Annotated in this window: 39 protein-coding genes, 1 tRNA gene and 1 pseudogene (1 of these 41 running past the window's edge); 19 read left to right on the plus strand and 22 right to left on the minus strand. The window is 41.5% G+C overall.

Annotated features, from left to right (window positions below):
* Nucleotides 1–170: 170 nt before the first annotated feature.
* The 18 genes and pseudogenes from HMPREF9009_RS02415 to HMPREF9009_RS02500 all read right to left on the minus strand — a co-directional run bounded on the left by HMPREF9009_RS02415 (nucleotide 171) and on the right by HMPREF9009_RS02500 (nucleotide 31,454).
* On the minus strand, nucleotides 171–362 hold the full coding sequence (locus HMPREF9009_RS02415; RefSeq protein ID WP_049701357.1) for a hypothetical protein: 192 nt from the start codon (nucleotides 360–362) through the stop codon (nucleotides 171–173).
* A 12-nt stretch (nucleotides 363–374) separates the two neighbouring features.
* On the minus strand, nucleotides 375–3,386 hold the full coding sequence (locus HMPREF9009_RS02420; RefSeq protein ID WP_049702214.1) for a SusC/RagA family TonB-linked outer membrane protein: 3,012 nt from the start codon (nucleotides 3,384–3,386) through the stop codon (nucleotides 375–377).
* A 34-nt stretch (nucleotides 3,387–3,420) separates the two neighbouring features.
* Nucleotides 3,421–5,136: a RagB/SusD family nutrient uptake outer membrane protein gene (locus HMPREF9009_RS02425; RefSeq protein WP_049702215.1), complete on the minus strand. Its 1,716-nt coding sequence runs from the start codon at nucleotides 5,134–5,136 to the stop codon at nucleotides 3,421–3,423.
* A gap of 11 nt (nucleotides 5,137–5,147) precedes the next feature.
* Nucleotides 5,148–8,276, minus strand: coding sequence for a SusC/RagA family TonB-linked outer membrane protein (locus HMPREF9009_RS02430; protein ID WP_049701358.1), 3,129 nt, complete (start codon nucleotides 8,274–8,276; stop codon nucleotides 5,148–5,150).
* Between the two features lie 13 nt (nucleotides 8,277–8,289).
* Nucleotides 8,290–8,790: a DUF1735 domain-containing protein gene (locus tag HMPREF9009_RS02435; RefSeq protein WP_049701359.1), complete on the minus strand. Its 501-nt coding sequence runs from the start codon at nucleotides 8,788–8,790 to the stop codon at nucleotides 8,290–8,292.
* A 206-nt stretch (nucleotides 8,791–8,996) separates the two neighbouring features.
* The gene (locus HMPREF9009_RS02440) at nucleotides 8,997–11,951 is read right to left on the minus strand and encodes a glycosyl hydrolase 115 family protein (RefSeq protein ID WP_049701360.1); all 2,955 of its coding nucleotides are present in this window, start codon (nucleotides 11,949–11,951) and stop codon (nucleotides 8,997–8,999) included.
* A gap of 7 nt (nucleotides 11,952–11,958) precedes the next feature.
* The gene (locus HMPREF9009_RS02445) at nucleotides 11,959–14,871 is read right to left on the minus strand and encodes a glycosyl hydrolase 115 family protein (RefSeq protein WP_049701361.1); all 2,913 of its coding nucleotides are present in this window, start codon (nucleotides 14,869–14,871) and stop codon (nucleotides 11,959–11,961) included.
* Nucleotides 14,872–15,046: 175 nt separating this feature from the next.
* A complete protein-coding gene (locus HMPREF9009_RS02450; protein ID WP_049701362.1) occupies nucleotides 15,047–16,399 on the minus strand; it encodes a glycoside hydrolase family 99-like domain-containing protein in 1,353 nt (450 codons plus the stop codon).
* 40 nt (nucleotides 16,400–16,439) lie between these two features.
* A complete protein-coding gene (locus HMPREF9009_RS02455; RefSeq protein WP_049701363.1) occupies nucleotides 16,440–17,861 on the minus strand; it encodes an L-fucose/L-arabinose isomerase family protein in 1,422 nt (473 codons plus the stop codon).
* Nucleotides 17,862–17,943: 82 nt separating this feature from the next.
* Nucleotides 17,944–18,822 (minus strand): AraC family transcriptional regulator, encoded by an 879-nt coding sequence (locus HMPREF9009_RS02460; RefSeq protein WP_049701364.1) that lies wholly within the window; start codon nucleotides 18,820–18,822, stop codon nucleotides 17,944–17,946.
* A 12-nt stretch (nucleotides 18,823–18,834) separates the two neighbouring features.
* Nucleotides 18,835–22,851, minus strand: a complete 4,017-nt coding sequence (locus HMPREF9009_RS02465; protein WP_049701365.1) for a hybrid sensor histidine kinase/response regulator transcription factor — start codon at nucleotides 22,849–22,851, stop codon at nucleotides 18,835–18,837.
* 99 nt (nucleotides 22,852–22,950) lie between these two features.
* Nucleotides 22,951–23,190, minus strand: a pseudogene (locus HMPREF9009_RS02470) (acetate--CoA ligase family protein); the annotation flags it as partial.
* A 77-nt stretch (nucleotides 23,191–23,267) separates the two neighbouring features.
* The gene (locus HMPREF9009_RS02475; RefSeq protein ID WP_049701367.1) at nucleotides 23,268–24,083 is read right to left on the minus strand and encodes an FAD:protein FMN transferase; all 816 of its coding nucleotides are present in this window, start codon (nucleotides 24,081–24,083) and stop codon (nucleotides 23,268–23,270) included.
* A 233-nt stretch (nucleotides 24,084–24,316) separates the two neighbouring features.
* Complete coding sequence (locus HMPREF9009_RS02480; RefSeq protein ID WP_049702216.1) at nucleotides 24,317–25,666, minus strand: 3-keto-disaccharide hydrolase; 1,350 nt, start codon at nucleotides 25,664–25,666, stop codon at nucleotides 24,317–24,319.
* Between the two features lie 65 nt (nucleotides 25,667–25,731).
* Nucleotides 25,732–27,150, minus strand: coding sequence for a Gfo/Idh/MocA family oxidoreductase (locus tag HMPREF9009_RS02485; RefSeq protein WP_004323915.1), 1,419 nt, complete (start codon nucleotides 27,148–27,150; stop codon nucleotides 25,732–25,734).
* Nucleotides 27,151–27,211: 61 nt separating this feature from the next.
* On the minus strand, nucleotides 27,212–27,457 hold the full coding sequence (locus tag HMPREF9009_RS26100) for a hypothetical protein (protein ID WP_049701368.1): 246 nt from the start codon (nucleotides 27,455–27,457) through the stop codon (nucleotides 27,212–27,214).
* Nucleotides 27,454–28,749 carry a Gfo/Idh/MocA family oxidoreductase gene (locus HMPREF9009_RS02495; protein WP_049701369.1) on the minus strand — a complete coding sequence of 432 codons (1,296 nt, stop codon included), beginning with the start codon at nucleotides 28,747–28,749 and terminating at the stop codon, nucleotides 27,454–27,456. Before HMPREF9009_RS02495 ends, HMPREF9009_RS26100 begins: the two co-directional genes overlap by 4 nt.
* A gap of 644 nt (nucleotides 28,750–29,393) precedes the next feature.
* On the minus strand, nucleotides 29,394–31,454 hold the full coding sequence (locus tag HMPREF9009_RS02500; RefSeq protein ID WP_049701370.1) for an acetate--CoA ligase family protein: 2,061 nt from the start codon (nucleotides 31,452–31,454) through the stop codon (nucleotides 29,394–29,396).
* Nucleotides 31,455–32,390: 936 nt separating this feature from the next.
* Here HMPREF9009_RS02500 and metG point away from each other — a divergent pair.
* The 8 genes from metG to HMPREF9009_RS02540 all read left to right on the plus strand — a co-directional run bounded on the left by metG (nucleotide 32,391) and on the right by HMPREF9009_RS02540 (nucleotide 42,194).
* Nucleotides 32,391–34,430: a methionine--tRNA ligase gene (gene metG / locus HMPREF9009_RS02505; protein WP_049701371.1), complete on the plus strand. Its 2,040-nt coding sequence runs from the start codon at nucleotides 32,391–32,393 to the stop codon at nucleotides 34,428–34,430.
* A 220-nt stretch (nucleotides 34,431–34,650) separates the two neighbouring features.
* Complete coding sequence (locus HMPREF9009_RS02510) at nucleotides 34,651–36,108, plus strand: lipopolysaccharide biosynthesis protein (protein WP_049701372.1); 1,458 nt, start codon at nucleotides 34,651–34,653, stop codon at nucleotides 36,106–36,108.
* Complete coding sequence (locus HMPREF9009_RS02515) at nucleotides 36,095–37,147, plus strand: hypothetical protein (RefSeq protein ID WP_049701373.1); 1,053 nt, start codon at nucleotides 36,095–36,097, stop codon at nucleotides 37,145–37,147. The genes HMPREF9009_RS02510 and HMPREF9009_RS02515 overlap by 14 nt, the downstream gene beginning before the upstream one ends.
* A 55-nt stretch (nucleotides 37,148–37,202) precedes the next feature.
* On the plus strand, nucleotides 37,203–38,066 hold the full coding sequence (locus HMPREF9009_RS02520; protein WP_049701374.1) for a LicD family protein: 864 nt from the start codon (nucleotides 37,203–37,205) through the stop codon (nucleotides 38,064–38,066).
* Nucleotides 38,063–39,085, plus strand: a complete 1,023-nt coding sequence (locus HMPREF9009_RS02525) for a hemolysin activation protein (RefSeq protein WP_198154741.1) — start codon at nucleotides 38,063–38,065, stop codon at nucleotides 39,083–39,085. The genes HMPREF9009_RS02520 and HMPREF9009_RS02525 overlap by 4 nt, the downstream gene beginning before the upstream one ends.
* A complete protein-coding gene (locus tag HMPREF9009_RS02530) occupies nucleotides 39,058–40,176 on the plus strand; it encodes a glycosyltransferase family 4 protein (protein WP_008642337.1) in 1,119 nt (372 codons plus the stop codon). The genes HMPREF9009_RS02525 and HMPREF9009_RS02530 overlap by 28 nt, the downstream gene beginning before the upstream one ends.
* 10 nt (nucleotides 40,177–40,186) lie before the next feature.
* Nucleotides 40,187–41,452 (plus strand): glycosyltransferase family 4 protein, encoded by a 1,266-nt coding sequence (locus tag HMPREF9009_RS02535; RefSeq protein ID WP_049702218.1) that lies wholly within the window; start codon nucleotides 40,187–40,189, stop codon nucleotides 41,450–41,452.
* Nucleotides 41,445–42,194 carry a glycosyltransferase family 2 protein gene (locus HMPREF9009_RS02540; protein ID WP_009038874.1) on the plus strand — a complete coding sequence of 250 codons (750 nt, stop codon included), beginning with the start codon at nucleotides 41,445–41,447 and terminating at the stop codon, nucleotides 42,192–42,194. The genes HMPREF9009_RS02535 and HMPREF9009_RS02540 overlap by 8 nt, the downstream gene beginning before the upstream one ends.
* A 12-nt stretch (nucleotides 42,195–42,206) precedes the next feature.
* Here HMPREF9009_RS02540 and HMPREF9009_RS02545 read toward each other — a convergent pair whose 3' ends face one another.
* Nucleotides 42,207–43,064, minus strand: a complete 858-nt coding sequence (locus tag HMPREF9009_RS02545; protein WP_049701375.1) for an SGNH/GDSL hydrolase family protein — start codon at nucleotides 43,062–43,064, stop codon at nucleotides 42,207–42,209.
* Nucleotides 43,065–43,506: 442 nt separating this feature from the next.
* Between HMPREF9009_RS02545 and HMPREF9009_RS02550 the strand changes: the two genes are divergently transcribed.
* The 3 genes from HMPREF9009_RS02550 (at nucleotide 43,507) to HMPREF9009_RS02560 (ending at nucleotide 44,943) form a co-directional block, all read left to right on the plus strand.
* Nucleotides 43,507–44,280: a class I SAM-dependent methyltransferase gene (locus HMPREF9009_RS02550; RefSeq protein ID WP_049701376.1), complete on the plus strand. Its 774-nt coding sequence runs from the start codon at nucleotides 43,507–43,509 to the stop codon at nucleotides 44,278–44,280.
* A gap of 74 nt (nucleotides 44,281–44,354) precedes the next feature.
* Nucleotides 44,355–44,705, plus strand: a complete 351-nt coding sequence (locus HMPREF9009_RS02555; RefSeq protein WP_004296599.1) for a helix-turn-helix domain-containing protein — start codon at nucleotides 44,355–44,357, stop codon at nucleotides 44,703–44,705.
* A 13-nt stretch (nucleotides 44,706–44,718) separates the two neighbouring features.
* Complete coding sequence (locus HMPREF9009_RS02560; RefSeq protein ID WP_049701377.1) at nucleotides 44,719–44,943, plus strand: hypothetical protein; 225 nt, start codon at nucleotides 44,719–44,721, stop codon at nucleotides 44,941–44,943.
* A gap of 18 nt (nucleotides 44,944–44,961) precedes the next feature.
* Here HMPREF9009_RS02560 and HMPREF9009_RS02565 read toward each other — a convergent pair whose 3' ends face one another.
* Complete coding sequence (locus HMPREF9009_RS02565; protein ID WP_049702219.1) at nucleotides 44,962–45,660, minus strand: SIR2 family NAD-dependent protein deacylase; 699 nt, start codon at nucleotides 45,658–45,660, stop codon at nucleotides 44,962–44,964.
* A gap of 473 nt (nucleotides 45,661–46,133) precedes the next feature.
* Between HMPREF9009_RS02565 and HMPREF9009_RS02570 the strand changes: the two genes are divergently transcribed.
* The 5 genes from HMPREF9009_RS02570 (at nucleotide 46,134) to HMPREF9009_RS02590 (ending at nucleotide 48,724) form a co-directional block, all read left to right on the plus strand.
* Complete coding sequence (locus HMPREF9009_RS02570) at nucleotides 46,134–46,718, plus strand: FKBP-type peptidyl-prolyl cis-trans isomerase (RefSeq protein WP_008023341.1); 585 nt, start codon at nucleotides 46,134–46,136, stop codon at nucleotides 46,716–46,718.
* Between the two features lie 20 nt (nucleotides 46,719–46,738).
* Nucleotides 46,739–47,617, plus strand: coding sequence for an FKBP-type peptidyl-prolyl cis-trans isomerase (locus HMPREF9009_RS02575; protein ID WP_015531823.1), 879 nt, complete (start codon nucleotides 46,739–46,741; stop codon nucleotides 47,615–47,617).
* Nucleotides 47,618–47,777: 160 nt separating this feature from the next.
* Nucleotides 47,778–48,242, plus strand: coding sequence for an Lrp/AsnC family transcriptional regulator (locus HMPREF9009_RS02580; RefSeq protein ID WP_004302580.1), 465 nt, complete (start codon nucleotides 47,778–47,780; stop codon nucleotides 48,240–48,242).
* Nucleotides 48,243–48,247: 5 nt separating this feature from the next.
* Nucleotides 48,248–48,559, plus strand: a complete 312-nt coding sequence (locus HMPREF9009_RS02585; RefSeq protein WP_049701378.1) for a DUF4491 family protein — start codon at nucleotides 48,248–48,250, stop codon at nucleotides 48,557–48,559.
* Nucleotides 48,560–48,650: 91 nt separating this feature from the next.
* Nucleotides 48,651–48,724, plus strand: a tRNA-Ile gene (locus HMPREF9009_RS02590).
* 112 nt (nucleotides 48,725–48,836) lie between these two features.
* Here the strand turns inward: HMPREF9009_RS02590 and HMPREF9009_RS02595 are convergent.
* Nucleotides 48,837–49,613, minus strand: coding sequence for a Cof-type HAD-IIB family hydrolase (locus HMPREF9009_RS02595; protein WP_008023345.1), 777 nt, complete (start codon nucleotides 49,611–49,613; stop codon nucleotides 48,837–48,839).
* Nucleotides 49,614–49,775: 162 nt separating this feature from the next.
* Complete coding sequence (locus HMPREF9009_RS02600; protein ID WP_004296608.1) at nucleotides 49,776–50,279, minus strand: RNA polymerase sigma factor; 504 nt, start codon at nucleotides 50,277–50,279, stop codon at nucleotides 49,776–49,778.
* Between the two features lie 593 nt (nucleotides 50,280–50,872).
* On the opposite strand from HMPREF9009_RS02600, the gene HMPREF9009_RS02605 reads away from it, so the two are divergent.
* The 3 genes in view from HMPREF9009_RS02605 to HMPREF9009_RS02615 are tightly spaced (at most 13 nt apart) and all read left to right on the plus strand, a layout consistent with a single transcriptional unit that may run on beyond the window.
* The gene (locus tag HMPREF9009_RS02605) at nucleotides 50,873–52,228 is read left to right on the plus strand and encodes an SWIM zinc finger family protein (RefSeq protein WP_004317095.1); all 1,356 of its coding nucleotides are present in this window, start codon (nucleotides 50,873–50,875) and stop codon (nucleotides 52,226–52,228) included.
* Entirely contained in the window at nucleotides 52,216–55,203 is a 2,988-nt protein-coding gene (locus tag HMPREF9009_RS02610) for a DUF6493 family protein (RefSeq protein ID WP_008023347.1), read from the plus strand. Before HMPREF9009_RS02605 ends, HMPREF9009_RS02610 begins: the two co-directional genes overlap by 13 nt.
* Nucleotides 55,204–55,216: 13 nt before the next feature.
* Nucleotides 55,217–57,671, plus strand: partial view of a DUF6493 family protein gene (locus HMPREF9009_RS02615; protein ID WP_008023348.1) — the 5' portion only. It continues 449 nt past the right edge of the window; 2,455 of the gene's 2,904 nt are visible here — the first part of the coding sequence; it begins with the start codon at nucleotides 55,217–55,219; its stop codon lies off the right edge, out of view.

Here is a 57,671-nt window from a genome sequence, read left to right on the forward strand (position 1 = left end):
TTGAAAATATTCCTCCAAAAGGAGTGAGCTTCTCGGATTTTATTTGCATTTTTGCCATGCCTGATGAGGTTTTGTTTGATTATTTTTTTGCAACACTAAGTTAAGTGAATCCTCTGACATGGCAAAATCCTGAGCAACTTTTTGTTGCTCAGGTACTTAAAAAAAATATTTTATAATAGTGTTGCGGAATTAAGGTAAATATCATTCACAAAATAACGAGCATATGTAGGATCTTTAAACACATCTTTTTCATATAAATCTCCCACATCTTCCTTGTCCATTAAAGAAGAAGCATCCAAGCATGAACTAAAAGCCATCATGACAAGAACTAAGCTTAATATTGTATAAATTTTCAATTTCATATCTGACAGGTTTTAAAATTTAAGATTTAATCCCACACTATAATTTCTCATCTGAGGATAAGAAGTATTTCCTCCATCATTGGATTCCGGATCATATTCTTTAAATCCAGCAAATGTCAACAAATTCGTTCCACTCACATATATACGAGCCGAAGTTATTTTAGCCTTTTTTGTCCAGCCAGAAGGCAATGTATAGCCAATCTGCATGTTCTTCAGACGTAGATAGTTCCCATTCTTTAACCAAAACGTAGATAATCGATGATTTTGTTTTGAAGTGGCCGGAGATAAACTTGGATAAGTAGCGTTTTCTTTATTCTCTGGAGTCCATCTCCCAAGATGATGTTTCATGACACTCCCCGTATTGGTAAATTCCCAATAACCGTATCCATTCACATACATATCTGTGATAGCTGCCCCCTGAAAAAATATTTGCCAATCAATCCCTTTCCATTCACCCCCCACCGTTAAACCATACATAATCTCAGGCAAACGAGTCTTACCAATAGCAGTTACATCATAGCTATCAATCACTCCATCTTCATTTACATCTCGATATTTCAAATCTCCTAACTTCAAATTACTGGAAAACCGAGAAGGCAAAGCATCTATCTCCTCCTGCGTATTATAAAAACCATCTGCAACCATTCCAAAACGTTGATTCACTTTACGTCCAATAGCCGACGTCCAAGAATAAGTTTGTGGCTCTTCTCCTTTTTTTAGTATTTTATTTCGTGCAAACGAAACATTACCCTTTACGTAATAGGATAACTTCCCTACTCTATCATTAAATGACGCATCTAGTTCAAAACCTGAATTACGTACCTCTCCTAAATTTTGTGGTGGAAATCCTTTATTTGAATCAGTTGCACCCAACATCCCGTAAATTGTAGAAATCGATCGGTCATAATCTAAAATATTTACTCGAGTCTCGGTAAAAGCATCTACAGTTAACGCCAATTTACTATCAAAAAGACGCATATCAATACCAACATTCAATTTACGAGCACGTTCCCATGTCACATCTGTGTTCCCTTCTTTACCTTCATAAATCCGATTTTCAGGATTATTAGTTAAACCAAATGAAGGGCGATTCGAAGTCAACAACGGGTATGTTTGTAAATAATAATACTTATCAGAACCTATTTTATCATTACCGACTTCGCCATAAGCACCACGTATTTTCATATAATTAAAGATCTTATTTCCTTTATTCCAAAACCCTTCTTCTGAAACGACCCAACCTAAAGAAAAAGCAGGAAAGAACCCATAACGTTTACCTTCTGCAAACTGTACAGAACCATTATAACCAGCGTTAAATTCAGCCAAATACCGGCTTTTATATCCATAAGTAATACGTCCCACATAGTTGATGTATCCTGTAGGAAGCTGTTCATCCCTATATTGAGCCAACTGATTGAACGCCAATAACCCGGTCACAGCGTGCGAACCAAATTTTCGGTCATAATTAATTGCAAATTCTGTTGTTATATTCCTTCTATGAGGTCCTGCTGACGTATCAATTCTAAGCGGTGTCTCCTCATTTACAATTGCATATTGTCCATCTTTTGTATATTCCCATAACTCAGGACGTTCTGTTACATCCCTTCGTGATGCCATATTGGATACAAAACCAAACATTGCTCTCGCAGAAAGCCCTTTCGTTATAAAATCTAATTTCTGATTTAACTTAACAACAGCTTCAAATACATTACGTTTTGAATGATTATATCCATATTTTGACAAAGCAGCATAAGGATTAACTGCATTAAGTTTACCACCATAAGTTCCATTCGGATTCACATAATTCAAAAAATTGGGCGGTAGGCGCACCATACTCTCATATAAGCCTTTTTCTGCGTCATTATCATGCCTTTCTTCCAACCTCCCTGACAGATCGACGCCAAATACCGTTGTTTTCGTTACGTTAAAATCCAAATTTGTACGCATACCATAGCGTTTAAAGTACACATTAGAATCATAATCATCATTATTAAATGTCTCATAAATTCCCTTTTCATGTACATAATTGGCTGACACATAATATCGGACAAAAGGTGTACCGCCACGTACTGTCAAATTATACTGTTGTTTTGTTGTGACATCTTTTAATAAATCACCGATATAATCATTATCCGGATGGGTATAAGGACTTTCACCCGTACGATACATTTCAAGATCATAGGGGCTGTACTCTGGCACTTCACCGACATTCATCAATGCTTCATTTTTCAAACGGGCAAAATCGTAAGCCCCTAATTTTTCTGGCAAATTAATAGGAGTATTCATTGTGAATGATGCTCTCAAATCAACTACCGGCTTACTTGTCTCACCACGTTTAGTCGTAATCAGAATCACGCCATTTGCTCCACGCACTCCAAAGACAGCCGTAGCAGAAGCATCTTTCAATACGGAAAAACTCTCAATATCTTCAGGATCGATTTGTGAATAATCACGTTCAACTCCATCTACTAATACTAATGGTGAGGACGTGCCCGAATTATAACTGGCAATTCCACGAATATACACTGACGCATCATCGTCACCCGGACGTCCTCCCGGCGAACGTGAGATAACTCCAGCAATTCTTCCACCGATAGCTTGTGTCAAGTTTGTGGTACCCGTACTTTGTAATTCTTTGGCATCAGCTGTAGAAATAGCTCCAACAACAGAAGCCTTTTTTTGTGAGCCATAACCTACTACTACCACTTCTTCCAGGCTTACACCAGATTCTAGCATTTTCACATCAAGTTTGCGTTGTTTACCAACTACTAATTCCTGATTCTCATAGCCAATGAAAGAAAATACCAGAATACTTTTAGCACTTGCAACAGTAATTTTAAAATTACCATTTACATCACTAATAGCACCATTAGTAGGCACCCCTTGCTCTACAATATTTACCCCCGGCATTGTTTCATCATTCATATCAACAACTGTACCGGTAACTGTAAATGATTGAGCACATAGCGAATTGAATATACCTCCCGCTATTACGACTATTAAGGTTAATAAAATTTTCTTCATAAATTCATTTTTCATTTGATCTTACAACACTGAGTTACCAACCGGGATTCTTAGTTAAAGCCGCATTCTTATTTAATTCACTTTGAGGTATCGGATAATAATAACACCTTTCAGGGAATATACGTTCCTCAACTTCTATCGGATCACTATAAACAAAGTCTCCAGTTTCCACATCCTTAGTAATTTGTACACCATGCACAGGACGATTCAAAACTCTTTCTGCTTCTCTCCATCGCCGCAAATCAAAATAACGCACACATTCAAAAGCAAGTTCAACAGTACGTTCCCGATGAATGATTTCACGCATCTCTCCTTTAGTTTTATCTTCTATCATAGGTAAGCCAGCCCGTTCACGTAGTCTATTGACACAAGAATAAACCATATCATCATCGACTAAATCATCATCAGACATTCCATTATATTCATTCGCCGCCTCCGCATAAGTCAATAATATCTCCGCAAAACGCAATAAAGGAAAATCATGATACGTCTTCTTCTGCACACCAGAGATGCGAACTTCCGGGTCTAAGTGCTTACGTAACGTATAACCAGTTACACAGCCTTTCGCTGTAGAGCTTAACGCTGTATAATCTTTTCCGCCTACAAAAGTTTCAACTTCTCTATCCCACCAAAAAGCTCCATTATAAAGAACAGAAGCATAGAATCGTTTACATCGATTTTCCCATGGTTTTTGCGGATCGTAATTTGTATCATCTTTAGGAAGTTTACCACTCGTCAATTCAAACATATCAATAAACTCTTGCGTCAGACTTGTATTTCCAGTCGCTCCAGGATAGCCAGCCGGTCCATTACGTACTTCAACATTATTTGTCATTCCTTGCATTCTCATAATCATAAATTCACGGTTCTCCTCACGAGTAAAGAAAAGACGTTCATAAGAAGGAAAAAGTTCGTAAACCGGACTACCGTCCGGCATCTTCAGATTTATTACATCAAGTGCTGCCTTTGCTGCACGATCCCAACGAGTATTATCAGCCGATGCATAGCGTTGTATCTCATTCGTTCCTGCTATCGGATTTTCGTTAAACAAGGGACTAGCCGCATAAAGTAAAACCTTCGCTTTTAAACCTAAAGCCGCTCCTTTTGTCAAACGTCCATAATCATTATCTGGGTAACGTAAAGGAAGTCCACCCGCTGCTTCTTCACACAAATGAACAATATACTCTACACATTCCTCGAATGTATTACGAGGCAACTCTATATTTCCTCCTTCAAAAAGATCATCCATAATAGTAATGCCTCCATATCGCTTCAACATCTCATAATGCAACAATGCTTTATGTAACTTCGCCTCACCAATATATTGCGCCATTTTAGATTCAGACAGATTATCACAATAATGAATATATTCCAATACAAGATTTGTTTTACGTATATACTGATAAACCTGCGCCCAGCGACTATCTGTATTTCCTCCTGACCCTGAATGGAATGTAGCACGTGTAAACGAATTAACAGCAGTATTCGTTCCCCTTGGCGAAAGTACCCCCAAATCCGTCACACAATCAAAGAAACTGTTTTGATTAGCAGAGCCACCACCAAAACTATTATATCCTCCTATTCCCGTATTCAAGCCAACATATAACTCATTCACAAACATCTCGACCTTCAAACTATCTTTAAAGGCTATCTCAGGCGGCATTCTTTCCAAAGGAACTTCATTCATTGCATCATAACAAGAAGAAAATAATGCCAACCCCATAAATAATACCATTATCTGTCTTTTCATATCCATATCCATTAAAATTGAAGACTTAAACCAAAGCTTGATACTTTTTGCACTGGATAGTTACATACTCCAGGTTGACTCTCAGGATCAACGATACGCATATTATGCCAAGTAAAAAGATTATATCCGGTATAAAAAACACGGGCTTTTGATATTTTAATTTTCCGAGTCCAGCGTTGAGGAAGCGTATAACCTATCTCCAAGGTTTTTAAACGCAAGAAATCTCCATTATCTTGCCAAAAATCCGAATCCAAACGATTGTGCGTACCACCTAACAACGATAGACGAGGATATCTAGCTGTATGCCAAGTGGAAGGATCTTGCGGATTATAACGATTGTCCCAATGATATTTTTGCACACTACCTCCACCCCATTCATTTCCATTGCCCGCTTCATTTTTAAAGGCCATAATATTAAGATCAGCATATGTATAATCCCTATCTGCAACTCCTGTAAAAAGAGCTTTCACATCTAAACCCTTATAAGCAGCCCCGACAAAGAAACCATAACTCCATTCTGCCAAGTTTGAGTCACCTATTTTACGTTGATCTTGTTCAGTAATAACACCATCTCCATTCAAATCACGGTATTTAATATCACCAGCATAAGCAGCTCCAGAGTCTGTTTTCGGGCTATTCAATCGATCTTGTTCATCAATATAGAGTCCGTCAGATACATATCCATATAAATCATTAATCGAGTTCCCTACTCTTTTTTGATAGTCATACGGGTACGGCTGTTCATCGTTAAATATAATAGTATTATCTATAAAACTAACATTACCACCTATTGTCCAATAAAAATCCCCCTGTTTATCAGCAAAAGCGATACGTGCCTCGTAACCTTTATTTTCAGACTTTCCAATATTTTCAAGCGGTCCTCCAAAACCATACCCGGAAAGAGTAGACACCGTATATCGTGTCGTTAATATCTGTGAAGTTTTCTCTTTAAAGTAATTAAATCCTAAGCTAATACGTTCCTTCCATAAACGAATATCAGTCCCTAGATTCAATTTTAACGATTCTTCCCAAGTTACGTTAGGATTAAAGACACTGCCTTCTCCCCAGCCACCAACATTCGATCCACTCATTCCAAAATGATAACGATCTGAACCCGTTTTTTTCAATGTTGGCAAATAATAGAAATAAGGAAGACCATCATCCGTTCCAGTTAGCCCATAGGAACCATAAAATTTCACGAAGCTCAACAAACTATTCCCAATAGTGTTCTTTATAAAAGGCTCATTTGATAGAACCCACCCCAGTGATACAGCCGGAAAAAATCCATAACGTTTTTCTGGTGGCAGCTGTTCCGTTCCCTGATATCCGAAAGAGAACTCAGCCAAATAGCGAGAATCAAAAGCATACGAAGCACGCCCAAAAAGACCTTGGTGATAATTAGCCATCTGCTGCGTATCCGTAGTCTGCTGATTACGATTAAAGGTTAACACAGCTGCAACGTCATGTTTCTCTCCAAATACACGAGTATAATCTACCCCTGCTTCCACATCGAAAATACGAACCTTACTATCACCAAAAGAATTTTTATTCACCTGTTTTCCTGGTTCACCCCATGTTGTGAACAGATCTTCTCCAGTTGTAGTATTTTTACCAGTGTATTCATATACCATATAAGATTTACTACGGTCAATTGTATTATCAAAACGGGCATCAAACGCTAATGAGGCATATATACTCAACCCTTTTGTGATAAAATCCAGTTTTTGGTTTGCTTTCATCGAAGCTTCCATCGTACTATGTATGTACTTAGAATATCCACTATGATTCAGAATACCATAAGGGTTCTTACGATATGCATTTGTCCCCGCAACCTTATCCGGTCCATAATTTAATGGAAAAATATTGGCAGGAAGCGAATATAACGTTTTGAATAATCCTTCCGCACTCATGGAACTCCCCGGATTATTTCTCAGTTGTTGTCGCCCAAATAAATCTACAGACAATAATAAATCCTTAGTTAACGATACGTCAACATTAGAACGAATGGAATACATTTGAAAGTTAGCATTTGTGTTATAGGAATTCAATCCGGCTGTTTTATATAATCCATCATTATTCTGATAAGAGAAATTAACAAAATATTTTGCTTTAGAACTTCCGCCCTGAATACTTAAGTTATATCGTTGCGCAATTGTCTGCTTTTTTAATATTTCATCTATCCAGTTTACATTTGGATGCGTATAAGGAGATTCACCACTTAAATATAAATCAAGATCTCCCTGTTTATATACAGGTTCTTCTCCGGGATTATCATTCAAGAAAGCCTCATTATACAACTTTGCATAATGATACGCATCCAAATACTCTGGTCTTTGTGTTGGCTTAGAGAGACTTAATTGAGCATTAAAGCGTATCACAGGCTTTCCTTCTTTACCTCGGCGAGTGGTTGCCATAAATGCTCCGTTGGCTCCTCTAAGTCCCAAAATAGAAAGAGAACCTGCATCCTTATATACCGAAATGGATTCTATCTCATGCGGATCGAGCAGAGAGAAAGAGCGCAAATGTCCGTCTACATATGCAACTGGAGAACTACTACGCCAAGAACGTTGTCCACGCACATACAAACTAGCATTATCCGCTCCCGGCAAACCTGTAGTCTGAATACTTTGAACACCCATCATTAAACCAGCGATAGCTGCATTTTGAAACATAACCGGAACATTTTCTATTTGTTCCCCACGCACCGTTTCTACAGCCGTTACTAATCGAGACTCTTTCTGTGTACCATACATTAAGTTTATGGTCCTATCTTCATACTTTTCTACCGCTTTAAAAAGTGTCAAACTCAAGTCTCTTTTTTTTCCGACTTGAACAGTAGCCTTTTCATACTCATCTAATGTAAATATGAGGCTTGATTCTTCATCAGGTACGGCAATCGTAAATCGTCCTTCTTTATCTGTGAGAACAAACCCTAAGGTTTCTTTCACATCTACTAGCACATCTTGTAACGCTTCTCCCTTAGGATCAACGACTTTACCTCTTACTACTATCTGCTTCTTTTTCTGTGCAAACACATCTGAGGCATAAAAGCTACAATTACAAAAAACAACAAAACAAAGTAATTTAAAAAAAACAGTTTGTTTTGATAATAAGTGAAACTTAATACAGTTTTTCATCATCTATAAGGCTAAATTATTGTTTCTTGATTCCCAAAAAAAGATAGCTATGCTGTGGAGCCAACTCATAATGAGAGGTCGATTTCAGACATAAAGGCAGTACATATTGCTTTGCCGGATCCAAATTAGTAGTATGAAAAACAACTTGCAAATCACCCCTGCTTGTATTCTTTTTAATCACCGCAACCATATCTGCCGGAGTAATTTCATAACTACCTTCTGGAAGTGCTTCATAATCAGCATAAGAAGGGTCTTTTGCTTGGAGTCTCCTTAATGAATCAGTTGCCAAGCCAATAGAGACTTTCACTTCTTGGGGAACAGGGATACTCCCTCCACAATACGCGCCAACAATGAAGGTCGTATCTTTCTCATAATTAAAATCAGCAACAAAAAAATCGTTTTTTTCTGTCCACGCGGCTAGTGGAAAATAGATCTTTGCATACTGCATCTGCTCATCATCATTACAACTTATGAACAGTAGTGCACATAGCACGAACAAGACTGTGTTGATCTTCATAATACAAGTTAACTATTTATAATTAATAATCGGGTTATTTCACTGATACAAAAGTACGCTATTTGATTATTGGAGAATGGAATAAACATCCCAATAAATAGAAAATGCGTCTCAAAAAGCATCTATAAGATATAAAGAAAGCTACGTACAACTACTATACGTAGCTTTCTTGTAAGTCATTATTAATTTTATATAATCTGAGCCTCTTATTTCGCTTTTGTCGGCTTTGGCCCTAAATATGAACGTTTCATTCCTCCAAAATCCAATACAACTTTCTGCAACACAGTACCGGCGTCACCACACAAAACTTTTACTGTATGTTTTCCCGGTTTATTGATATGCAATGTTGTTTTATTAATACGACAATTTTTCAAGGCACTCTCATACCAAATTTGCGCATACTCGAAAGAAGAAGTCGAGGGGTTCATTACCGGACCGTCATCAATACATACGCCATATCGTGTTTCAATATTAGTAGCTTCATGACCTGCATAATCCTTATCAGCACTCAATGTAAAGGTTGGCAACACATAAGTATAGACATCCACTGATCCTTGCCCGAAAGTATAGAAATCATATTCAACTCTCGGTACAATACTACTTCCTGTTCTTTGCATAGGCGCAATAGGATTACCTAATTGAACAGAAGCATTTTCAAAGCCTAGATTAGGAATTGTCATAATCTTAATAGCGTCATTCTCAACCTTTCTATGATAATCTGCCGCATTTATTGAAACATATCCATTATGTTCGACAAACAAAGTATCCATTTCTGTCAATGAAGGAGAAGCAGGATTAAAAACAGAAACGTATATATTTTCTTTTCCCACACCATCAGCAGTGACCTCAATCATACCCGAGATACGTTCTCCTGACGGCACCTTTGCCCAATCTACAGAGACCCATATCCGGTCTTCAGAAGCTGTGCTTCCTTTTTCTTTATTTACCTGTATCCAATTTTCTGAAGTTTTAATATTCCAGTTTAATGAGCCCTTACCTTTGTTAAAGACGTCAAAGAAATACGATTGACGTAAATAGGTATTAAACGCAGGCAGCATATGAAAACTACTTTGTCCTTTCAACACATCTTCCCCTTCTATCCACACTCCTAAAGAAGGGGTATCGGATAATGTTACCGTCTCCAACTTAGGCAATTCAAAATAGGAAGCAGCAAATCCTTGACGTGTTGTCATTATATGATTCCATTTTCCATTCAACAAAGAATTATACCCTTGAGTAATCGTTTGTAGACTATCATAATAAACCTTTACCTGATTTTTTAATTCATTTGCCGCTGCTCTTTGTTGTAAAGCATACCATCTATTCTTCTGCCCATTCAAGACCATTTTATTCATCAGTTCACAACCTTTCACCGGATAATAAAGTAATTGATAAAAACCAGCTTTCTGTTCTTCCGGCAATTCACTCAAAATACGCTCAACCTTTGCCCCAATACGGTCATAAGCAGCTAATCGTGAATCTGCTTCCTGATAATTGGCAAATGAGAAATCCGTATCAGTATTACGTTCTTTTCCATGCCTATTAGTTGACCATTGATATCCCCATCCCATAAACTCGGGCTTACGAGAAAATGCTTGGTGATAAAACGTATTTGTTATATCTACAAAATCATCATAATATTTATTACCAAACATATTGGATAACCAGCGAGCCTGATAAAGAGAAATATTATCATAATTAAATGAATCAATATCATAGGCCATTGCCAAAAACAGATTCATAGAAAATTCGCATGATTTTATATCCCCGACATTCAACAGCCAGATTCGGTCGGCTGTTGCATCATAAGCCTTGCGAAGTTCTTCATACATCAATGCAGGCGGAGTAGTACTCATCCATAGATAATCGTGAGGCTTACCCAAATAAGAAACGTGATAATAAACTCCTGCACGCCCTGAACGCTTTTGCTCGCGAGGACAACTTAAACGCTTCATATATCCATAATTATCATCCGGCCAGATGATAGTTACATCCTCCGGCAAATCCAAACCGGCACTATATACATCCAACACCTCTTTGTAAGGAGTGAAAGCTTGCGGAATTTCATTAGCAGGCTTTTTAATAACATCTGCCAAAAGCTGACGCTGATCTTTTAAAGCCTCACCCAACATCTTCACACGCTCCTTCATATCATTACTTCCCCCCATCGCTTTGTCATGAAGTCCACGTAAAGCAAGGGTATAGACATTCTCATAAGGAGAGTTTTCTGTGACACGCTGTTTTAACACCCTGTTAAGTGTTCCTTTGTTATTAACATAATCCCACTCTCCCATTGTTTTCTTATCCCATTCACTAGCATTATTAAACAATAATGGTTCACAGTGTACAGACCCCATAACAATAGCAAAACTGTCGGCAACCAATTTATTTTCTGGTATTTTATTAAATGCAGTAGAAGCCTCGTGCATTGCCGGGCACAAATAATTCGCCTTCAAACGCAAAAGAAGTTCACAAACCTTGGCATACGTTTTAGGACCAATATTTCCACGTTCTTTTTCAAATGTATTCTTTGCCCAACGCAGTAATCCCCAGTCTTCATCATTAATAAAAATACCACGATATTTCACTGTAGGTTCTTTAGAGATTATTTTATCTACTTTAAGATTTAGTTCAGTATGTTTGGCTACAGGAGCGTCCGCCCACCAATACCAAGGAGAAACACCTATTGTCTCAGATATAGAAAACAATCCATAAGCAGTACCTCGACGATCACTACCAACAATAACTAAAGCCTTATTAACTCCAGGGAAAGGATTACGAACGACTTCTATCAAATAACTCTCCCATCGATTTTCCAATGCCCTGACGTCTAATTTATTTTTAGCAACTAATTTGTCTATTAGCTTATTATGTCCAAGTGTTCCCACAATTATGCTATTCGAAGCTAACTTATTTTTTGTAGCTTCTACTTGCATTTTCTTCCCAGTCACTAATTGCACATCATCTGAAAACAAATTAGCTGCCTTTTTTACCACTTCAAAGTCTTGTTCATCAAAATAAAGATGAGCATTACTCTTCCGATTTATCATACCAAATTCGTTGGCTTTGCTGTTACCTTTAGTCAAGACTACTTGACCAAAGGTAACAGGCATACAAACTATTACAGCCAACCCCCATAATATCAATCTTAATTTTGTCATATTTCTTTTAGTTTATTCTGGTCGATTCAGGTCCCATATACGATTTCTTCAGCCCTCCGAAATCAACTACAATTTTTTGTAACATCATTCCGGGATGGCCACAATAAATCTTCACCGTATGTTTACCCGGTTTATCAATAAAATGAGTAGTCTTATTGATTCTACAGTTTCCCAGCACACTTTGAATCCATAGAGTACTATAATAAGGTGCACCTGCCTCCGGCAAGTATACAGGACTATTATCCACCATTACACCATAACGTGAACCATGTTCATTATCCAATGGGAAAATGGGTAACATATAAGTATATACATCTACAGGACCAGTCTGGAAAGAATAGAAGTCATATTCCAGTACCGGAAACTTGTTGCCACGCACTGGAGCAACATAATTGGACGTGAGCAGTAGCCCGTCATAATAAGGTGTTTTCGCAAAAGGGTCTCCTAAACGAACAACCTTATTGTCAAATCCAAGCCCATCTACTATATCGAACTTAATCTCACCAATTTCCTGCTTTCTATGAAATTTTGCAGCATCAATGGATACATAACCGTTACTCTCGACATATAATCCTTTCAATTCTTCAACTGAAGGGCCAGCAGGATTGAACACAGACACATATACAGTTTTCTTTTCATTATTATCTGTATAAATATCTATAAACCCGGAACCGTCTCCACCAATAGGAGCTTTACTCCAGTCTACAGAAACCGTAATTCGATCCTCATAAAGTGTTTTCCCGGCTTTTTTATCAATCAGAATCCAAGGCTCAGAAGGAGTCGCTTTCCATTTCAAACTTCCCACCCCTTTATTAAAGACATCAATATAATGAGTATCCGGAAGGTATTTATTGAAACAGGGTATTGTATGAAAGCTCATTACACCTTTCTTATTATCCTCCCCCTCACAAGATACGCCTAATGTAGGGACAGACTCTAATGTCACTGAATCAACTTTTGCACGCCCGAAAGAACGAGCTCCACCGTGAATCAAAGACATCATACCTTTCCATTTACCATTTAATAATGAATTGTATTGTTCTGTTACTAAAACCAAGCTATCCCCATACACTTTAACTTTATCTCTCATCAAATTAGCAGTCGCTCTTTGTTGAGCAGCATAGAGACGATTCTTCTGCCCGCCTAATGTCATCTGATTCACTAAGGCCGCTCCTTTAACATTATAATATACCAATTGAAAAAATGCCGGTACTGCCTCTTTATCCAGTTCTTTTAATATTCTCTCCGCTTTTGCAGCAATACGTTCATAAGCGGCTAATCTTCTGTCAACCTCCTTGTAATTCTGAATAGAGAACTCCGTATCCGTACTCCGCTCCATATATTCAGGTTTCCGAGCAAAAGCCAATTGAAAATAAGTTTGCTGGATATCAGTCAGATCTTCCCTATATTTTTCACCGAATATACGGCAAAGAAAATCGACACTATGTGCATTAATATTATCATAATTAAAGCTTTCAATATCATAAGCCATATCCATGAACAAATTTATATGATATTCTGCCGGCTTAATATCGCCCACGTTCACAACCCAAAGTCTGTCGGCAGTAGAACGATAAGCCTTTTCCAACTCCTCATACATCAGTGTGGGAGGCGTAGAAGCTATCCAAAGATAATGTTTTGGAGGCCCCCAATAAGAAACGTGATAATAAACCCCCGAACGCCCTGAGCGTTTCCGTTCTTTTGAATTACTAAGACGCTTCATATATCCAAAGTCATCTTCTGACCATACCAGAGTAACATCATCAGGCACATTCATTCCATGATCATACGTTTCCAATACTTCTTTATAGGGAGTAAATGCCTGCGGAATTTGGTCAGCCGGTTTATTCATTTCGCTAGACAAAATCTCGCGTTGATCATCAAAAGCTTTTTCCAGTACACGTGCCTGTTCTTCCAATGTCAAATTACCAGCCATCACAGCATCGTGAATTCCACGCATAGCTAGTGTGTACACATTCTCAAATTTACCATTCTCATTCACCCGCTTACGCAAAACCTTATTAATACCGTCCCGGTTAGTCACATAGTTCCATTCTCCCATTGCTTTCCGATCCCATTCCGAAGCATTATTAAACAATAATGGTTCACAATGTACTGACCCCATGACAATCGCAAAACTATCCGCCACTAATTTATTATCCGGATAATGATTGAATGCCTTCGTGCAAGAATGCATGGCCGGACACAAATAATTAGCTTTCAAGCGAAGCAACAACTCACAAATCTTCGCATAGGTTTTTGGTCCTATATCTCCGACCTCCGGTTCAAAATTTTTAGAAGCCCATGGTTTTAAGCCCCAATCCTCATCATTAATAAAAATTCCCCTATATCTGACAGAAGGAGCCTTAGACGAGAAGGTATTTACATTCAAGCATAAAGATTTCTTTTTGACTACCGGAGCATCCGCCCACCAATACCAGGGAGATACCCCTATGGTTTCAGAGATAGAGAACAATCCATAAGCTGTTCCACGGCGGTCGGAACCGGCTACTACCAATGCTTTTTTTATTCCCGGGAAAGGATTATCAATTAAATCAATCGCATATTGTTCCCAGCCATCACGAATTCTACTAACGTCAATCTTCTTATTCGCCACTAACCTATCTATTGCTTTATTCTTTCCCAAAGTTCCGGCCAGAATAATATACTCTTGTTTAGACGGCAAATCAGATACCAATTTCAATTTTTTATTAGTGACTCGATTTACATCTTCCACCAACAGCCCTGCCGTTCTTCTGACCACTTCCGCATCTGCTTTATCATAACAAACCACTGCTTTAGCAGCAGAAGTAACGATTGGAAAACTTTTTTTGTCCTGCTGTTTATCTGACAGAGTTACCTGTGAATAACCAGTAGTTACAAAACAGAACAACGATAAAAATAAGGTTGCTTTCTTCATTTTTTCAAATCTATCTGAGTTTATAAATGTTTTCATGTTATTAGTATTATTGGGAGTTTGTTCCATGTTACAAATGTAGGGAATTCGAGCATTCCAAGATAAAATAAATATCCCAATTAATAAAACAAACGTCCCATACACATTCCTCTAGAATATATATAGCTATTCACATAGGTCATATACCATGTGTTGAGTGACTATTCTTCTTACCCAAAGCTTCTGCCAGAGCATCAAGCATTCCGTATCCGAAACGATTGTCCGGTAACAAGTAATGTCCTTCAGTCCATTCGTTAAAACAGGCAATAGTCAAAATTGGTGGTACATCTTTATGTTTGTTTAAATAGGCAAAGGCCGATTGTACCAATGCTTTAAAAGATGCCGGATTCTCACCTTCCAGAATTACACAAGCAGGCCATTTATCCCGATTAGGTTTATCAGGCCGTGCTAATGGCGGGATATATCGAGGAGTGGAATCCCACCCCGGAGAAAGAGAAGGCAAGTAAGGAATCTCAAAATCATGATGATGTTTCGGCCACAACTTAAAAGCTACATCCGCAGCCGCTATTCCATAGTCCGGCAATTCTACGTCTTTAGGCTGATAATTATCAGCAACCCATGTAAAAGGATTATAAGAGCCTGCCGTACTATAACCCACGTCTTTAGAATTAGGAGAATAAAATCCTGAAGAATGAAAATGCAAGCCTTTATGTCCCAGTTTCCTGGCAAACTCTGTTAATTCCGCAAATAATTGTTTAGTCTGAGACACTCCTATATTCTTTTCCAAACGATTAGGATCCCAAATACAAATCACGGGTTTTCCATCTATTCTCCAATAATTTTCCAAATGACAATACCTGGATATAATATATGATAAGCTCTGCCAACACTCTTTCAGAGAACTATCCGCAGGTGCAAAACTGGGAGGATAAGCATTATGCCCATTCGTCATTGAGGTAGGGTATAGCACATACCAAGGATGATTGGTCCACATACATGCAAATTTCACGTCATTCCTGTTAGAAGCACGTAAAAATCCATTCTCTAATGCTTCATGCAGACAAGGTTCATTATCGTACCAATACCAGTCCCAGATAAGAACATCAATCCCACTCTGCTTACATAAATCATTATATTTTTCCCATGTCCCCGGTTTACTTTCATCGAGTTCACCCAACAATGGTCCCCTAGGCTGAGCATGCCCTGGATACCATGGGCGAGCACTCCTTACAAGATTATATTCTGTCCATCCCGGTCCATAAATTTTATCATGTATGGCAGAAGCATGATAATTAGGGAATGTATAGCAAGCTACTGTCAGATTTTGAGGTTTATCCAATAAAGTCACATCGCCTACCAACGTACTCAGGTCTTCTGGCAGCCGAGTCACTGTCGTTTTTTGTTTAGGTGTTGAAATAGTTCTTTCCTCTAAGACTTCTGTTGCATGCAACATTTCCGTACCCACAACAGAAGTAGCCATTACAGCCGCCCCCTTAGCTCCTGCAGATTTTAAAAACGTCCTTCTATCCATAATTATAAGATGATTTTACAGTTATTAAAAGGGAATTATTTTACTCAATTATAACAATAGGAATATTCAGGAGAAACGCAAGTTTTTTTAGTTCTGAGACTTTATGTCCTACCCCAATCGCACAATGATGTGATGGTCCCGCCTTGCTCCACATATCCATAAAACGACGAGCTCCGCATGGAAAACGATAACGGCTGTTAGTATTACCGATATGTAATGTTTCTCCTTGTACAGCTTCTCCTTCTGCCGCTAATAAGAAAACTCCGTCTTTTCCTTCACAAACGGACAACAACGTAACATTTCCCGGCTTTACAGTCATCTGAATAGACAATCCTTTTCCCGGCTTACCATGATACAACGGAAGTGGCACTAGTTTTACTTTTTCTTCGGCAATGGCAAAGTGTGCCGGTCCGTCATGTCCCAGCATTACTACATCATCATTAAAATCCATTGCATAAAATTCGGAGAAAGAGCCTCCTGCTTTCAATAATGACATTATTTTCATCGCTTGTGCGTTCTTTACTTCACATTCTCCTGCAACAGGTATTCCATACCCTGTCAGTAGAGTATTACCCGCAATAACCGAAGTGACAATATTCTCATAATCATTTCCATTGAAACCCTCATAATAATAAGCCATCGCTCCCAATCGATGAGCTTCCACCAGCTTATCCAAAGCTACAGAAGTACGTGCCGCCCTTACTAGTTCGTCCGACTCACACGACGTTTCTACATCAAATTTATCATAAAACTCATTCAACTTACGTTTCAAATCAACATCCGTCACTTCATCCCTATAAGCTTTTAATTCGCACATTTCCAACAATTCCACATGCGTTCCGAATATTGCGCTTTGTTGCATTACATCGGTATAAACGTCCAGCATTCCACAATAATAATGTCCTAAAATCCCCAGGCGATTCTTACGTATTCCATCTACCGCACGTGCAGCATCTACCCAGGAAGCAATCTCTTTCCATGCCAATTGATCAGACAAATACCCTGTTATGATATCATATCTAATGCCTGATCGGTTAAATACACTTGCAAACTCCGGAACAGAACAAGCCTGGCAATGAGCTAACCATTCTCCGGTCATCTTTCCCCGATCGCCCATTGAATTGACTTTCTGATAATCAATAGCAGGAACAGGCTGCATATTCAACATGATTACAGGCTTCCCAACTTGCTGTGCAACAGGCAAAACTGTAGACGAAAGAGCATAAGTAGAAATAAACAAGAATACAAATTCGACATCTGCCTGTTTGAGCAATAATGCACTTTCCCCTGCTTTTTGTGGGGAGTCCACCATTCCTACGTTAACGACTTCTACATCCATCTGCTCAATACCCGCACATATTTCCTCCTGATAAGCCAATAAGCGGGGAAGAAGTCCCTCAAACTGTCCCCAATATGTATCCAACCCAACTCCCAAAAGCCCTATTCTCACTTTATTCTGCATCGTAAATTCTGTTTTTTAGTTATGATACAAATTTAGGAACTATTCTACAAAAGAACTTTCAATTATTGCCAGAACAATATAACTATTTGCTACAAAATTCGTCCCGATATTCAACAGGAGATCTCCCCGTCTGTTTTCTAAAGCGGGCAGAGAAATAAGCAGGCGATTCAAAGTTCAGCAGATAAGCTATTTCCTTTATAGGAATAGTTGTAGTGGTTAATAATTCAATAGCTTTTTGTATTCTAAGATTCTGGAGATACTGCACCGGAGCACAATGCATTCGCTCTTTAAACAATTTACGGAAAAGAGAATATCCCATTCCCGCTTTTTCTGCTATCTCTTGCATAGAAATAGATTGGTCTATTAATTCCCGCATAAGTACACAAGCATAATCTATTTTAGAAGAAAAATCATCGGTTTCTACCCGACGATTCTTATCAATGCTACACATCAATGCTACCAAATAAGTTACCAGTCCACCAAGCACCTGTTGATATAAACTCAGCTCCTCATTGGCTATATTAATAGCTTTTCTAAACAAAAAAACAATCTCGTCATTGATGCCTACTCTAAAAACAGGACTTTTTCGCGAACAGTACTCATTCCTCATCCAATTATCAACTTCGGAACCGCAAAACCCAATCCAGTAATGGCTCCAACCCGTTTGATAATTTGGATAATACGTGTGCCATTCTCCTGGAAACAGCACAAATATCATCCCCCGTTTAATCGTAAATATCCCCCCACTCCCCGTTTCCAGTACTCCTTCCCCGTCTGTGACATATATTAACTGATATTCTTTCAAAACACGCCCTTTATCAGGATTAAAATAATAGCCGGCAGAATGATTATATGTAGGATAAGAAGTATTAGGTGGAATCTCTTCAAACCCCACAGAGGAAATATTCCTATCTAATCCCAAACTATTATTCACAAAATATTTAATAGAAGTTCGTTCCATAATATCCGATATTTATCCAACGAAATCTTTTGGTGATACTCCAAACTGCTTTTGAAAGCACTTAGAAAAATAGGACGGAGAATTAAATCCTACCGTATAGCAAATTTCATTAATCCGATTTTCTCCTTCTTTTAGCAATTGGGCAGCTTTTTTCAAGCGTTCCAAACGAAGATACTCATTCGGGCTTAAGTCCAAAACACCTTTTATCTTACGATAGAAGTTAGAACGGCTCATATTCATACCATCCGCCATATTTTCCATACAGAAATCCGGATTACTGAGATTCATCTGAATCACTTCATTCAATCTTTGTATAAACTCCTCATCAGCCTTAGTTAATGCCATTGTATCAGCTGCCACAAAAGGAGATTGCGTAAATGCCTGCCGCAGTTTTTCCCGGTTCTGAATTAAATTAGAAGCACAAGCGTGTAAATATTCTACAGAAAAAGGTTTTTCAATATAGGCATCCGCACCTAACTCCATACCTTCGATTTTTGACTGAATATTCGTTTTGGCTGTCAATAAAATCACTGGAATATGACTATAAGTCAAATCAGATTTTATCTTCTTACACAGTTCAAAACCATCCATAACTGGCATAACAACATCACTAATCACCAGACTTACATAATGCCCATCTAATATCTCTAATGCCTCAGAACCATTAGTAGCAGTCAAGACAGCATAGCTATCCGCCAATTGCCGAGCCACAAAAGCAAGCATATCAGGATTATCTTCTACAATCAACACTGTCGACCTATCTTCCCTATCTTCAGCTTGTTCTGTATGTACCTCTATTCCAGATTCGATTCCGGTAGTTACTTCAGAAGCTAATTTAATCGTCGTGTTTTGGGCTACCGGAAGTGTCAGATAAAAACAATTCACCTCTTCCCCTTCCAACATGGTCAAGCTTCCCTGGTGCAACTCTGCCAATGAGCGAGATAAAGCTAATCCAATACCAGTGCCAGTAGTAACTCTGCCGTCATCTTTTTCATTAAAGCGCACAAATGGCTTAAATATCTCTTCCTTCATTTCATCTGGAATAATCACCCCATCGTTTATTGTACGAAGATGGAATTCCTTCTTCTCTTCACTATCATCGATCTCCAAAAAGATATGCACGTAAGTTTCCGCATACTTTACTGCATTATTAAGCAGATTACTTACAATCTTAGTAAACGCTTCTCTATTAATATGTGCATAAAAATCCTGTGCAGGCACATTCAGTAGGAATTTCAAACCTTTCTGCTTAGCCAAGAAAGTAAAACGCCTGTGGGTTTCCTTTAGTACCTCTGTGATATTGCATTCAACAAAATTCAATCGAAACTCCTGACTTTCTGTCTTCCGGAAATCCAATAGCTGATTCGTCAGGTTTAACAAACGTTCCGTATTCTGTTTCATAATATCCAAATCTTCACGTGTCTCCTGATCAACTTCTTTCTTTAAAATAATATTTTCCAATGGTCCTTTTATCAAAGTCAAAGGAGTGCGTATTTCATGAGCTACATTCGTAAAAAAGTCAATTTTTGCATGGTATACTTCCCTTTCTTTCTCCTGTTCAAATTTCTCCATTTGCCGACGATGCTTTCTATTACTCCGCCGTTTAAAATAAAGGAATGTATAGACAGAGCAACCAACAATCAACAATGCATACACAACATACGCCCATATAGACAGATAGAAAGGAGGGAGAATATGCACTTCCAATGACAGTTCATCATCACTCCATACGCCATCACTATTGGAAACCTTCACTTGAAAGGTATAATCACCATATCGAAGATTGGAATAAGTAACAACAGGGCTTTCACTCACAGTCAACCAGTCTGTATCAAAACCTTCCAACTTATACATAATCCGACTTGTCTTAGGAGCCTGAAAATCCAGCGCTGCCACACGGAAAGAGAAAGAATTCTGATTGGACTGTAGAACAAGCTGGTCAGAGAAAGTTATACTCTTTTCCAGCGGGGAGCCCGGTTCACCCACATATACTTCCTTTCCAAACAGAAAGAAATCAGTAATTACAATAGAGGGGAGAAACTTGTTCTCCGAGAAGTTCTTGGGATTAAAAGCTATAAAGCCATCGATACTACCCAAATAAATCGTACCATCCTCGGCCTCAAAACTCGAACGATAATTAAACTGGTCACCCAACAAACCATTGGAGGTGGTATATACTTTCATGACTCCGGTTGCAGGTTGAAAGCAAACGAGACCATTATTGGTTGTCAGCCACAAAAAGCCATTTTTATCTTCCACAATCTGATAAACGACATCGTTCGGCAATCCGGCAGACAGATTGTAATTGCTAAATGTTTCCGTGTCCGGATGGAACCGGCAGAAGCCTCCCCCTTGAGTCGTCAGCCAGATTTGCCGGTGAGAGTCTTCAAAGATACTTAATACCTTATCGTATGGGAGACTTTTCGGATCATTTTCATCGTGCAAATAGTTCTTCCATTTCTGTTCGCTCACATTATAGCAATAAGCTCCATTGGCATAAGTAGCCAGCCACAGATTACCTCCGGAATCCTCTTTTATGTCATATACAAACCGGCCATTCAGTTCCGGTATCCGGTCGAAATCATCAGACTGCCTGTTATATCGCAGCAAGCCAAATAAAGTTCCCAGATAAATATCACCTGTCGTTGTCCGACAAATAGAGAAAACGCTATTATCTATCAATGAACGGGGAGAATCTGTTTTCTGATAGGTTTTCACGATAGCTCCCGTACGCGTATCTACTACTTTCACGCCTTTTGAGAAGGTTCCTACCCAAAGATGATCGTCCATTAAACACAGGCCATGCACATTTGTAAAAGCACTGCTGGGTGTAAAAAAGGAGAAAGTTTTGGTCTTGGGGTTGAAGCGGTTCAAACCACCGTCTTCCGTACCAATCCACAGAATACCCTGACTATCCTGGCAAAACTCACGTACTCGCTTCCCATGCAAACCATTATCGGTTCCTTTGGGGTAATATTTCTCGAAATACGTATAAAAACGAGGATAATAATTCACACCGCCAAAATAAGAACCAATCCAGATGCCACCCTCGCGATCCTTACACAATGAATAAATAGCATTGTCGGACAAAGAATAAGGGTCGTTGATCGAACTGCGCAAATGAACGTATTTGCCCATTCGAAGATTATAAATATAGAGTCCCGATTCTGCGCCAATCCATAATTCATTGTCAGAAGCGACCAGCAGTTCACGACAAAAAACAGACTCTCCATTTTCATCTTCAGAAAGTAAGTCATGCAGTTTGTTAGAGGTCAGGTTCAGTTCTTTCACTCCTCCCTTTAAAGAGCCTACATATAGACAATTATAGGCTCCTTTCGCAAGGCATATTACTACATTATTCGCATAAGTCTCCCGGTTGTCTACAGGCGAAACATAAGGATGAAGGGTTTGCAGACGGTCTTTCGAATAGAAAAGTCCATCGCCATAGCAGCCAATCCAGAGGGTTCCGCTATTATCGAAAACAAAAGACTGGACATTGGTGGAGATAAAAGAAAAGTTCTCCAATGTATGGTTTCGGAGCTTTCCTTCCTCCAAGTCATAACAAAATAGTCCCTGTGACTCTACCGCTACCCAGACACATCCTTTGTTGTCTCCGGAGATTGCAGTTACGGTATGTTCTATTTTCGTGTTTTCCGCACTCAATTCAGCAAAATGCCGGAAAGAATCTTTTTCCGGATTATAGATATAAAGTCCTACGTCCGTACCTACCCAGATATTTCCTTTCGCATCCTCATAAAGCGCTGTGATAAAGTTATTGCCAATGCTCCGCCGTGTACGGTCATCGTGTTTGAATTTGCGAAATGACAAACCGTCATATCTATTCAAACCATCTTTCGTGCCGAACCACATAAAGCCCTGCTTATCCTGCAAAATCGCATTGACCGTGTTTTGAGATAATCCGTTCTGTACACTAAGATTTTTGAAATAGTAATGTTCGTCCGCCATTTGTGCATGGCAGCCGATCTGATAGCCAATTAAACAGATTAAAAGTATTAGAACTTTCTTCATAAACATACGTGTTTTCTATCTTTCCGTTTGAGTTACCAAATGTAGGCAAAATCACAGCGGAAAGATAGTAAATATGTCTCAATGAATGAAAGAATAGTCCTATTTTTCTATTCTGATACGCGCGTCAACTGCTATAACGGCCTTTTGTGTTGCTAAAAGCGGATTTATATCCATTTCCTTGATCTCTGTAGCGAAGCGTAGCAAAATGGACAAACGGATAAATTCAGCAAATTTGTTTTCGTTGACTCCCTTTTGCCCACGTGTTCCCTGAATGATTTTATATGCACGCAGAGAATGAAGCATTGAATAAGCTTCTTCGTAAGAAAGCGGAGCCAAACCAGGTTAGATAAGTATCATTGGATATATACGAACAGTATGGTGGATATATATAACCAACACGATGTATATATATATATTCAGTACAGTGGATATATATATACACGACATTGTGCATATATACCCATCAAAGCCTTACGCTGTTCGCCGTCAGCAGCAAACAAAGCGGTAGACAATATTTCTCCTATTGACCCATTGGTTGTAACTACAGCTATCTGTTGAACGCCTTCCACCAATTTCCCATTTCGAGGAGAAACAATATGCCGTCGTTCGGGAGAATCATTACCGGAAGTTGTAAGACATTCATTATGAAGAAGTATATTATTAATTTTCCATCCCGATCCTACCGGATGATTACCCAAAGCAAGGATAGAACTGTTTCCCATGTTTATCAATGCATTTTCTATCATGGATTCATTTAATATGCCTTTGATTGTTTCTAAGGCATATCCTTTGAGAAAACCGGATAAGTTGATAGAAACTCCCGGTTGCGAGAAATGGATGCTATGCTCTTCCGCTGACAAATGGACTGAATGTATAGTTGTCTGAGTATAATTTTCTGAATGGACTGTAATGTCAAAATATCCTAAGGTCTTGCTGTTATATTCCAGACATAAATCAATCATTGAATAAAGTTCTTCGCTAAGAACGATCGGAGAAATAGAGGCCGTCCGGTTGACAAAAGACAATTCGCTGTCCGGATCATAAAAGTTCGCTATCTTTTCCAGCCGATACAATGCATCATAAATACGATTAACCACAAGTAGTAATTCTCTTTCCGGTTTCTGGCTATACAGTATAATATCCACCCGTGTATGCATGGAAAGAAACCAGGCATAAAGCAGTCCATTACCTTCATGAGGTGGTTTATACAAATGTTGAATAGCGGTCTGCATTGTATAGTAGGACAAATATTAATCAAGGAATAAATAAACAGGAAAAATGTGTCAAAAATAAAACGAAACATTCACAATCATACAATTCAAGCACGGACTACACGGATTTCACGGTTTTTAGAAATATCGTTGCATAAAGTAACAACGTAATCCGTGTAATTCCGTGTAATCCGTGCCTGAATAAAAATCATAAAGGAGTTTTGACACACCCCACGTAATAACTAGAATACACCTTATTTCAGTTCTTTAATCTTCACGTTCTTGAACCACACTTCATCTCCGTGATCCTGAAGGAGTATATTACCTTCCTCCGGATTTCCGAAATTAGGCCAGTTTTTATATTTACTGTATGCTACCAATGCATTCCACATATCATTGTTACGATCATATTCAATCAATTTAACTCCGTTCAACCAATGTTCTACATGGTTACCTTTTACGATAATGGTAGCAGTATTAAACTCTTTCTTGTTGAAAGGTTTATTCTTAGGAGCCGGAATCAAATCATACAACGAACCTAGCTTTCTGTTACCTTTCACACCCAGTTTTGCATCAGGATGTTTGTCATCATCAAGAATCTGGAATTCACAACCGATAGCAGAGCCTGCACCTTTATTCATATCCGGGTTTACGAAATATTTAATTCCGCTATTGGCACCTTCGGTAATCTTAAAATCTACTTTCAGAATAAAGTTCTTGTATTTACGGGTAGTCACAATATCACCGCCATTAGCAGATTCAGCGCCACCACTCTTCATTACTTTCAGAATTCCATCTTCTATCTTCCAGCCTTTTGCAGGGAAAGTAGAAAGCTTAGCTCCTCTCCATCCATCAGTAGTCTTACCATCCCATAATAGAGTCCATCCTTCTTTTGCTTCATTCGGAGAAATCGTGTTGGCAATCAGATTCACTTCCGGTGCAGCTTGCGCTTCCGGTGTCTGATAGCGTTCTACGTCCGTCGTACAAATGCGGATATCTTTCCAACTAACTGTTTTACCTTCATCTGCCGCATTTCCAATGGCATGCACCTGCAAAGCAATGAAGCCCACAGGAGTCATATCATCCCAGATATTAGCACAAGGCACTCCGTTTATCCAGGTACGGATTGAGTTACCTACAGCCTCAATACGAGCTTTATTCCATGCATTATTCTTAAAAGCGGTTTTTGCCGACGGATTCAGCGTCAAAGGATAAAGCCAGTTTCTACGTGCCTCATCATAGATACCACCTGACCAAGCGCGTTTGGAAGGATCGATCTCAAACTGATAACCGTGTACACGACCTTTCTTATAATCTTTCTTGCTTTCACTACGAAGCTGTACTCCGGAATTTAAACCATCATCTACCTTGAAGTCAAACTCAAGGATAAAGTCACCATAATTCTTTGTCGTTGCCAAAAAAGTATTGGGTGTTCCCATTTTAGATACACCGACAATAGCACCATCTACAATTTTATACTCGGCTTTGCCATTCAATTTCTTCCATCCTTTCAGGTTTTTCCCATTGAAAAGAGGTTCCCAATTCTGTGCACTTAAAGAAGCGGCACAGAATAAAAGTAAAGTTAATACGATATTCTTCTTCATAATCATTTATTAGCCTTTCCCACTCCCTTATATTCGAAGAAGGAATGGAAAAGGCTATTTTCTATTTATAATTTATAAAATTCATCCCAACCTTTACGCGGTGGAAGTCCCGCCAGCATTGCATTAGCAAATTCATTATTTGTAATCTGCTTCGTACGAGGATCAAAGAACAACTGTGTATTAAGTCGTTGAGCCATCACACCCAGTGAGAATACCTGACTCAACACTCCATTGATTTCGAACGGTGAGCGTGTCTTTTCAATACCGTTACATGCCAACAAGAAGTTCTCGAAGTGATTGGAAGGACTTTTAGGAACCTTCGGCAACTTGTCTGCCATCTCTTTTGCTTTCTCCTCCGGAATTATAGACAAAGTGCTTCCATGACTACCACCCTTGAAGATCAAATCCTTAGTATAAATGATCTTTCCTGGATTCAACTTAGACTTCGGAGTATCTCCCTGATTAGTTACCGGGATGTTCGGATCTAGTCCCGAAACTCCATAACCGGCAGGAATAGGAGGAAGATTATCCAAACCATCATACCAGGTAATATCTACCGGTGGCATTCCTTTACGTTGCGGGAAACGGAAGAGAATCGTGGAAGAATACGGGAAGAAGTAATCATTATGCCCTTTTGCATATTGCATAGTGACTTCGTATGGCAATCCCAGTTCCAGGAATTCGTGAGCCGTGTCGAGGATATGTGCTCCCCAGTCGCCCAATGCTCCCATACCAAAATCATACCAACAACGCCATTGTCCCAAATGATAATCTTTATTATACTCGTGATAAGGAGTAACTCCGAGCCAAGTGTCCCAATCCAGATCTTTCGGCAGTTGCTGACCGGAAGGAAGTTTATAAATATTAGTGTCCCATTTATGCCAACGACGTGGGTTATTCATGTGGGCAGTGATAGCAGTAACGTCTTTGATAATTCCCGCATCCATCCAGGCTTTAAACTGGAAATAGTTTGCTTCAGAATGTCCCTGATTTCCTACTTGAGTAACCAAGTTCGGACGTTTAAGCGCAGCTTGCATCAACAGTTCCGCTTCATAGAAGGTACGTGCCAGCGGTTTCTCTACATATACGTGCTTTCCGGATGCCAAAGCCAGCATACTGATCGGGAAATGCGAATGGTCGGGAGTAGCAATTGCTACAGCATCAAATTCGTTACCGGCCTTATCAAACATTTGGCGAAAATCCCTAAACTGCTTTGCTTTCGGATATTTAGCCATTATCTTTTGTGTATGTTTGGCACCCATATCTACATCACATAAAGCCACCACTTCCACCATACCTGTCCGTGCAAAGTCTTCAATAATCTGCTCTCCACGGTTACCAATGCCGATATAAGCAATCTTCACTTTGTCACCTCTTCCTTTTTTAGGTGAAGCAGTTTGCGCATGTAATAAATCACCGGTTCCCAATGCCAATCCGGCTGAAGCCATCGACATCGTTTTCAAAAAATCCCTTCGTGTTACCATAAATTATTTATTTTCATTGATATTGATTAAGTTCTTTATTTTTAAATATGCAGAATAACTATCAACTCCTGTTCTTCTTTTTAAATAGTGCTTGCATTCCATAAAACAAGAGACGCAAAATCCCCCAGAAAGCATAAAGCACAAAAGTAAATATAATTATATAAAAAATAGACGTTATCATCTCCGTAAATGGTGCATGATAAGCAATAATTGCATAAAGATGTAGCAAATTAGATACTACGAAACAAACGAGTAAAGTGATTAACTCTATTTTCTTACGTCGTGCGGTTACAATCGTGTCTTTCATATTGCTTCGGGTGTTTTTACAGATTGATGGTTCAGATAGTCTATTTTATACTCATCAGGGAAATAGAGTGTCCGTTCTTCTTCCAATGCCTGATGTCCCAACAAACAGAGCATACTTGCATAATACCCTTCTTCTGCGATGTTTTTAGGTTGTTTTTGTGTTATGACGGCCTCAACAAAAGCTTCCAACAACAATGATGTACCATCGCTCTTGGGACGTCCTCCGATAATGAATTCTCCTTTGTTTTCGTTTGCTGTTTCCGGCGCCCAGCTTGTTCCGGCAAAAGGCAGAGAGTCAAACACTTTGTTTTCCCAGTCATTCACCATTTGCAGGAAGGCCGGTGCAGGAGCTACACTTTCAAAGTAATATTTTCCCTTTTCCGGTTCTACCGTTCCGAGATTACCCATGATCTGTTCTTCCAGTCCATAGAATTTATTGGAAATAACAGAGTCAAATGTCATCTTTACCCCATCATCAAACACATATACACAGCTCACATTGTCATACACATCTCTGCCGTCTTTCCAATAAGTGATGGCACCGTGTCCCATCACCTTTTCGGGTATCTTACACAAAGCCCAGCTTCCGATCTGAAGTTGATGGCAAGCGAGTTCCGTCATCAGTCCTTTTGAGAACTCTTTGTAAAGACGCCAATTTATCAGGCGTTCCAAATTGGGTGAAGGTACCGAACGTCTCCAATCCCCATTCCGATTCCAGAAAGTACGGATGGCATTTATTTCACCAAAGGTACCTGCATGAATCATCTCCATTGCTTTAATGTAACGAGGATCGAACAGACGCTGTTGTCCTGTGAAGAAAATTTTTCCCGTGCTACGATGCTTCTGATACATACGGTAACACTCTTCCATCGTGAAACCTATTGACTTTTCACAGAACACATGCTTTCCTGCGTCGAAAGCATCCAATACGATCTTACAATGCGAGCTAAGAGGGGTAGCTACGAGTATAGCATCTATCGACTTATCTTCCAACACTTCCCGGTAGTCACCATACACTTTGGCATTAGGTGCAAGTTTCAATGCGTTCTCAATAGACGGTTTATAAATGTCGCACAATGCTACAATATCGACTTTGGGGTTCTTAGCCAAAAATCCCATTAAAAACCGTCCCCGGGAACCAGGCCCGATAATTGCCAGACGACACTTCTCGTTTGAGGTGTTCATCACCTCCGAAAAAGCAGAAAGCCAAGGGCTTGCTGCAAGAAGAGTGCCAGCCCCGGCTATGCCTAAATTCTTTAGAAAATCCCGCCTGCTAATAGGGGTATGTTTCATGCTTGTGGTATTTAAGATTATAATTGGTTTATTTAAAAATCAGTTATTAAATACAGGTGCTTTTTGTGTTTCATAAGAAGGAGATCCTCCTCACACCGACATTACATAATACAACACATATTTACCGTCCATATAATTTTAATGTCGGGTGCCCAAATTCCATCTTTAGGCTCAAACCAAGGACGAGTCTTATCGGGAATGCCGTGTTGCAATACATCCATTCTACCAAATCTTTCGACTTCATTATCGGAACATTTCTGGTAAATTCGGTAACATACACATAAAAACACCCATCCGCAGCCTTACTCACCGTAGAGTCGGGCCTAGCAATATCTACAATCAGATTCTTATAACTCACTGCAGACTTTATCTGTACTTTCCCCTCCGTGAAAAACAGGCATCTATCATGAATACGAAGACGAACAAATTTACATACTTTTTCATCAAATCATTCTTTTAAGAGATTCTTTTTACCTAATCTTTATACTTCTAAATCAATATTAACTTACAAAATCCATTGGCAATACTCCAAATTGTTTTGGAAACACTTGGCAAAATAAGATGGAGAAAGTTTGGATCTTGGAATAATATTTCTCGAAATATATATAAAAACGAAATATGTCTCAATGAATGAAAGAATAGTCCTATTTTTCTATTCTGATACGCGCGTCAACTGCTACAACGGCCTTTTGTGTTGCTAAGAGCGGATTTATATCCATTTCTTTGATCTCTGTAGCGAAACGTAGCAAAGTGGATAAACGGACAATAATCTCAGCAAATTTATCTTCGTTGACTCCCTTTTGCCCACGTGTTCCCTGAATGATTTTATAAGCACGCAAAGAATGAATCATTGAATAAGCTTCTTCGTAAGAAAGCGGAGCCAAACCGGAAGATACATCTTTCAGCACCTCCACAAAAATACCTCCCAAACCACAAAGTACCACGTGACCGAACTTCTCTTCATATTTTGCGCCAACAAACAGTTCCGTACCTTTCAGCATCGGCTGTACCATAATTGCTCTTGCATCAGGTATCTGCATCATGCGATCAAATTCCAGTGCCAGATGTTGCTCACTTTTAATGTTCAGAACAACACCGCCGACATCTGATTTGTGCACAGGACCAACCACTTTGGCAACCACCGGAAATCCGCACCGACGGGCAAAAGCTACTATCTCCTCTTTATTATCGGAAACAAATTCATCTACCAACGGAATACCGGCAGCATGCAACAATGCCTGTACATAATTGGGAGCGATATAACCATCCTCCGGAATAGAATCAATAATACGACGAATCCTCGGAACGTCCACTCCGAACAGTTCTATTTCAGGAACTGCCGGTTTAGGAGCATTGACGATACGTGAAAGGGCAGTACCCAAGGTCACTTCGTCTGCAAAATTCACATGCCCTTTTGCCAGGAAGGCGGAAACCTCTGCTCCGGCTGTATTAATGGAAGGAAGAATGGGAAAAATCGGTTTCTTGCAAGTCTGCATCTTTTCGTGAAGCACATCATACATTTCAAACATAGTAACCAATCCCGGAGTTCCGAAGATGGCCATCATGGCGTCTATATTGTCAAGCTTTTCCTCGCAGTAGTCAATGCAAAGGCGCAGATGTTCCGGTGTTCCGGTAGCCAGAATATCAATAGGATTTCCGACGGCAGCACCGGGGAATAGTTGGGCTTTTAGTTCCTCGGCTACTTCTCCCTCCAGCTTAGGCACATTCAGTCCGCCTTTACTCAACGCATCTGTCAGCATCACTCCCGGCCCTCCGGCATGGGTGATAATGGCAAAATTCTTTCCTTTCAATTCGGGTAAAGTAAACACGCAACCCACAGTAGTCAATTCTTCACGAGAGAAGCAACGCACAATGCCTGCTTTACGGAACAAAGCCTCTACTGCCGAATCGGAACTGGCGATTGCTCCTGTATGGGAAGATGCCGCCCGGCTTCCGCTCTCCGAACTTCCGGCTTTGATTGCCGCAATCTTGCACCCTTTTCTAATCAAAGACGAAGCATGGAATAACAACCTGTCCGGATTCTGAATACTTTCAATATAGAGTAGTTTCAGATGAGAATCTTTTTCGGGATCGAAGTTCTCATCCATAAATTGCAATACATCTTCTACACCGATCTGCTTGGCGTTTCCCACCGACCAGACTGAATTGAACTGCAAACCTTTTGTTACGGCACTTTCGAGAATAAATACCGCCGTAGCACCGGAGCTGGAAATCAAGTCCACCCCTTTGGGGTTTAAGTTAGGAATCGGCTGGCTGAATACACTATGATGCCATGTATTCATCAATCCAATGCAATTAGGACCAATCAGTGAAGCGCCGTATTTATTAACTGTTTCCAAAATACGTTCTTCCAACAGCGCCCCTTCGTGGGTTTCTTCACCAAAACCAGCCGAGAGTATGATAAATGCCCTGGTTTGTTTCTTGCTAGCCAATGTTTCCACCATATCAGGACACATCGAGGCAGGCACAGCCAACACCGCCAGATCTGTGTCCGGCAGATCATTCACGTCCGCAAAGGCGGGAACTCCCTGCACTTCCTTTTCCTTCGGATTCACTGCCCGAAGTTCTCCCTGGTAACCTCCGTTTATCAAATTCTTTAATATTGCGCCACCCGGCTTATGCACATTATTCGATGCCCCTACTACGACAATGCTTTCAGGACGAAGCAACTGGGTTGTTATCATATCATGCTTTGGTTTTCGTTTAACTTAGGTACAAATATATTCTTTCTTACGAGAAAAAAGAAAGAAAAAGGGGAGAAATATAGATGGAAATAGATGATAAAAGAGGAAATGAGCAAGAAATTATATAGATTATACTGACTTATTGAAATGCAAAGCTATAATCTTACCATGTAATTCTTATCATTAGAACAGAATATTACTTTATGCAGAAAAAATGGACATAAAACTCATACAGAATCAAAAATATACAAGATGAGTCCGGAGTATATTGGAAAACTTGAAGGATAAGCAAGTTGCATAATCCATATTCACACAAAACAGACTTTAAATCATTCGATTCAACATCAAAAAGGCAAAATTCCTAATTTCAGGAGCAGATTATTGCAAATATAAGTTCAAATAGAAACAACTCACATGTTACCTATTCGACAGCAACCAGCACAAAACAAGTATTCTAAATACCCTTTTGTCCTTTCGTTTAAAAGCAAGGAAGCACTTCTCACTGACCAATAAACCGTTTCTTTAAAAGGAACGAAGTCTTCCTTTAAAAGCAATAATTCATGATTCTATCAACAATCATGAATATTCACTCATTTATATTCAAGAAAGATGACTTATTCCGCATATTCATACAATATTTTATACGTCACTTCTTTTATTAGAATACAATTTAGATACTCCTAATCTGTTTCAATCTTAAAAATAGAACATAATAGAAAATATAAAAATACCCCGATACAAATTGGCTATTTTCTAGCCAACTTATATCAGGGTAAAACACTTTCTTTTTACCTGTTTTTTTATTACGAAACGTTCCTGTTTCATTCTGTGACCACTTTTCAATGAAATAATCTGTGTTAATCCGTGTAATCTGTGGTGAAAAGTCATTATCTTTGCACATTGCAAAGTTGAAAACAACAAAAATCACACTATATAATGGAAAAGAAATTCAAAAGAACCACCGTCACATCGGCACTGCCGTATGCGAACGGTCCTGTCCATATCGGTCATTTGGCTGGTGTATACGTACCGGCAGATATTTATGTGCGTTATCTGCGTCTGAAAAAAGAAGATGTATTATTCATCGGAGGTTCGGACGAACACGGGGTACCTATCACGATTCGTGCCAAGAAAGAAGGAATTATTCCGCAGGATGTAGTAGACCGTTATCATTCGCTGATAAAAAAATCATTCGAAGAATTCGGTATCTCATTCGACGTGTATAGCCGCACCACTTCGCCGACGCATCACCAATTGGCTTCGGATTTCTTCAAAACATTGTACGATAAAGGCGAATTCATCGAAAAAACGTCTGAACAATATTACGACGAGGAAGCAAAAACATTCCTTGCCGACCGTTATATCACCGGAGAATGTCCCCACTGTCATTCAGAAGGCGCTTACGGCGACCAATGCGAAAAGTGCGGAACCTCACTTTCTCCTACGGATCTTATCAACCCGAAAAGCGCCATCAGCGGCAGCAAACCGGTAATGAAAGAAACCAAACACTGGTATCTTCCTCTCGACAAGCACGAAGGATGGCTGCGCAAATGGATTCTGGAAGATCACAAAGAATGGCGTCCCAATGTATACGGCCAATGCAAAAGCTGGCTCGACATGGGACTGCAACCACGTGCCGTGAGCCGTGACCTCGACTGGGGTATCCCTGTTCCCGTAGAAGGAGCAGAAGGAAAAGTGCTTTATGTATGGTTTGACGCACCTATCGGCTACATATCCAACACCAAAGAACTTCTCCCCGACAGCTGGGAAACATGGTGGAAAGATCCTGAAACCCGCCTGATCCATTTCATCGGGAAAGACAACATCGTGTTCCACTGCATCGTATTCCCCGCCATGCTGAAAGCAGAAGGCAGCTATATCCTGCCGGACAACGTGCCGAGCAACGAATTCCTCAATCTCGAAGGAGACAAAATCTCCACTTCCCGCAACTGGGCTGTATGGTTGCACGAATACCTGGCGGACTTCCCCGGCAAACAGGACGTACTCCGCTACGTACTGACCGCCAACGCACCGGAAACGAAAGACAACGACTTCACCTGGAAAGACTTCCAGGCACGCAATAATAACGAACTGGTAGCCGTATACGGTAACTTCGTGAACCGTGCAATGGTATTGACTCAAAAATACTTCGACGGGCGCGTACCTGCACAAGGTGAACTGACCGACTACGACAAGGAAACGCTGAAAGAATTTGCAGACGTAAAAGCAGAAGTGGAAAAACTGCTCGACGTATTCAAATTCCGCGACGCACAGAAAGAAGCCATGAACTTGGCACGTATCGGCAACAAATACCTGGCCGACACTGAACCGTGGAAACTGGCAAAAACAGATATGGAGCGTGTAGGTACCATCCTCAACATCTCCCTGCAACTGGTTGCCAACCTTGCCATCGCCTTCGACCCGTTCCTGCCATTCAGCTCGGAGACACTCCGCAAAATGCTGAACATGGATACTTTCGAATGGTCTGAACTGGGACGTGACGACCTTCTCCCTGTAGGGCACCAGTTGAACAAGCCGGAATTATTGTTCGAAAAGATTGAAGACGCTACTATCGAAGCACAGGTACAAAAATTGCTCGATACAAAAAAGGCAAACGAAGAAGCCAATTACAAGGCTAATCCAATCCGTCCGAACATCGAATTCGACGATTTCACGAAACTGGATATCCGTGTAGGTACCATTCTTGAATGTCAGAAAGTGCCGAAAGCTGATAAACTGCTGCAATTCAAGATTGACGACGGACTGGAAACACGTACCATCGTATCGGGTATTGCCAAACATTATCAACCGGAAGAACTGGTAGGCAAACAGGTTTGCTTCATCGCCAACCTTGCTCCGCGCAAACTGAAAGGCATCGTCAGCGAAGGCATGATTCTAAGTGCCGAAAACAACGACGGCAGTCTGGCAGTTATTATGCCGGGACGTGAGGTGAAGCCGGGCAGCGAAGTAAAATAAAGATTTCCAATTGCGCCTACAGTATAGGCGCAATTGGAAATAACTAATTAGCTTTTCGCCAACAATTTTACAAAACATATCCAATAGTGAACGCAGTGCGTTCACTATTGATTACACCTACCTAACATACAACTTATCCAACAGAAAGTAGAAGAATGGAAGAAAGAATTTTCCGAACAGCAACAAGCAAAGATACTATCCGATAAAGTAAAATAATAGCATGAGCGAGAATCAGTCACTAAAAGAAAAAACAGCCAAAGGACTATTTTGGGGAGGATTCAGCAACGGCATACAGCAGTTGCTAACTCTTGTTTTCGGAATTTTCTTAGGACGATTGCTTACCCCTTCAGACTATGGTATGGTAGGAATGTTGTCCATTTTCTCCCTCATAGCCAGCTCAATACAAGAAAGTGGTTTCACAGCCGCCCTTGTCACTAGAAAAGAAGTAACTCATAAAGATTATAATGCCGTATTCTGGTTCAACATTTCAATCAGTCTGTGCTTGTATCTAGTATTATTCCTGTGCGCACCACTCATTGCTGATTTTTACAAAACTCCTGAACTGAAATCGCTAGCCCGATATGCTTTCACAGGCTTTGTCATCGCTAGTTTGGGAATATCCCACAGTGCCTATTTGCAGCGTAATCTGATGATTAAGCAACGGTCTTTATCCATGGTTATCGGAGTTACCATATCCGGCATTGCCGGAGTCACACTTGCCTATCTAGGCTTCTCATATTGGGGGTATGCCACACAAGGCATAGTTTACGTAGCCGTCAATACAGCTTGCAACTGGTACTTTTCAAGTTGGCGGCCTACGTTCGAATTCAATCTCGCTCCTATAAAACAGATGTTCGGATTCAGTGGAAAACTTTTAATTACCAATATCTTCAATCACATCAACAACAATCTGTTTTCCGTGATACTGGGTAAGTTCTACACCGAAAAGGAAGTAGGATATTACAATCAGGCCAACAAATGGTGTACAATGGGGCAATCTTTCATATCGGGCATGATAAACGGAGTGGCACAGCCGGTACTCACCAAAGTGTCGGACGACCTCGAACGACAAAAACGGGTATTTCGCAAAATGCTGCGTTTCACCGCCTTTGTCTCGTTTCCTGCCATGTTGGGATTGTCCATTATATCGCAAGAACTAATTACTATTGCCATCACCGACAAATGGCACTCCAGTATATCTATCATGCAAATACTCTGTATTAGTGGAGCTTTTATCCCTATTGCAGGACTCTATCAGCAACTCATCATCAGCAAAGGAAAATCCCGCATCTATATGTGGAACACCATAGCGCTCGGCATAATCCTACTGTCAGGCGTTCTGTTAGTCCACGCACACGGGATCTATGCCATGCTCGCCGTCTATGTATCCACCAATATACTGTGGCTACTGACGTGGCACTACTTCGTATGGCAAGAAATCGGACTAAAGCTGCGCCATGCACTGATAGACATACTTCCATACGCTGTCATTGCAGCTACGGTAATGGTAATCACCTATTATTCCACCCGTTCCATCGAGAATATTTATCTCCGCCTGGCAAGCAAGATAGTGCTCGCAGCAGCACTCTACGTAACCGCCATGTGGGGCAGCCGTTCGGTCACCTTTAAAGAAAGCATCCAGTATTTCATCAAAAAGAAGACACATGAACCCCAATGATCTTGCCACCAAATACCGCCTTCTGAATCGTTCTTTCAAAAAGACGATGGTTTATCACATAGGTATAGACGCCGGATTCTTTACCGAATACACCTATATGCTCCATGCAATGCTCTATTGCCTGCAACACAAAATACAGTTCAAGCTTTACTCCGACGACGCCAACTTCGGATGGGAAAAGGGCTGGGAAGACTGTTTCGCACCTTTCTGCGAGCAAGTGCACGAACCGTTTCACCACACCTACAACACCCATCGCCTGCCTTCATGGCAAGCATTGATGCAAGACAAAAAACTATCTAAAACGAAGTTACTGAAATGGAAACTGAAAGTAACCTGCAAGAACATCATCGGAAAAGCCCTTGCTTTCTTCACGTATGGTAAACCGATCCGACTCAACTTCCAAGTGACGTTCAACCCCAACCAGCATTTCCATATCCCCGAACTGGGAATAGACGGTGACTACCTCCACACCTTCCAAAAGCTGACGGAAATCACCTGGAAACTCAACGACACCACCGCACAGGAATGTCGCCAATTTGCCGCCATCCTGCAACTTCCGCCTCAATACGCCGGATGCCAGATACGCGGAGGAGACAAGATAACCGAAACTAACCTGCTGCCACCGGAACACTACATACGCCTCATCAAAGAAAAGACAGCCATCCGCGACGTCTTTGTATTGACCGACGACTACCGTCTCTTCGAGCAAGTGCAAACCCTTGCCCCGGACATACACTGGTACACCCTTTGCAGCCCCAACGAACAAGGATACGTCAACAGCGCCTTCACACAGACCACCAAAGAGCTGAAACAGAAACAAATGGCACGTTTCCTCTGCTCGATACAGCTATTGATGGATGCTTCCGTCTTTATAGGAAGTATCACCACCGGTCCCAGCCTGTTCCTGTTGAAGAAGTTCTATCCGGAGATCCATCCGGCAGACTGTCTGCTCAAGGATTTCCCACAGGCATCCGTCCTCCCCATTTCGGGACGCGGGCGAGTGGCCACCAAATTTATGCAAGGAAACTTAAAGTTATAGTAACTTAGCAATATAATTACTACATTTGCAAGACAACGTGCATTAACCATTTCCGATGAACAAGAAATATACAGCCGAAGAGCTTGATTTATTACATGCCGAACTTTACGACATATTGGGAGAAACCATCCGGGTGTGTCAGAAGCACGATATTCCCTATTTTGTGATAGGCGGCACAGCCATCGGCGCACTCTACGATCAGGGAATTCTCCCCTGGGATGATGATATAGACATCGGCATGACGCGGGAGAATTACAACAAATTCTTAAAAGTAGCACCCGGAGAACTGGGTCCTTCCTACTTCCTTTCATGGATAGAGACAGACCCTCACACCCCCTATTACTACGCGAAGGTTAAGAAAAACAACACCCTTTTTGTAGAAGAAATGTTCAAGAACATCCCGATGCATCCGGGCATCTTTGTAGATATCTTCCCGTTCGACAGGATTCCCGACAACAAACTGTTGCGGCAAATGCAATCCGGCATACTCGGCTTCCTCAAATGCTGCCTGATGGGAAAAGAGATATGGATGTGGAAACACTTCGGCAAGTGCGAAATAGAGAACCCTACAAACCGGGGAGCCTTCTCCTGTCTCCTGAACAGAATAGTCGACTCTCTTTTCTCTAAAAAAGCAATTTACCGGATGCTGGTATCCGTGCAAAGCTGTTTCAACTCACGAAACACCCGCTACTACAACAACGTCATGGCAACCGCCGACCACGTGACCGTAGAGAGTATTCGCCACCTGCAACCAGTGAAATTCGGTCCCCTCACCGTGACCGCTCCCGATGATCTGGAAGGGTTCCTGCGATACAACTACCCGACCTTGCATCGATTTACCAAGGAAGAACAGGAAAAAGTGAATAACCACTATCCTGCCGCCCTGTCATTCAGTACAACCCCAAAACAAGAACTATGAATATGAAATCCGCTTTAGTAGACGTCCCGGTACTTATCCTGTTCTTCAACCGCCCGCAACAGTTGTCGCAAGTGTTCGAGCAAGTGAAGAAAGCACGTCCGTCCCGGCTCTTCCTCTATCAGGACGGAGCACGAAACGAGCGCGATTTGCCCGGAATAGAAGCCTGCCGTGAAATCGTATCACAGATAGACTGGGAATGTGAAGTAGAACGCCTTTATCAGGAAAAGAATTTCGGCTGTGACCCTTCAGAATACATTTCGCAGAAATGGGCCTTCTCCAAAGTCGACAAATGCATCGTATTGGAAGACGACGATGTGCCCTCCGTTTCCTTTTTCCAATTCTGCAAGGAGATGCTGGATAAATACGAACACGACACCCGCATCAGCATGATTGCCGGATTCAACCCCGAAGAAATCACCCAGGATATGCCATCCGACTATTTCTTCACCACCACCTTTTCCATCTGGGGATGGGCGAGCTGGAAACGGGTAATCGACCAATGGGACGAGTTTTACAGTTTCCTGGACGACTCCTTCAATATGCAACAACTGGAGCAACTCATCAAGGAACGCAAATTCCGGAGCGACTTTATCTATATGTGCCAGCGTCACCGGGAACAGCAGAAAGCCTTTTATGAAACCATCTTCCACGCCTCTATCCTGTTCAACTCCGGACTAAGCATCGTGCCTACCCGCAACATGATAAACAACCTCGGAGCAACGGCAGATTCCACCCATTTTGCCGGCTCGGTCCACACCCTGCCCAAGGGCTATCGCCGCATCTTCACCATGAAGCGTTACGAGGTGGACTTTCCGCTGCGGCATCCCCGCTACGTCATTGAAAACGTAGCCTACAAAGAGAAGGTTTACCGCATCATGGGCTGGGATCATCCATGGATCAAGATAGGGCGTTCGTTCGAAGAGCTGTTCCTCAACCTGAAATACGGTAATTTTTCTATCATTACGAAAGCTGTCAAAAACCGAATAAACAAATGGCTGAAAAGAAACAAGCACCACTAAATACGTTGCTTACTATTTATTTTTACCATACCCGTCTCACACGGGAAAGTTACGAGGAATGGAAAGAATATAAATTCCCCGGACATATTTTATACGGGCTTCCTCTGCTGGAAAATTACGGAATACGCTCCGTAATGCACAAATGTAAATACTTCTCCGGTCGGCTGAAGCTCATGTTTTACGCCACCAAAGAGATTCTCTTCTGCAAGGAAAAATACGACGTGCTCTATGCCACCTCTTTCCGGGGGATAGAACCCGTCATCTTCCTCCGTGCGCTGGGACTGTATCGCAAACCCATCGTCATTTGGCATCACACGGCCGTCGTCACCAACCCCAAACCGTGGCGCGAACAAATCTCCCGCCTTTTCTACAAAGGCATCGACCAAATGTTCCTGTTCAGCCGGAAGCTGATTCAGGACTCGCAGAAAACCCGGAAAGCTCCGTCCCACAAACTGAAACTGATACATTGGGGCCCGGACCTTCCTTTCTACGACCATCTGCTGGCAGAAATGCCCGACCGGAAGCCCGAAGGATTTATCTCCACCGGCAAAGAGAACCGGGACGTGGACACCCTGCTCCAGTCATTCTCCGCAACCAACGAGGAATTGGATCTGTACATTGCCGTCTCATGCGGCAACATCAACTATAAAAAGATACTCGACCGCTATTCAGTGCCCGACTCCATCCATATCCACTATACCGACGGAGTGATTCCCTATGAACTGGGAAAACTGGTAGCCCGCAAAAGCTGCATCGTCATCTGCTGCCTGGACTTCCCCTACACCGTAGGACTGACCACTCTTGTGGAAGCATTCGCCCTCGGCATCCCCGTCATCTGCTCGCGCAACCCCAACTTCGAAATCGACATCGACAAGGAAGAAATCGGCATTACCGTAGAATATAACGATGTACAAGGCTGGATAGACGCTATCCGCTACATCGCCGACCATCCCGAAGAGGCACGACGCATGGGAGAAAATGCACGCAAACTGGCAGAAGAACGCTTCAACCTCGAAATCTTTTCGCGCGAAATAGCAGAAAGCTTGTTGGAAATATCAAACATTTCCTCTAAAAACCGTACATTTGCATAAACTTTTGCCCATGAGAGTCCTGATAATAAATACATCTGAACGAATAGGAGGAGCGGCCATTGCAGCAAGCCGGTTGATGGAGTCACTGAAAAACAACGGTATCAAAGCCAAAATGCTGGTGCGTGACAAACAGACCGACCAAATCAGTGTGGTCCGCTTAAAAAGTAACTGGTTGCAAGTGTGGAAATTCATGTGGGAACGGATCGTTATCTGGAGTGCCAATCGTTTCCGCCGATACCATCTGTTCGACGTTGATATTGCCAATACTGGCACAGACATCACCTCACTCCCGGAATTCCGCCAAGCCGACGTGATCCATCTACATTGGGTCAACCAAGGAATGCTCTCGCTGAAAGATATACGGAGAATACTTACTTCCGGCAAACCTGTGGTATGGACCATGCACGATATGTGGCCATGTACCGGTATCTGCCACTACGCACGGGAATGTAAAAACTATCAGCAAGAGTGTCACGACTGCCCTTACATCTACAAAGGCGGTGGCCGGAAAGATTTATCTTACCGCACTTTCCGCAAAAAACAAAAGTTATACAGCTACGCTCCCATCCATTTCGTCACGTGCAGTCACTGGCTGAAGGAACAAGCACAGACCAGCGCATTGTTTGAAGGGAAAAGCGTCACCAATATTCCGAACGCTATTAATACCAACCTGTTCAAACCCATGAACAAAAAAGAAGCACGTGCCAAGTTCATGTTGCCGGAGGGTAAGAAACTGGTTCTGTTCGGCTCGTTAAAGATCACCGACAAACGAAAAGGAGTCGACTATCTCATTGAAGCCTGCAAACTGCTGGCAGAAAAGCATCCGGAATGGAAAGAGTCACTGGGGGTAGTCGTATTCGGTAACCAATCACAGCAATTGCAGGAGCAGCTTCCTTTCCATGTCTACCCGCTCCCTTACATCAAGAATGAGCATGAGATAGTAAATATCTACAATGCCGTAGACCTCTTCGCCATCCCGTCTCTGGAAGAGAATCTTCCCAACATGATTATGGAAGCAATGGCCTGCGGAGTACCCTGTGTCGGCTTTAACGTAGGAGGTATCCCCGAAATGATCGACCATCTGCACAACGGTTACGTGGCACAATACAAATCTTCGGAAGATTTTGCCAACGGCATACATTGGATATTGACGGAACCGGAATACGATGAACTCTCCGCACAAGCCTGCCGCAAGGTCTTGGGTAATTATTCGGAGAGCATCATCGCAAAGAAATATACAGATGTCTACAATAAAATAACGGGGAAATATGCATAGTGTCCATCCTACTCCCAAGTTCTCTATCATTACGGTGACGTACAATGCTGAAAAGGTATTGGAAGACACGATTCAGAGTGTCATTTCACAAACCTATCATCATATAGAATACATCATCGTAGATGGAGCTTCCAAGGATGGAACCATTTCTATTATCAACCGCTACCGCCCGCACATACACACCGTTGTCAGCGAACCGGACAAAGGGCTGTATGACGCCATGAATAAAGGCATCGCCCTTGCCAGCGGCGATTATCTCTGTTTCCTGAACGCGGGCGACTGTTTTCACGAGGACGACACACTACAACAAATGGTGCATACCATCAACGGCAGCGAACTGCCCGATGTGCTTTACGGAGAAACCGCTATCGTAGACCAGGACAGGCATTTCCTGCGGATGCGCAGATTGTCCGCTCCCGAAACGCTTACCTGGAAAAGTTTCAAACAGGGTATGTTAGTCTGCCATCAGGCATTCTTTCCCCGTCATACGCTGGTAGAGCCCTACAACTTGAAATATCGTTTTTCTGCCGATTTCGACTGGTGCATCCGTATTATGAAGAAAGCGCGCACCTTACACAATACCCATCTGACGATTATCGATTATCTGGATGAAGGAATGACTACCCGCAATCAGAAAGCCTCCCTGAAAGAGAGATTTCGCATCATGGCAAAGCACTACGGGTTGATTGGCACCGTAGCACATCATATATGGTTTGTGATCCGTGCGGTGATTCACCGGTAAAGCTGGTTCTCTTTAAAATGTTGCAGGCAGCGCAAGCAACTGGTACATCAGCGTACGTGCCATACGTATCTGCCCCTTTGTACTAGGATGTAAACGGTCATATCCTGCATCGTAGAAGTAAATCAGTTGTTCTTCCACCATCGGGTTCAGTCCGGTTACCGCATTAAAATCAATTACGGGCACTCCCCATACATTGCCGGCTTCTTTGACAGCCTGTACGTAGGCATCCACATATTCACCACAACTATTCTGATAGTTTTCATCCGGTTGCACGTTCTTCTCTCCAAAATCCGCCAGTGAGCGGTGCAACGGGGTTAATAGTACAATCTGCTTATCCGGAAACAGTTGTTTCAGCCTGTTGATTCCGATGTTGATACGTCCTTTATACGTGTTTCCATCCATCATAGGCGTACGTTTCTTGCGGGTTTCCAGCTTTTTGGTCTGTCCGCGGGCTGCCATCACCTGTTCTTCTGTTTCCGTAAACCACTCTCCGATAGGCACACCGTCATTAAAATCATTCGTACCCATCAGAATCAAGATAGCATCCACTTCTCCACCGTGTTCCTGCTTTAGTTTCTCGGCCTGACGGGGCACATCATTCCATTGTCTGCCGCTGATACCATATACATAAGGAGTAATCCCCAGCCATTCCTGCAGGAAATCCCAGTATTTCTTTATTTTGTCACCATAGCAGTTGGGATCTGTAATAGAGTCTCCCAAATACCCCACTCTTTTTCCTTGCCATGGATGCCGGACAGCTCCATTATTCGTTTCAGCAGAGTTTGCAACTTTAGATGTTTGATTCTGTCCGCACAGAAAAGAGGAACAGAAAAACAGAATGGTACATGCGAGTAATAATTTGCTTTTCATCGGTATTATACATTAAATAAGAGATTTGTATCTAATATCCTGCAAATGTAATTCAAAAATAGGTAGTTTCAATCAATTTGGGCAGTCAATCTCATCCATACAACCGGACAGACAAACGGGTCTCTATTTGACGATTCTTGCTAAAATGCAGGTTTACAGTATTTTTTCATCAAAGTTATCATTGAGTTTTACACCTAAAATCCTATCTTTGTCACAAACTAAAAGAAAAATTGGATGTTTAACTCATTTTCATTCCATAAGGATTCCGTTCTGTAAATAATCTGTAAGCCTTCCTCTCATTACAGATTATCCCTTATGTTTTCTGACATATTCTTGTCAGAGTTATTTTCTATATCTAAATTTTAAACTATTTGTATGGTCAAATGGTCACAAGCATCGTCACATGCTTTCATTTACCGTACTGCTAAAACATTAAAAAACAATGAGTAACGAATTAAAAACAATCCACGAATTCGATTTTACACTGATATGTAATTACTTCAAAGGACTAAAACGTCAAGGTCCGGGAAGCCCTGAAGTCACACAAAAAGCTCTAAGTTTCACCAACGAACTGTCTGACGAAGCCAGAATAGCCGATATTGGCTGTGGCACAGGCGGGCAGACAATGGCATTAGCTAACTATACGAAAGGGCAAATTACAGGCATCGATCTTTTCCCCGACTTCATCGAAATATTCAACAGAAATGCAATAGAAGCCCATTGCGAAGACAGAGTAAAAGGCATTGTCGGTTCTATGGACGCTTTGCCGTTTCAAGAGGAAGAACTCGATCTGATCTGGTCCGAAGGAGCTATCTATAATATAGGATTCGAACGCGGCATGAATGAATGGAACAAGTTCCTGAAAAAGAACGGGTTCATCGCTGTAACGGAAGCATCCTGGTTCACCCCGGAACGCCCCTCCGAAATAGACGACTTCTGGATGGCTAATTACCCGGAAATCGATACGATTCCGAGAAAAATAGCACAAATGGAGAAAGCCGGATATATCCCGACAGCCCATTTCATCTTACCGGAAAATTGCTGGACCGAGCATTTCTATGCTCCCCAACTCCCGGTTCAGGAAGCCTTTCTGAAGGAATATGCAGGAAATGAAGCTGCCGCAGACCTCATCGCCGGTCAACGACACGAAGAGAGCCTATATAATAAGTATAAGGAATACTACGGCTATGTATTCTATATAGGACAAAAAAGATAATTGACTATCTGCCGGAGAAGTTAGCAAGATAGGATAACTCTCCGGCATTTATTATCCTTTATTTTGCAGAAGATATGGAAACGAAAGATATAAATAAGGAAGAATATCAGTTACGGATCAACAAAGTGACCGACTATATCCATCAAAACATAGACCAGCCGTTATCATTGCAGAAAATGGCGGGTATCGCATGCTTTTCTCCTTTCCACTTCCACCGCGTATTTACAATCCTGACCGGCGAAACGCCTACGGATTATATCAAACGCACCCGGATTGAAAAAGCAGCCCTATTATTAAAACAAAACAAGGAACTTTCCGCCACCGAAATTGCCGCCCTTTGCGGCTTTAGCAGCCTTTCGCTGTTAAGTCGCAATTTCAGGCTGCATTTCAGTATGACGATCCGGGAGTTCCGCTCACTAAAATAAAACGCTAAAGAATATGGAAAAAGAAAATAAGATTCTGATTTTTCGAACTTCTATCACCAAAAGATGTGACATCAAACGCATAGGAAAACTTTTGGCAGAGTTCCCTCAAATAGACAAATGGAATGTGGACTTTGAGGACTGGGAGAAAATATTAAGAATCGAGTGCAGTGGTATCACTGCACTCGAAATATCGGAAGTACTCCGGAATAATCATATTTTTGTCAGCGAACTGGAATAAAACGGAGGGAAAGAAGTCTCAAATTCCCAACAATTGTTTCAATTCACCCATTCCTTCAGAAGCCCCCTTCTGAATTACATGTATCGAACGGGAAGTATGCGTATCTACCGGTTTCGGATCAATCAGATACACCTCTGCTCCTCTCGGTACATAATGAAGCAGCCCCGCCGCAGGATATACATTAAGCGATGTACCGATAATGACGAAAATATCCGCTTTCTCCACATAGCGGATAGCTGTTTCAATTTCCGGCACAGCTTCTCCAAACCATACAATGAAAGGTCGTAATTGAGTGCCATCACCGGCCTTGTCTCCCATCTTCACTTCATATTCTTCCGGTTTCAGCTCTTTTATAAATTGAGGATTATATGGATCTCTACTAGAACATACTTTTGTCAGTTCGCCATGCAGATGAATAATGTGGCTGCTTCCGGCACGTTCATGCAGATTATCAACATTCTGTGTCACTACCGTTACATGGAAACTTTTCTCCAGTTCCGCCAACAATTCATGCCCACGGTTCGGTTTCACCTCCAACAACTGTTTCCGGCGTTCATTATAGAAATTAATCACCAGAGCCGGGTCCCGCTGATAACCTTCAGGAGTAGCCACCTGCTCCACAGGATATTTATCCCACAAACCACCCGCATCCCGAAATGTACTGATCCCACTCTCGGCACTCATACCGGCACCCGTCAAAACTACCAGATTTTTCATTACTATTCCTCCTTCTTTTTTTAATAGCCACACAAATGTAATCAGAATCATCGAATAAAAGAAGACTTTCTTACGCTTAATCTAACCTGATATATACGAAACTTTAAGATGAAAGATACAGATAGTTAGTGTCAGACATACTAAGATTTATTCGTCTGACTATAGTTATATTTACATCTGACTATAGTTATTCTTTCGTCTGACTATAGTTAGACGAAAAGTAAACTATAGTCAGACGATTAATTATCTGCATAAACAAACCTAAATAATCAGAATAAGCCGATTAAATCCTACGAACAAAAAACTAATTCTTTAAAGAAAAGCGATTAACTTTCACAGATATAAGAATTTTTAAATAGCAAATGCTAAATCATTCAAATAAAACACGTACTTTTGCGTTTCATAAATTTGCAATTGATTGAAAGCTAAAACCATGAAGGTGATACATTTCAATCGCCAACAAAAAACATTATATGGATAAATTCAGTTACTCTATTGGCCTCGGAATTGGTCAAAACTTATCAAGCATGGGAATCGAAAACCTTGCGGTAGATGATTTCGCACAAGCAATCAAAGATGTATTAGAAGGTAATCAGACGGCTATCAGCCACAATGAAGCCCGCGAAATAGTGAACAAATATTTCGAAGAATTGGAATCTAAGATGAGTGCCGTTGCTATTGAGCAGGGACAGGCATTCCTCGAAGAAAACAAAAAAGGACCGGGCGTAGTTGTCCTTCCCAGCGGACTACAATATGAAATCATCAAAGAAGGTACAGGTAAAAAGCCGAAAGCTACCGATCAGGTAAGATGCCACTATGAAGGTACATTGATCGACGGTACACTGTTCGACAGCTCTATCCAACGCGGAGAACCGGCTGTATTCGGCGTCAACCAAGTAATCCCGGGATGGGTGGAAGCTTTGCAGCTGATGCCGGAAGGTTCTAAATGGAAACTGTATATTCCGTCAGAACTCGCTTATGGCGCAAGAGGTGCCGGAGAAATGATTCCTCCTCACAGCACACTCATTTTTGAAGTAGAATTACTCGAAGTATTATAAATAAAAAATTTCAAAGCAAAATGAAAAAAGTTAGTATTTTTATGGCAATCGCCGCTGCAGCAAGCCTTGCTTCTTGTACAGCTCAAGCTCCTAAAGCAAATCTGAAAACAGACATCGACTCACTGTCGTATTCTATCGGTATGGCTCAGACTCAAGGTCTGAAAGGCTATCTGACAGGTCGTCTGGATGTTGATACTGCTTATATGGCAGAATTCATCAAAGGTTTGAATGAAGGCGCAAACAAGACTAGCAAAAAAGACATCGCTTACATGGCAGGTCTGCAAATCGGTCAGCAAATCAGCAACCAGATGATGAAAGGTATCAACCAAGAATTGTTTGGTACAGACTCTACTAAAACTATCAGCAAAGAAAACTTCATGGCAGGTTTCATCGCAGGTACTTTGGAAAAAGGCGGCGTAATGACTATGGAAGCAGCTCAAGAATATACTCGTACAGCTATGGAAACTATCAAAGCAAAAGCTTTGGAAGAAAAATATGCTGACTATAAAGCTGAAAACGAAAAGTTCCTTGCTGAAAACAAGACTAAAGACGGCGTAAAAACAACTGCAAGCGGTCTGCAATACAAAGTAATCACTGAAGGTAAAGGTGAAATTCCTGCTGACACTTGCAAAGTGAAAGTGAACTACAAAGGTACTTTGATTGACGGAACAGAATTCGACAGCTCTTACAAACGTAACGAACCGTCTACTTTCCGTGCTAACCAGGTAATCAAAGGTTGGACAGAAGCTTTGACTATGATGCCTGTAGGTTCTAAATGGGAACTTTATATCCCACAAGAACTTGCTTACGGTGCAAGAGAATCTGGCAACCAAATTAAACCGTTCTCTACTTTGATTTTCGAAGTTGAACTGTTGAGCATCGAAAAAGATAAGAAATAAGAAAGTTCTTTTCTAAATAGAAAAAGGAAAGAGGCGCAAAACGTTTGTGCCTCTTTTTTTTGCTTTTTCCTATTTTTTTTCTCCGAAAAGAAGAATAATTAAAATAAATCTCTATATTTGCTTACTATTTGATAACAACAGGAAATTACAATTTATTATTATGGAAAGAATAGACAACCTCGACAGGCAGATCCTAGAGATTATCTCCCAGAATGCCCGCATCCCTTTTAAAGACGTAGCAGCCGAATGTGGAGTATCACGCGCAGCTATCCATCAGCGCGTGCAAAGACTGATTGACCTAGGTGTCATTGTAGGCTCTGGTTACCATGTGAACCCGAAATCATTGGGCTACAGAACTTGTACATACGTGGGTATCAAGCTGGAAAAAGGCTCCATGTACAAATCTGTCGTAGCGGAATTACAAAAGATTCCCGAAATAGTGGAATGTCATTTCACTACAGGCCCGTACACAATGCTGACAAAACTTTATGCATGCGACAACGAACATCTGATGGATTTGCTGAATAACAAAATGCAAGAAATACCGGGTGTAGTAGCTACCGAGACTCTGATTTCTCTGGAACAGAGTATCAAGAAAGAGATTCCCATCCGCGTTGAAAAATAATTGTGATGGAGTTTCTAAATGAATATCACCTTGCAGGGTTATTCATCGGAATCTGTACCTTTTTGATTATCGGCCTTTTTCACCCCGTCGTGGTAAAGGCCGAATATTACTGGGGCACAAAATGCTGGTGGATATTCCTGATACTCGGCATTGCCGGTGTGATTGCCTCCTTAAGTATCGATAATGTGATCTTATCTTCTTTATTAGGCGTGTTTGCGTTTTCTTCCTTCTGGACGATCAAAGAGGTTTTCGAACAGGAAGAACGGGTACAAAAAGGATGGTTCCCCAAGAATCCGAAGCGCAAATATAAGTTCTAGAAGCAAAGGATTACAGTTTTTTCTCGAAAGAATTTGCATAATTCGACGGAAAATACTACTTTTGTCACCGCATCCAGTTAATGGATACATCGGGCTTTTAGCTCAGTTGGTTAGAGCAACAGACTCATAATCTGGAGGTCCTTGGTTCAAGCCCAAGATGGCCCACGAAAAGCTCCTGTAAGTCAAAGACTTATAGGAGCTTTTCTTTTATATGGTCAGAATAATGAGATTTACCAAATTAGGAACAGTGCTCCATATTGAAATAAGAATATCAATACTAAATGATTCCAAAGTGCTTCAAAGCCTTACACAAACCGTCATTCTCAACGGTATCAGTAACAAAATCGGCTGACGCCTTGACAGTCTCCGATGCATTTCCCATAGCTACCCCGATTCCGGCAGCTTTCAGCATAGGAATATCATTACCGCCATCACCGCAAGCCATTATTTCCGCCATCTCAATCCCATAATAATCGGCAAAAGCTGAAAGTCCGGTTGCCTTACTGATTCCTGCAAGGTTCACATCAGCAAATAAGGGATGCCAGCGTGATAAGGAAAGGTTAGGCAGAAGCGGCATTACTTGCTGTTCCATTTCATCATCGATATAAAAACAAAGCTGGCAACACTCTTTTCTGTCAAACAGTTCTTCAATGTCTACAACGGCAGGGATGGGATGTTCCACGATTTTGGCTATCCGTTCGACAGTCGGAGTCAGCCGATTGACAAACACGCCTTCATCCAATTCAATAGCAACTGCGAAATCAAAAGCCTTTGCTATTTCCATGGCTTTCTTAAAATCATCCTTTGGAATAAGGTATCTCCTTATCACAGTGCCATCCAGTAAGACACAGTCAGCTCCATTCAATGCAATAATTCCATCATACGGAACAGCAGCTATTTCATGAAGGTCACCCGCTGCTCTACCGGTAGCAATGACTATTCGAACCCCACGGTCATGAATCTCCTTAAGAGCTTCAACAGAAGATTGTAGTACTTTATGAGTTTCAAAACTCACCAATGTTCCATCTACATCGAGCATGATTGCTTTTATCATAACATCTATATTTTTTATTTACAGTCTATTACCCAGCGACAAAGTTACTGAAAAAATCCCCATAGCAGGTATACCTCCAATACATAAAACAAAAAAGGCAAAAGGAAACGAGATCCTTTTGCCCTATACCTATTGATACCTACTGAAAAAGATAGTTAACGTTTAGCGGAAGTCCTTCAACTCTTCCTGCAATTTCTGACGGGTAAAGAATATGCGGCTTTTTACAGTACCTAACGGAAGATTCAACTTCTCTGCAATCTCACGGTACTTGAATCCTGAAACGTGCATAGCAAACGGAACCCTGTATTCTTTAGGCAGAGCATTGACTACGCGGTGCATTTCCTTTAAATCGTAAGCTCTTTCTGTACTTTCAAAACCTGACTCTTGTGGCAGATTCAGATGATAGAGGTTTTCAGTCTGATCGACAAATGTCTGATCGCGCACTACTTTGCGGTAATTATTAATAAAGATGTTCCGCATTATAGTATACATCCATCCTTTAAAATTTGTGTCGGGGGTATATTTGTCTTCGTTATCCAATGCTTTTAATGAGGTTTCCTGTAACAAATCGTTTGCTTCTTCACGATCGGTTGTCAGTTTGTATGCGAAGCGGAGTAATTCATCCTGTACTCCTATCAGATCTTTCCTGAAGCTTAAACTTTTCATATACGTTATTTTTAAATTGTGAGTATTCGTTGTTATAATTTTGATGTTGCAAGTTTACGGGTTTTCAACAAATGTGGCAGGTGAAGAACAGACATTGTTTAGGGGAAAATCTATCGGTTGATAGAATTTAGGTCATTTTTGATAGTATTCAGGTGGTTTTAATCTGCCGGGATAGCAAAAATCCCATTTTGAAGTCACACCTGACTCAAAATGGGATAACACAAACAAAACAAACAATATTAGCGATTTTCACAAACAGCTGTCTTTTTATATTAAAAAAATCATAAGACTTAATTTAGAATCTGTCGCTTTAACATTCTATTTATGGGAACAAAAGTATTACTTTATGGCAAAAAGGAACGCATAATTTAAGAATAGTTATAAAGAATAATTGTTTTATGTATAAAAAATTGTATCCAACTATAAAGAATTGTATCTCATAGTCAGTACAAAAAGAGAGATAAATTAGTCTTTCGGCGATATTTTATAATATCACACATTCCAAAGTGATGTAAATTCTCCTACTTCTTTTTTCACATAAGAATTAATTTCTATATTTGGGCAATGTACAACCAAATACCAATTTATTATCTATGACTGATACTATTTCTTATCAATATGCAGCTCCTTCCACATTGCAACGGTCGGCCGATCAGGACGAACTGTTTCTTGCCAAATATAGCGAAATAGAAAAGAGAGAAGCCCCCTGTTTCTTTTGGGGAAAGCTGACGCAACCTTATATGACGGCACGTTGCCTCATTGCGTTATCCAATGTTGTGCAGTCCAGTTTCAACCTGACACCGGCACAACTTACAATGCTGAAAGATCCGATTGTAACAGCTGGAAATAACCGTCTGCGCTTTGAAGGATTTTCTAATTGTGCAGGTGTATACGCCAGGGTCGATGTACTTCCTGATGGACACAACGGAGAATTCTTGGAAAACGGGACAACGAATGTAGATTTTAATCCCGGAATGATTTCCGCTTTAGGAGGAATAGGCAGACAAGAAAATGTAGTAATGTCGGTCGGCCCCAAAGAAGTGGGACTCTATAATAAAGGTGAGAAGGTGATAGAGCGAAAAGTACCTCTTCCCGTAAAATGGATAAAGGGACTGACTACGGTACAGATTTATCAATCCGTTGCCGAAAAGGTCTATTCCTTCAATCGCATACAAACCTTACAACTCTTCCAGACACTACCGAAAAGTAGTGTGAAATGTGACTATTTTTTAGTGATGCGCGGTCAAAAACCGGCCTTTTCACCGGTGAAAAGTATGAATGGCATCTGCATCGGAGGACTCCACCGTTTGCGCTTGCTTGAACCTTTGCTTCCCTTTGCCGATGAACTGAAAGTATTTGCACATCCTACTATGCAATCTACTATCTGGCAACTCTATTTCGGTCCGGTCCGCTTCAGTCTTTCCCTTTCCCGCGAATGTTGGAGAGGATTCTCCGGAGAAGGTGCCGCACTGGAATCTTTGCTCGAAGACGTACCTGAAAGATGGATAGAGGCGATGGATAAATACAGTTACGCCAACCAACAGTTCAACCCTACGCTTTTTGCCATAGAAGAACATATTGACCTGGATAAGGTAGATTCTCTCTCGGCACGATTGGCAGCAATGGGATTGCTGGGATTCGATTTGGATGAAAACAGTTTCTTCTACCGCCGCCTGCCTTTCAAAACCGAACGTATTTTGAGCCTCAACCCGCGAATGATAGCTGCAGAAAAGTTGCTGGAAGAAGACAAAGTAGAAATCATTGCGAATGATGGCAACCGGACGGAAGCCCGTGTTGCAGGAAGCGGAGGAGTGAGGCATACCGTCATTCTGGACAGAGAGAACGAAAAAGAACGTTGCACTTGCACTTGGTTCAGCAGTAATCAGGGAGAACGGGGAGCTTGCAAACATATTCTGGCAGTAAAGAAACTAGCGCAATGGAAGAACTAAAAAAAGAACTGGAGAAGTTATCCAAAGCCTATGTGGATACTCCGGAGAATGAAGAGAAGATATTAATCCCTTTTATCAAGAGATTATTGGAGTTGCCAATGAAGGACAGGCGGAAGTTGCTGCCGCTTATCCGGGAATTGCAATGGATAAAAGGCAGGTTCGCTGGTTTCAGCAGTGAGACAACCTGTAGTGCGGCACGGGCACATTTTCTATCGGCAGTACAGTTTGTATGTGCCAACAGACGGGAGATGGATATGGCATATCATGTGAAGTTTGATATGCTTTGCAAACTACTCCCGCTTTACAACCCTGCCTGGCTGACAGATTTTATCAACGATGACAAAACATGGTTCAATTTCGATCTCAATTACGAAGAACTGATGCAGCTCATGGATATGGGTTACCTCAAAGAAATCGCTCCAAGCCGCATTGCACATGTACTCCCCTGGATTACCCGCATCAGAAATAAGAATCCCAAAGGAGACGATACTTTCAACAGTGAACTACTACTCAAGCGAGATATTACACTGAAAGAACACATCTGGACGCTTTTCGAACACGAATCCATCATCGGTTATCAGGATGATTGTGCCAAAAATGCTTATAAAAAAGGAATCACAATACGGGATGAAAGTATCAGCGCGGCCCTCTATCGCTTTTCACTGGACGGCCATCTGGATAGAGAACAGCTACTAAGAGCCACCCTCGCCACTTTTCACCGGAGCTTCAAAAAAGACATGGCAGGATGGTTTGCCAGATTCTTTGAAACGCTGCAACCGACCACCGGAGAATCGTTATCCTTACAGGAAGAGATCATGCAAACATTCACTTCTTCCTACACCAAGCCGGTAAATATAATGTTGCAACAGTTGAAGAGCATTGCAGACGAAGAAGGATTCCGTTATCAGGAATTCATCGAACGGGCAACCACCCTTTTCTTCTCCAGTCCCAAAAACTCGCTATTAACCATTTACTCCATCTTTGAAAAGATCGTTGCGCAACATCCCGAGATGAAAGAGCCTTGTTGTATCACTCTCTGCCAACTATTCTTGAAGAAGGACGAAAGCCTGCAAAAGAAAGCTGCCAACTTTATTTCAAAGTATGGGGATGCCTCTTCGTCCAATCTCCAAGAAACACTACAGTCTTATCAACCGGAGATGTTTCAAAGCGTGCAAGCGATACTCGCATCTTTCAAGCCACAGTCTATAGATTCACAGTCTACAGAACTACACCTTGCAGAAGAAGCAAATGCAACAGATACAAGTGTGACAAAAGACATTCTTCATACAGAAGGAGAGAATACAGAAAGAAATAGTACAGATGAAAATAGTACCGATAACCCCCTCCTCTCCGAAGAGCCACCTCTGGAAGCCATCCGCATTTGCCGGGAAGACAACCGTATTCCATTCCCTGCCAACAAAGAAGATTTCCTATTCCAGCTTAGTCGTTTGTTCGACATGGAGGAGAACTGGGAGATAGAAACAACGATTGCCGCTATCATTGCTTTCCACCCCCAACTAGATAAAGAAGACCTCAACCGGATGGAACCTATTTTCCAACGGGCAGCCAATATTGTTGCCAATAGTTGGGAACCATACGAAGATCTCCTTGCCACTTTCCTGTTGGAATACCAACGCTTATGGGCACAGACAGACAACTCCAACACAGGAGTTTTGAGAAACATGTTCACCCGGCTGGAAGAGAAACTGAAAGGAATAGATAAAAACAGGGGAGCTTACGACGAACGTTCCTTCAAACGACTTGCCAACTGGAAACCCGGTTACAGCAACGCAACCTGTTTCACCCCTATCAAACAGTTATGGCTGGGTGTGATCCGCCAAATAAAAGGAGGAAATACATTGCCTCTGCTTTCTACTCCCACTCACACCCCGGCATACCTACAAGCCACCAAACTGATACGCCGGCTTGCTGCATATCAGGAAGCAGGAAAGAAACCCTGTTCGTGGGATTTCCAACTGGCTATTGCCCGTTGTACTCTGGAAGACAAGGAAGAAGCCATCGTCACCGCCCGGCAACTGTTGCAAGATGAGTACCTGCATCTCTGCCTGTTCCTATTGGACGAAAACACGCAACCCGAACCGCCCTACAACCATCCGACCGCTTGGGTAGCCACCGGACTGGTAAAAGCACCGGAGACGGAATTTGAAGCATTCAAGTCTTTCTCTTGTAACACATTGCCACACAATCATCTGACAGGAGACTACGAGTGGAAAGAAGTGAAACCTAAAGAAAACTCATACGAAACGGACAGACGCCTGCTCCAACTTGATTTTCACAAATGGCACAAATATATCGAACGCAACAGCCATCAGCTATGGCAGGAACATCTGATTATTAACAGTAAATACAACATGGATGACTCCCGCTACATGGAACCTCTATTGTGTTGTTACCCTAACCGTCCGGAACCGTTGATAGCCCAGATTATCTCCCATTACATGGCTTTCGGCAGTCCACAGGAAGACAGCAAACGTACCCTTGCCTGTGCCTTGCGCATGTTGTTGTCTTTCCATTGCCAGCTCAAAGAAATGAGTCTACTCCTATTAAGCGGCTCGCTACTTTTTGTAGACAAAACAGTCCGTTCCTATGCAGCAGAATTATGGATAGAAGGACTCTCCACAGGAAGAATAAACAACCACCGGGTAGGAGAAATCCTGGCCCGGCTTATCAACATGGAACTTGCTCCGTTAAAACGCTTCACCACACAAGTGTACGAAAGCATGTACAAACGAAGCGCTTTCCACAACCGCCAACTGGAAGAACTGCTCACTGTATTTATCAGCGGATTGCCCGACAAACCCGTCACCGGACTCAAACAACTGCTCGAACTCTATCTGGAACTATTGACCATCAACCGCAGCAAAGTTACAAACGAACAACTCTTGCAACGCCTGCAAGAATGGGCAACGAACAGCAATTTGAAGAAAGTGACCACTTCACTCAACAAACTATAATTAATTCATGATTATGACCCTAGAAGAACGCCTCAACGAAATAGTAGAAAAGCAACAGGGGGATGCCATCATCCCCTTTCTGCAAGGACTCACACAGGAAGAACGAAAGAGCCTGGTACCCCGCCTGAACAAACTGGAAGAATACTACAGTAAATTCGTGCAACTTAACGAGAACACATACGGTACACGGGGGACTTCCGCACAGCATCGTATCATCAATCTTACCGCTCTCGTTATCTATTCGCTGAAAGAATTCCGTAAACACCAATGGGGAATCAACACCGAGCAACTGAATGAATTGATCCCGTGGTACGTCCCCTCCTGGCTCGACAGCTTCTTCAAAGAAGGTGAAGGCAAAGAATTCGGCGGTTTCTACGGAATGGATTACGAAGTCCTGATGGATTGGATAGAGCAGGGAATACTTACTGTGACACCTTCTCCACAAACCATTGCGGGTTATCTAGTGAATTATATGAATAATACTGATTTCCTGCAAAAACGCGAAATCACACTTAAAGAACATATTTGGTATCTCTTTGAATACGACTGCGGACAAAATTGGATGGATAACCGGAATGGCGGACAACCTTATTTTTCTTTCAGATACTTCGTAGAACACGGACAACTAGACCGTATGCGTGTGCTAAAGGAATCTCTGCTCGCTGTCAACCGAAATATGAACAAGAATTTATGCGGCTGGTTTGCAGGCATGTTTACCGCACTTACTCCCAGCATAGAAGAACAACTCGCGTTACAACCGGAAATATTAGCCGTCCTGTCCGCCCCTCACAGCCGCCCTGTCAATATCATGCTCGGACTGCTGAAGGGCTTATGCAATCATCCGCAATTCCGGATCGAAGAGTTTCTGAATCAGACTTCCGTTCTTTTCGCTTCAGATGTGAAGGCAGTCCATCAAAACACATTAGCCGTACTTAACAAGCTGGCAAAAGAAAGAAAAGAATTTCGTGACGCCATCTGTTGTGTTGCCGCACAAGGATTAATGAGCCGGGAAGAATCCACTCAAAGCAAGATAGTCAAACTGATCCTGACGTATGGAGAGACGGAATCTCCCACATTAAGAGAAGCACTCTCCGTATATACGGAAACGATGTCGGCAAACACCCAAAAAGAGCTGAAGGCTTATTTGGAGAATAACGAGTCTGACCATACTTCTGCCCATAATGAGGCGACTCCCGCCCACTTCGGACAGCCCGACAACGATTCCGCCTCTTTCGTGTATGAACCAATACTCCCCATTATCCGTGAGGACAACCGGATACAGGAAATTGCTTCCACCGAAGACCTGATATTTCTTGCCAGCCAAGTGCTGGATGGGAACGAGATCTATCACTTCGACCTGTTACTCGGTGCCTTAGTGCAATGGGACCGTCAACAGGAAGCGAAACAAATCTCACAATGGACGCCCATTCTTCAACGCGCTTACAAACTACTGATGAGCGGAGGAAGTTCACGAAACGGCATATTAGACCAACTAATGGCAACTTTCCTCCTTGATTATGCAAAGCTACTGGTTAAACGCTTCCCTGAAGAAGCAAAAGAGCTAAGCGACTTACATCAGAAAATGGTACAGAAAGATGAACTGCAGAAAGGTGAATGGGCCTATCGTAATCTGCAGAAACTCACCATCCGTCAGAAAACGAACAAAAAAGAGAAATTCCCCGTTCACAAACGACTCCTATGCCGGACACTAGACCTCTTGGAAAGCAAGGAGAAACCTTTACCCCTACTATCCACTCCCACCCATATACCTATGTTTATTGCTCCGGCAACCCTGATAGAAAGATTAAAACAATATCAGCAGGCAAACACCGAGCCAGACGATATGGATATGCAAACGGCACTCTCGCGAGTGGCACTGGATGATTCATCGCAAGAGCTTCCTATCCTCCTCCAAGACTTAAAGGGGGAATACCAACATTTACTTTCTTTCTTGTTAGGAGCAGAAAACGCACTCCCTCAAGCACCCTTCACCCATCCTTCCTGGTGGATGACAGCAGGACTCATCAAGTCACCGGAGACAATCTACTCCGAATTCAAAGATTTCTCTTACAGTAAAGGTCCACGTGAATTCCTGACCGGAAACTTTACATGGAGAACTTACCTGCACACTGACTCATATATCGATTACAACAAGAAAAAAGTAGAATGGACCTCCGCAATTCTTAATTTCGATATCCCGGAAAGCAAGAACTCTCATATCGTCAATAAAGACGAATATAATGAAAGAATCAGTTACCATTCATACGATCCTCATCCGTTAGTGGTCGAAATGTATCCGCTGATAGAACGTTACGACGATATACAGAACGATTTGCCACGTTTGGCATGGTTAACTCCCAATATGCCGGAACCATTATTGGTATGGTGCATCCGCAGCGCGATATACTATCCGATGCTAAATGAGGTTAGGGAAATAGGCATCACCAAAGCCACCATCGAAGCACTTC

This window comes from Bacteroides sp. 3_1_13 (genome assembly GCF_001185845.1).
In the GTDB taxonomy this organism is placed as follows: domain Bacteria; phylum Bacteroidota; class Bacteroidia; order Bacteroidales; family Bacteroidaceae; genus Bacteroides; species Bacteroides xylanisolvens.

Coding starts and splice junctions, on each gene's coding strand:
- HMPREF9009_RS02415 (WP_049701357.1), bottom strand. CDS start 362: ATGAAATTGAAAATTTATACAATATTAAGCTTAGTTCTTGTCATGATG.
- HMPREF9009_RS02420 (WP_049702214.1), bottom strand. CDS start 3,386: ATGAAGAAAATTTTATTAACCTTAATAGTCGTAATAGCGGGAGGTATA.
- HMPREF9009_RS02425 (WP_049702215.1), bottom strand. CDS start 5,136: ATGAAAAGACAGATAATGGTATTATTTATGGGGTTGGCATTATTTTCT.
- HMPREF9009_RS02430 (WP_049701358.1), bottom strand. CDS start 8,276: ATGATGAAAAACTGTATTAAGTTTCACTTATTATCAAAACAAACTGTT.
- HMPREF9009_RS02435 (WP_049701359.1), bottom strand. CDS start 8,790: ATGAAGATCAACACAGTCTTGTTCGTGCTATGTGCACTACTGTTCATA.
- HMPREF9009_RS02440 (WP_049701360.1), bottom strand. CDS start 11,951: ATGACAAAATTAAGATTGATATTATGGGGGTTGGCTGTAATAGTTTGT.
- HMPREF9009_RS02445 (WP_049701361.1), bottom strand. CDS start 14,871: ATGAAGAAAGCAACCTTATTTTTATCGTTGTTCTGTTTTGTAACTACT.
- HMPREF9009_RS02450 (WP_049701362.1), bottom strand. CDS start 16,399: ATGGATAGAAGGACGTTTTTAAAATCTGCAGGAGCTAAGGGGGCGGCT.
- HMPREF9009_RS02455 (WP_049701363.1), bottom strand. CDS start 17,861: ATGCAGAATAAAGTGAGAATAGGGCTTTTGGGAGTTGGGTTGGATACA.
- HMPREF9009_RS02460 (WP_049701364.1), bottom strand. CDS start 18,822: ATGGAACGAACTTCTATTAAATATTTTGTGAATAATAGTTTGGGATTA.
- HMPREF9009_RS02465 (WP_049701365.1), bottom strand. CDS start 22,851: ATGAAGAAAGTTCTAATACTTTTAATCTGTTTAATTGGCTATCAGATC.
- HMPREF9009_RS02475 (WP_049701367.1), bottom strand. CDS start 24,083: ATGCAGACCGCTATTCAACATTTGTATAAACCACCTCATGAAGGTAAT.
- HMPREF9009_RS02480 (WP_049702216.1), bottom strand. CDS start 25,666: ATGAAGAAGAATATCGTATTAACTTTACTTTTATTCTGTGCCGCTTCT.
- HMPREF9009_RS02485 (WP_004323915.1), bottom strand. CDS start 27,150: ATGGTAACACGAAGGGATTTTTTGAAAACGATGTCGATGGCTTCAGCC.
- HMPREF9009_RS26100 (WP_049701368.1), bottom strand. CDS start 27,457: ATGAAAGACACGATTGTAACCGCACGACGTAAGAAAATAGAGTTAATC.
- HMPREF9009_RS02495 (WP_049701369.1), bottom strand. CDS start 28,749: ATGAAACATACCCCTATTAGCAGGCGGGATTTTCTAAAGAATTTAGGC.
- HMPREF9009_RS02500 (WP_049701370.1), bottom strand. CDS start 31,454: ATGATAACAACCCAGTTGCTTCGTCCTGAAAGCATTGTCGTAGTAGGG.
- metG (WP_049701371.1), top strand. CDS start 32,391: ATGGAAAAGAAATTCAAAAGAACCACCGTCACATCGGCACTGCCGTAT.
- HMPREF9009_RS02510 (WP_049701372.1), top strand. CDS start 34,651: ATGAGCGAGAATCAGTCACTAAAAGAAAAAACAGCCAAAGGACTATTT.
- HMPREF9009_RS02515 (WP_049701373.1), top strand. CDS start 36,095: ATGAACCCCAATGATCTTGCCACCAAATACCGCCTTCTGAATCGTTCT.
- HMPREF9009_RS02520 (WP_049701374.1), top strand. CDS start 37,203: ATGAACAAGAAATATACAGCCGAAGAGCTTGATTTATTACATGCCGAA.
- HMPREF9009_RS02525 (WP_198154741.1), top strand. CDS start 38,063: ATGAATATGAAATCCGCTTTAGTAGACGTCCCGGTACTTATCCTGTTC.
- HMPREF9009_RS02530 (WP_008642337.1), top strand. CDS start 39,058: ATGGCTGAAAAGAAACAAGCACCACTAAATACGTTGCTTACTATTTAT.
- HMPREF9009_RS02535 (WP_049702218.1), top strand. CDS start 40,187: ATGAGAGTCCTGATAATAAATACATCTGAACGAATAGGAGGAGCGGCC.
- HMPREF9009_RS02540 (WP_009038874.1), top strand. CDS start 41,445: ATGCATAGTGTCCATCCTACTCCCAAGTTCTCTATCATTACGGTGACG.
- HMPREF9009_RS02545 (WP_049701375.1), bottom strand. CDS start 43,064: ATGAAAAGCAAATTATTACTCGCATGTACCATTCTGTTTTTCTGTTCC.
- HMPREF9009_RS02550 (WP_049701376.1), top strand. CDS start 43,507: ATGAGTAACGAATTAAAAACAATCCACGAATTCGATTTTACACTGATA.
- HMPREF9009_RS02555 (WP_004296599.1), top strand. CDS start 44,355: ATGGAAACGAAAGATATAAATAAGGAAGAATATCAGTTACGGATCAAC.
- HMPREF9009_RS02560 (WP_049701377.1), top strand. CDS start 44,719: ATGGAAAAAGAAAATAAGATTCTGATTTTTCGAACTTCTATCACCAAA.
- HMPREF9009_RS02565 (WP_049702219.1), bottom strand. CDS start 45,660: ATGAAAAATCTGGTAGTTTTGACGGGTGCCGGTATGAGTGCCGAGAGT.
- HMPREF9009_RS02570 (WP_008023341.1), top strand. CDS start 46,134: ATGGATAAATTCAGTTACTCTATTGGCCTCGGAATTGGTCAAAACTTA.
- HMPREF9009_RS02575 (WP_015531823.1), top strand. CDS start 46,739: ATGAAAAAAGTTAGTATTTTTATGGCAATCGCCGCTGCAGCAAGCCTT.
- HMPREF9009_RS02580 (WP_004302580.1), top strand. CDS start 47,778: ATGGAAAGAATAGACAACCTCGACAGGCAGATCCTAGAGATTATCTCC.
- HMPREF9009_RS02585 (WP_049701378.1), top strand. CDS start 48,248: ATGGAGTTTCTAAATGAATATCACCTTGCAGGGTTATTCATCGGAATC.
- HMPREF9009_RS02595 (WP_008023345.1), bottom strand. CDS start 49,613: ATGATAAAAGCAATCATGCTCGATGTAGATGGAACATTGGTGAGTTTT.
- HMPREF9009_RS02600 (WP_004296608.1), bottom strand. CDS start 50,279: ATGAAAAGTTTAAGCTTCAGGAAAGATCTGATAGGAGTACAGGATGAA.
- HMPREF9009_RS02605 (WP_004317095.1), top strand. CDS start 50,873: ATGACTGATACTATTTCTTATCAATATGCAGCTCCTTCCACATTGCAA.
- HMPREF9009_RS02610 (WP_008023347.1), top strand. CDS start 52,216: ATGGAAGAACTAAAAAAAGAACTGGAGAAGTTATCCAAAGCCTATGTG.